This window comes from Arthrobacter horti (assembly GCF_030731045.1).
GTDB lineage: Bacteria > Actinomycetota > Actinomycetes > Actinomycetales > Micrococcaceae > Arthrobacter_E > Arthrobacter_E nanjingensis.
The window spans coordinates 56,000-109,043 of the sequence record NZ_JAVALS010000010.1; the positions used below are offsets into that span (position 1 = coordinate 56,000).

The window sequence follows — 53,044 nt, forward strand, 5'->3', positions numbered from 1 at the left end:
GACGAGGCGAAGATCACGGGGATCACACCGGCCATGTTGACCTTGATCGGGATGTACGTGGTGGTGCCGCCAACCGTGCGGCGTCCCACCATGCGCTTGGCGTACTGCACCGGGATGCGGCGCTGCGACTGCTCCACGAAGACCACCAGCGCCACGGTCACCAGACCGACGGCCAGCACGGCCAGGAAGGTGCCCCAGCCCTTGGCACCGATGATGCCGTTCATGGCCGGGACGAAGCCGGCGGCGATGGAGGTGAAGATCAGCAGCGACATGCCGTTGCCGATGCCCTTCTCCGTCACGAGCTCGCCCATCCACATGATCAGGCCGGTGCCCGCGGTGAGCGTGATGATCAGCAGAATGGTGGTCACGATGCCGGAATCCGGGATCAACGGCACGGTGCAGCCCTGCATCAGCTGACCGGAGCGGGCCAAAGAAACCAGCGTGGTCGCGTTCAGGAGGCCCAGGGCGATCGTGAGGTAACGCGTATACTGCGTCAGCTTGGTCTGACCGGACGCGCCCTCGTCATAGAGTTCCTGGAACCGGGGGATCACCACGCGCAGCAGCTGAACGATGATGCTGGCAGTGATGTAGGGCATGATGCCCAGCGCGAAGATGGAGACCTGCAGCAAGGCGCCGCCGGAGAACATGTTCACCATCTGCTGGAGGCTGGTGTTGTTCTTGGTCAGCTGCAGACACTGCTGCACGTTGTTGTAGCTCACACCCGGTGCAGGGATGAACGCGCCGAGGCGGAAGATCGTGACGATGCCAAGCGTGAACAGCAACTTGCGCCGCAAGTCAGGTGTCCGGAAGGCACGGCCGAATGCGCTGAGCAAGCGTCCTCCTGAAGGATGTGTGAGGTTGGGAGTGCGGTGGATTCCTGGTTGAACCCGACACCCGAGTCTAACCGTTGTCATGGCCGCGCCAGTAATCAGCGCGGGAAAGCACTGAACTCCCGGAATCCGGACCATGGTCCGGATTCCGGGAGTTCTCAGTGCGCGTTCAGCGGTTCCGGCTCTCAGAGAGCGGTGATGGAACCACCGGCGGCCTGGATCTTCTCAGCAGCGCTGGCGGAGAAGGCGTCCACGGTGACATCGACCTTGACGGTGATCTCGCCGGAGCCCAGCACCTTGACGGGCTGGTTCTTGCGAACCGCGCCCTTGGCGACCAGATCGGCCACCGTCACGGTGCCACCCTCCGGGAAGAGCTCGCCGAGGCGGTCAAGGTTGACCACCTGGAACTCGACACGGAACGGGTTCTTGAAGCCGCGAAGCTTCGGCAGACGCATGTGCAGCGGCAGCTGGCCACCGGCGAAGCCGGCCTTGACCTGGTAGCGCGCCTTGGTGCCCTTGGTGCCACGACCGGCGGTCTTACCCTTGGACGCCTCACCACGACCCACACGGGTCTTGGCGGTCTTGGCGCCAGCGGCAGGACGCAGGTGGTGAACCTTCAGAGCGTGCTGCTTCTCAGTAGCCTCAGCAGTGTTCTTCTCGGTCATTACTTCGCCTCCTTGACCTCTACGAGGTGCGGAACCGTGTTGAGCATGCCCACGGTCACGGCATCAGCGGAGCGGACCACGGTGTGGCCGATGCGCTTGAGGCCGAGGGAGCGAAGGGTGTCCCGCTGGTTCTGCTTGGCGCCGATGACGCCCTTGATCTGGGTGATCTCCAACTGAGCGTCGGAGGGGGTCAGGTTCTTTGCCATGGCTCAGGCACCTGCCTTCGGAGCGTTCAGTGCACGCACCAGAGCGGCCGGAGCGACCTCATCCAGCGGCAGGCCACGACGAGCGGCAACGGCTGCCGGCTCCTCGAGCTGACGCAGGGCCTCAACGGTCGCGTGAACGATGTTGATGGCGTTGGAGGAACCCAGCGACTTGGAGAGGACGTCGTGGATGCCGACGCACTCGAGCACGGCGCGGACCGGACCACCGGCGATAACACCGGTACCCGGGGAAGCCGGACGAAGCATGACGACACCAGCGGCGGCCTCGCCCTGGACGCGGTGCGGGATGGTGCTGCCGACGCGCGGGACGCGGAAGAAGGACTTCTTGGCCTCTTCCACACCCTTGGCGATGGCAGCGGGGACTTCGCGGGCCTTGCCGTAACCGACACCGACCATGCCGTTGCCGTCGCCGACCACCACGAGGGCGGTGAAGCTGAAGCGGCGGCCACCCTTGACCACCTTGGCAACACGGTTGATGGTTACAACACGCTCAACGAACTGGTTCTTCTCGGCCTCACGGGCGTCGCGGCCACCACGGCCACCACGCTCGCCGCGGCCACCACGCTCGCCGCGCTCGCCACGACGACCACCACGGCGGTCGTTGTTGCCGGCAGCCTCAGTGGTTTCAGTTGCAACAGCAGCTGCAGCTTCAGACACCTGGGTTTCCTTTTCGTTGTTCACTTCGGTCACAGTGCCAGGCCCCCTTCACGAGCGCCGTCGGCGACGGCGGCGATACGGCCGTGGTACTTGTTGCCACCGCGGTCGAAGACCACGGCCTCAACACCGGCTGCCTTGGCACGCTCGGCGACGAGCTCGCCGACGCGCTTGGCCTTGGCGGTCTTGTCGCCCTCGAAGGAGCGCAGCTCGGCTTCCATGGTGGAGGCAGAGGCCAGCGTCTTGGCGATGGTGTCGTCCACGACCTGCACGAACACGTGACGGGCGGAGCGGTTGACAATCAGACGCGGGCGGGCCGGGGTACCGGAGATCCGCTTGCGGATGCGCAGCTGACGACGAGCGCGGGAGGCGCTCTTGTTCTTGCTGTTGCGCTTCTTGTTGATGCTGATGGCCATGGTTACTTACCAGCCTTTCCGACCTTGCGGCGGATGACCTCGCCGGCGTAACGGATACCCTTGCCCTTGTAGGGGTCGGGCTTGCGCAGCTTGCGGATGTTGGCGGAAACCTCGCCCACCTGCTGCTTGTCGATGCCGGCAACAGAGAACTTGGTCGGGCCTTCCACCGCAAAGGTGATGCCGGCCGGAGCCACGATGTTGACCGGGTGGCTGTAGCCCAGAGCGAACTCCAGGTCAGAACCCTTGGCCTGCACACGGTAACCGGTGCCGACGATTTCCAGCTTCTTCTCGTAACCCTTGGTCACGCCTTCGATCATGTTGGCGAGCAGGGTACGGGTCAGGCCGTGCAGCGAACGAGCAACGCGCTCGTCGTTGGGACGGGTGACCGTCAGGGTGCTCTCCTCGAGAGCGACCTCGATGGGGCTGGCCACGGTGTGGCTCAGTTCGCCCTTGGCACCCTTGATGGTGACAACGGCGCCGTCGATGTTGACCTCAACGCCAGCCGGAACGGTGATGGGGAGACGTCCAATACGCGACATTCTTCTCTTCCTTTCCCGTTACCAGACGTAAGCGAGGACTTCGCCGCCCACGCCCTTCTTGCCGGCCTGCTTGTCAGTCAGGAGGCCGGAAGAGGTGGACAGGATAGCGATGCCCAGGCCACCCAGCACGTGCGGCAGGTTGGTGGACTTCGCGTAAACGCGGAGACCGGGCTTGGAGATACGGCGGACGCCAGCGATGGAACGCTCGCGGCTCGGACCGAACTTCAGGGTGATGGTCAGCGTCTTGCCAACGCGTGCTTCCTCTTCCTTCCACTCCGAGATGTAACCCTCGGACTTCAGGATGTCGGCGATGCGGGCCTTCAGCTTGGAGTACGGCATGGACACGGTGTCGTGGTGTGCCGAGTTTGCATTGCGCAGACGCGTGAGCATGTCTGCGACAGGATCAGTCATAGTCATGTGGGCTCTTGCCCTTCCTCGTACTGGTTTCCCCCGGCTGAGCCGGTGGACCTTCTACGTAGTGATTAGTCTTCGGTCTTGAACGGGAAGCCGAGGTGCTTGAGCAGCGCGCGGCCTTCCTCGTCGGTCTTCGCGGTGGTGACAACCGTGATGTCCATACCGCGGACGCGGTCGATGGCATCCTGATCGATCTCGTGGAACATGACCTGCTCCGTGAGGCCGAAGGTGTAGTTGCCGTTACCGTCGAACTGCTTGCCGTTCAGGCCGCGGAAGTCGCGGATACGGGGCAGTGCGAGGGTGACCAGACGGTCAAGGAATTCCCACATGCGGTCGCCACGGAGGGTGGCGTGAGCACCGATCGGCATGCCTTCGCGCAGCTTGAACTGAGCGATGGACTTACGGGCCTTGGTCACCTGCGGCTTCTGACCGGTGATCGCGGTCAGGTCGCGCACGGCGCCTTCGATGAGCTTGGAATCCTTGGCGGCGTCGCCGACACCCATGTTCACGACGACCTTCACGAGGCGCGGAACCTGGTTGACGTTCTCGTACTTGAACTCATCCTGCAGGGACTGCTTGATGTTCTCGGCGTACTTGGTCTTCAGACGCGGGACGATCTTCACCGGGGTCTCGAGAGTCTCAGTCATCAGATGTCCTTCCCAGAGGCCTTGGCCACGCGGACGCGAACTTCACGCTCGACGCCGTTGCGCTCGACCTTCTCGACACGGAAGCCGACGCGGGTGGGCTTCTTGGTGGACGGGTCAACGAGTGCCACGTTGGAGATGTGCAGCGGGGCCTCAACCTGCTCGATACCACCGGTGGTGGTGCCGCGCTGGGTCTGGCCGGCCTTCACGTGCTTGGTGACGCGGTTGATGCCCTCGACGAGCACACGGTTGGTCTCCGGGAACACACGCAGAACCTTGCCCTGCTTGCCACGGTCTCCGCCACGGGACTGGCGGGCACCGGTGATGACCTGGACGAGATCGCCCTTCTTGATCTTTGCACCCATAGTTACAGCACCTCCGGGGCCAGAGAAACGATCTTCATGAACTTCTTGTCGCGAAGCTCACGGCCGACCGGGCCGAAGATACGGGTGCCGCGGGGCTCCCCGTCCGTGTTCTTCAGGATGACGGCTGCGTTCTCATCGAACTTGATGTAGGAACCGTCCGGACGACGGCGCTCCTTACGGGTGCGAACGACGACGGCCTTGACGACGTCGCCCTTCTTGACGTTTCCGCCAGGGATCGCGTCCTTGACGGTGGCGACGATGACGTCGCCGATGCTTGCGTAGCGGCGGCCCGATCCACCGAGAACACGGATGGTGAGGATTTCCTTGGCACCCGTGTTGTCGGCGACCTTAAGCCGCGACTCCTGCTGAATCAATGTTTACTCCTTGCGTCGCGCTGGTTCCCACGCTGAAAAACTGCATACAGCGCGAGCCTTGCGGAACGGTTACTGGGGTGTCTCTGCCCTGCCTGGATTTTGCCAGAACAGGGTTGAACCTCCGTTCCAGGCGCATCTGGGCCCCCTTGGCCGGGGACCGGCCCTGAGGCAGTATGCGCTGGCACGAAAGTTTCACGAGGATTTGTCCGGGCGCATGACGCACCCATACAAGCTCAATATCCTATCACAGCTCGCAATAACCCAGGATCGGGCGGTCCGTCAAGGAACCCCGCCCGTGGGGCGGCTCAGGCGACGTACTCCTTCAAGTACCGGCCGGTGAGGCTGCCGGACGCCGCGAGCTGCTCCGGGGTGCCTTCGAAAACCACCATGCCGCCGTCGTGTCCCGCGCCCGGACCCATGTCGATGACCCAGTCCGCGTGCGCCACCACACCGAGGTGATGCTCGATCACCACCACCGTGTTGCCTTCGTCCACCAGCTGGTCCAGCAGCGCCAGCAGGTTCTCTACGTCGGCCAGGTGCAGGCCCGTGGTCGGTTCGTCCAGGATGAAGACGCCGGCGTCGCTGCCCATGTGAGTGGCCAGCTTGATGCGCTGGCGTTCGCCGCCGGAGAGGGTGGAGAGCGACTGGCCGAGCGTGATGTACCCGAGGCCCACCTGGGCGAGCCGCTGGAGGATGGGCTTCGCCTTCGGTACCGCGAGCTGCTCCAGCGCCTCCTCGACGCTCAGCCGCATGACCTCGTAGATGTTCAGGCCGTTCATCCGGTACTCCAAGACCTCGTCCGTGAAGCATTTGCCGCCACAGTCCTCGCAGACCGTGCCCACGGGCGCCATGCCGGGGATCTCCGTGAAGATCTCGCCGGCGCCCTTGCAGCTGGGGCACGCCCCTTCGGAGTTGGCGGAGAAGAGCGAGGGCTTGGTCCCGGTGGCCTTGGCGAAGGCCGCACGGATGTGGTCCAGAGCCCCCGTGTACGTGGCAGGGTTGGAGCGGCGGGACCCGCGGATCGCGGACTGATCCACCACATGCACGCCCTCCCGCTTGGCCAGGGACCCGTGGATGAGGGAGCTCTTGCCGGAACCCGCCACCCCGGTCACGGCGCAGAGGAGCCCCGTGGGAACGTCCACATCGACCTTGCGGAGATTGTGGGTGGAGGCGCCTCGGATCTCCAATGCCCCGGTGCCGGAGCGGAGCGTGCTCTTGAACGGCACCCTCGTTCCGACGTGCTGCCCGGTCAGTGTCTCCGCACCGGAGAGTTCCTGGAAGGTTCCCTGGAACACGATCTCACCGCCGTGGATGCCCGCCTTCGGCCCGATGTCGACGATGTGGTCCGCGATGGCCATGACCTCGGGCTTGTGCTCCACCACCAGGATGGTGTTGCCCTTGTCCCTCAGGCTCTTCAGGAGCTCGTTCATCCGGGCGATGTCATGCGGGTGCAGGCCCACGGTAGGTTCGTCGAAGACGTAGGTGACGTCGCTGAGCGGTGATCCCAGGTGACGTACCATCTTGACCCGCTGGGCCTCTCCTCCCGACAGCGTGGAGGAGGGCCGGTCCAGGCTCAGATAGCCCAGGCCGATGTCCACCAGGGCACGCAGGGACCCCAGCAGGTTGCCGATCACAGGAGCCACCGACGGCGCGTCCACGCCTTCGAGGAAGTCGATCAGATCGGAGACCTGCAGTTGGGCGCACTCGGCGATGTTCCTGCCCCCGATACGGCTGGCCAGGGCGTCCTGGTTCAGCCGGCCGCCCTGGCAGGATGGGCAGACCGCGAAAGTGGCGGCACGCTCCAGGAACGCCTTGACGTTGGCCTGTTTGGGTTCCTTGCCGGCGGCCAGGTAGTTCTGCCGAATGCGGGTCTCCAGGCCCACGTACGTCATGTTGACGTTGTCCATCTTGACCTTGACCGCCGGCGAATTCAGGAGAAAGTCCAGTGTTTCCGCGTCGAAGTCCCGGACCGGTTGGTCCGGGTCGAAACGTCCGGTGCCTAGCACGATCCTGACCAGCCAGCCGTCGGCATTGAACCCGGGCACCTGAATGGCGCCCTGCGCGATCGATTTGGAGCGGTCCAGGAGCACGTCCACGTCCAGGGCGGAGATCTCCCCCGCCCCTTCGCATTCGGGGCACATGCCCTCAGCCAGGTTGAAGGAATACCTCCCGGCGTGGCCGGCGCTCGGCACACCCACCCGGGAGAAGACGATCCTCAGCAGGGCATGGGTGTCCGTGACGGTCCCCAAGGTGGAGCGCGAGTTGCTCCCCATCCGCTCCTGGTTGACCACGATCGCCGCAGAGAGGTTCTCCAGTTCATCCACATCCGGGCGGGGCAGCGCCGGCATGAACGACTGGATGAAGCTGGTGTAGGTCTCGTTGATCAGGCGCTGCGACTCCGCTGCGATGGTGCCGAACACCAGCGAGCTCTTGCCCGAGCCGGACACTCCGGTGAAAACCGTGATCCGGCGCTTGGGCAGATCCACGGAGACGTCCCGCAGATTGTTCTCCCGGGCGCCGCGCACGCGGATCATGCCATGTGAATCGGCGGTATGACGGCCCTCGGTCACGGTCAGCTCCTGCTCCATGGGACACCTCTCGGATCTGGGATCATGGGCCTGCGCGGAGCGCTCCCCCGCACGGCTGATCACAGAATACCGGCGCCGTCCGACGTTAAGCGGAAGACCCCCGTTCCCTGGGCGGGAACGGGGGTCTTCACGGTGCTCCGTCAACACAGTGCTCTGTCAACACTGTGCTCTGCAGAGGCTGTGCTCCGTGGAGTCCTGAGGAAGGCTTACTTGGCCTTCTCGAGGATCTCCACCAGGCGCCAGCGCTTGGTGGCGGAGAGCGGGCGGGTCTCGGCGAGGAGAACCAGGTCGCCGATGCCGGCGGTGTTCTCTTCGTCGTGAGCCTTGATCTTGGACGTGCGGCGGATGACCTTGCCGTACAGAGCGTGCTTCACGCGGTCCTCGACCTCGACGACGATGGTCTTCTCCATCTTGTCGGAGACCACGTAACCGCGACGCGTCTTGCGGTAACCGCGCTGCTGCGCAGTGGCTTCCGTCACGTTCTGATCCTTTTCACTCACTTGGCGTCCTCCTCGGTCTCGGCAACCTCAGCCGCCTCAGCCTTCTTGGAAGCCTTCTTGGCCTTCTTCTCTTCCTTGGCCTCGACCACGGGAGCGGGCTCCGGGCGAATGCCCAGCTCGCGCTCACGCAGAACCGTGTAGATGCGAGCGATGTCGCGCTTCACGGACTTCAGACGACCATGGTTCTCCAGCTGACCAGTGGCGGACTGGAAACGCAGGTTGAACAGTTCCTCCTTGGCCTTGCGGAGCTCAGCAACGAGGCGCTCGCTGTCGAGCCCGTCCAGCTGTGCCGGGGCCAGATCCTTGGATCCAACTGCCATTCTCATTCACCACCTTCGCGACGCACGATGCGCGCCTTCAACGGGAGCTTGTGGATTGCCAGGCGCAGGGCCTCGCGTGCCACCTCTTCGTTCACACCGGAGAGTTCAAAGAGAACTCGTCCCGGCTTGACGTTGGCGACCCACCACTCGGGGGAACCCTTACCGGAACCCATGCGGGTTTCGGCGGGCTTCTTGGTCAGCGGGCGGTCCGGGTAGATGTTGATCCAGACCTTACCGCCACGCTTGATGTGACGGGTCATGGCGATACGTGCAGATTCAATCTGACGGTTCGTCACGTAGGCCGGGGTCAGCGCCTGGATACCGAACTCACCGAAGGTGACCGCGGTGCCACCGGTGGCAGCGCCGGAACGACCCGGGTGGTGCTGCTTACGGTGCTTGACTCGACGTGGGATCAGCATTTAAGCCTGTCCTCCTTCTGCGGCCTCGGCAGCCGGAGCAGCCGGAGCTGCGTCGGCGGCCGGGCGGTCGTTACGACGGCGACGCTCGCCACCGGGGCGACCGGCGCGGTCCCCACCACGGGGGCCACGGGACGGGGCTGCAGCCTGCTGGGCGGCAAGCTCCTTGGCGGTCACATCGCCCTTGTAGATCCAGACCTTCACGCCGATGCGGCCGAAGGTGGTCTTGGCCTCGTAGAAGCCGTAGTCGATGTTGGCGCGCAGGGTGTGCAGCGGCACGCGACCCTCACGGTAGAACTCCGAGCGGGACATTTCAGCGCCACCCAGACGACCGGAGCAAGCGACACGGATGCCCTTGGCGCCGGCGCGCTGCGCGGACTGCATGGCCTTCTTCATCGCACGGCGGAACGCCACGCGGGAAGAGAGCTGCTCGGCGATGCCCTGAGCGACAAGCTGAGCCTCGATCTCGGGGTTCTTGACCTCGAGGATGTTCAGCTGAACCTGCTTGCCCGTGAGCTTCTCCAGCTCGCCGCGGATGCGGTCGGCTTCAGCACCACGGCGGCCGATGACGATACCCGGGCGGGCGGTGTGGATGTCCACACGCACACGGTCACGGGTGCGCTCGATCTCGACCTTGGCGATGCCTGCGCGCTCCATGCCGGTGGTCATGAGCTCACGGATCTTGACGTCCTCACGAACGAAGTCCTTGTAGCGCTGACCGGGCTTGTTGCTGTCGGCGAACCAGTGCGAGATGTGGTTGGTGGTGATGCCGAGTCGGAACCCGTTCGGGTTTACTTTCTGTCCCACTTAGCGGGCCTCCTCGTTCTCCGGGGTAGCGACAACCACGGTGATGTGGCTGGTGCGCTTCTTGATCTGGAAGGCACGACCCTGAGCACGCGGCTGGAACCGCTTCATGGTCGGACCCTCATCAACAAACGCCTCGCTGATGAACAGATCGTTCTCGTCGAACGCCACACCGTCGCGGTCCGCGAGGACGCGGGCGTTGGCGATGGCGGACTGAACAACCTTGTAGACCGGCTCCGAAGCTGCCTGCTGGGCAAACTTCAGGATCGCCAGAGCCTCATTCGCCTGCTTGCCACGAACAAGGTTGACGACGCGCCGGGCCTTCATAGGCGTTACGCGGATGTGACGCGCAATAGCCTTGGCTTCCATTGCTTTCCTTCTCTCGTCTTAAGACCGAGGTCAGGCGCCTTAGCGGCGCTTGCCCTTGCGGTCGTCCTTCACGTGGCCGCGGAAAGTCCGCGTCGGGGCGAATTCGCCGAGCTTGTGCCCGACCATCGACTCCGTGATGAAAACCGGCACGTGCTTGCGTCCGTCGTGCACGGCGATCGTGTGACCCAGCATGTCCGGGATGATCATCGAGCGACGGGACCACGTCTTGATGACGTTCTTGGTGCCCTTTTCGTTCTCCTTGGCGACCTTCACGAAGAGGTGCTGGTCAACGAAAGGACCTTTCTTCAGGCTGCGTGGCATGTTTCCAGGCTCCTATCGCTTGTTCTTGCCGGTACGACGACGACGCACAATGAGCTTGTCGCTTTCCTTGTTGGGGCGGCGGGTGCGACCCTCAGGCTTGCCGTTCGGGTTGACCGGGTGACGGCCACCAGAAGTCTTGCCTTCACCACCACCATGCGGGTGGTCGACCGGGTTCATGGCCACACCACGCACGGTCGGGCGGACGCCCTTCCAGCGCATACGGCCGGCCTTGCCCCAGTTGATGTTCGACTGCTCGGCGTTGCCGACCTCGCCGACGGTGGCGCGGCAGCGCACGTCGACGTTGCGGACCTCACCGGAAGGCAGGCGCAGCTGAGCGAAGCGGCCTTCCTTGGCGACCAGCTGGATGGAGGCACCGGCGGAGCGGGCCATCTTGGCACCGCCACCCGGACGCAGCTCCACAGCGTGGATCACGGTACCGACGGGGATGTTGCGCAGCGGCAGGTTGTTGCCCGGCTTGATGTCAGCGTTCGGACCCGACTCAACGATGTCGCCCTGGGAGAGCTTGTTGGGGGCGATGATGTAACGCTTGGTGCCGTCCACGAAGTGGAGCAGGGCGATACGGGCGGTACGGTTCGGGTCGTACTCGATGTGAGCGACCTTGGCGTTCACGCCGTCCTTGTCGTGACGACGGAAGTCGATCACGCGGTACTGGCGCTTGTGCCCGCCACCCTTGTGACGGGTGGTGATGCGACCGGTGTTGTTGCGGCCACCGCTCTTGGTGAGCGGACGCAGCAGCGACTTTTCCGGAGTCGAGCGAGTTACTTCGCTGAAGTCGGCCACGCTCGAGCCACGACGGCCCGGGGTGGTCGGCTTGTAATTGCGGATTGCCATAATTTATTCCTCGTTAAAGTGGTCTCCGCTACGCGAGCGGACCGCCGAAGATGTCGATGGTGCCGTCCTTCAGGGTGACAATCGCACGCTTGGTGCTCTTGCGCTGACCCCATCCGAACTTGGTGCGCTTGCGCTTACCGGCACGGTTGATGGTGTTGATCGTGTCGACCTTGACGGAGAAGATCTTCTCCACGGCCAGCTTGATCTCGGTCTTGTTCGAGCGGGGGTCCACCAGGAAGGTGTACTGACCCTCGTCGATCAGGCCGTAGCTCTTTTCGGAGACCACGGGCGCCAGGATGACGTCACGCGGGTCCTTGTCGAAGACTGCGCTCACTTGGCTTCCTCCACGGTCTTGTTGTCCTTACCGGCAACGAAAGCGTCGAAAGCGGCCTTGGTGAAGATCACGTCGTCGGAGATCAGCACATCGTAGGTGTTGAGCTGATCGACGTAGAGCACGTGAACCTCGACGATGTTGCGCACGGACAGTGCGGCAAGATCGTTGGCGCGGTCGATCACCACGAGCAGGTTCTTACGGTCGGAGATCGCCTTCAGCGTGGCGATGGCTTCCTTGGTGGACGGCGTGGTGCCGGCGACCAGGGACTCCACCACGTGGATGCGACCGTTGCGAGCGCGGTCGGAGAGGGCACCACGGAGAGCGGCGGCCTTCATCTTCTTGGGGGTGCGCTGGCTGTAGTCACGCGGGGTCGGGCCGTGGACGATGCCACCACCGGTCATGTGAGGAGCACGGACGGAACCCTGACGAGCGCGGCCGGTGCCCTTCTGCTTGAACGGCTTGCGACCGGCACCGGCGACTTCACCGCGGGTCTTGGTCTTGTGAGTGCCCTGACGAGCAGCGGCGAGCTGCGCGACGACGACCTGGTGCAGCAGGGGCACGTTGGTCTGGACGTCGAAGATCTCGGCGGGCAGGTCAACCTTGATGGTGTTAGCCATGGAATTAGGCTCCCTTCACGGCGGTGCGTACGAGGACGACCGAGCCGCGGGCACCGGGAACGGCACCCTTGATCAGGAGCAGCGACTTCTCGGCGTCGACCGCGTGAACCGTGAGGTTCATCGTGGTGTGACGCGCGGCGCCCATGCGGCCGGCCATTTTCAGGCCCTTGAAGACGCGGCTCGGGGTGGAGGCGCCACCGATGGAACCGGGCTTGCGGTGGTTCTTGTGAGCACCGTGAGAGGCACCGACACCGTGGAAGCCGTGACGCTTCATGACACCGGCGAAGCCCTTACCCTTGGTGGTTCCGACGACGTCGATCTTCTGACCGGCCTCGAAGACCTCCACGGAGAGCTGCTGGCCGAGCTCGTAGCTCTCGGCGTCAGCGGTGCGCAGTTCGACGACGTGACGGCGCGGGGTGACACCGGCCTTCTCGAAGTGGCCGGCGAGCGGCTTGGTGACCTTGCGCGGGTCGATCTGGCCGAAGCCGATCTGAACCGCGGTGTAGCCGTCCTTCTCAGCGTTGCGCAGCTGGGTGACGACGTTGGAGTCAGCCTGGACGACAGTGACGGGGATGAGCTTGTTGTTCTCGTCCCAGACCTGGGTCATGCCGAGCTTCGTGCCCAGCAGGCCCTTAACATTGCGGGTTGCGGTCATAGTTTTCTCAGCACCTCCCTCAGAGCTTGATTTCGATGTTCACGTCAGCCGGCAGGTCGAGACGCATGAGCGAATCGACAGCCTTCGGCGTGGGGTCGATGATGTCGATCAGACGCTTGTGAGTACGCATTTCGAAGTGCTCACGGCTGTCCTTGTACTTGTGGGGAGAACGAATAACGCAGTACACGTTCTTCTCCGTGGGCAGCGGCACCGGGCCGACTACCGTTGCGCCTGCGCGCGTGACCGTCTCAACGATCTTCCGGGCCGAAACATCAATGACCTCGTGGTCATATGACTTCAGCCGGATGCGGATCTTCTGTCCCGCCATGTCGCCTGACTCTCTTTCAGTTAGGTGCGTTCCCGGAAAACCAGGACCGCTTTCGCATCTCTTTGCTGTTATGCGCGGCTGCCGAAGCATTTGAAGTCGTGACTACCGCTCTCCCATGAGCTGAATCCGGACCAGGCCCGGGTTCCTCAACCCACCAGAGCTCCGACCCACGCGGTCGGGCGTGTCGCGACCCGGAGAGCGCGGTTCACACCGTTCCTGTGTGGTTGGATTTTGCCGCCCGGCCTCCGACCTGGTCCCTGTCATCCGGCATTATCCGGACCGGGACACGAAGGAGCGCGTGAGCAACCCTTCAAGTATGCCGGATCCGGCCGGGAATTGCGAATCGAGACGGGGGTGGAGCCTCAGCCCCACCCCCGTCTCAGGCCTGACCGGCCGGCGGCTTCCGCCGGAGCAGGGTCACCAGCACTGCGGCGATGAGCGCGGCGGCCGTCAGGCCCAGCCCGAGATAGACGTAGGACCGGAACATGAAGAGGATCCCCGCCAGGACCCCGGCGCTCCCCCACCAGCTGAACAGCGGGCGCTGCTGCAGCAAGCCGGCCACGACGACGGCTGCGAAGGACACCAGGACCCAGAACTGCTGTGCGGCGTCGCCGTCCGTCAAGGCCAGGATCGCGGACAAGCTCGCTCCCCCGGCGAAGACGCAGCTGAACAGGAAGGCGTGGCCTGCCGATTTGCGGCCGAGGTGCCAGACCGCGAGGAACGCCGCATAGGCGAGATACCACTGCAGCAGCCAGAAGGTCTCCACCGTGATCCCGCCTCCCCAGTAGTAGGCGCGCTGCGCGGCGGAGAGGACCGGGAGCAGACCGATCTGGAGGGCCTGCGAACGATGCGCCGGAGCGAGCTGCCGCAGCAGGATCAGCAGCCCGAGCAGAAGGAACGCGGTCCCGCTCCAGACCACCGGCCTGCTGGCGAGAGCGTTGACGGTGCCCACGAACACCGCGAATGCGTTGGCAGAGAGCATCATGTTCCGTCTGAGAACGACCGCCCGCGGCACGCCGCCCCGCCATGTGGCGGCGGCGCCGGCGAGCGCCAGCAGTGCCGACGGCAGCAGCCACCCCAAATATGAGATGTCCGCCCGCAGGTCGACGCTGAGGCCCAGTCCGTAGACGGCGACGACGCCCGCGGCCACACCCGGCACGTACAGGACGGGGAGCCCCTCGCTGTGGGAGAGCACGAGCAGCAGCACCGCCACGGCGGCGAGGACGGCGAAGGCGGGCCACGTCCGCCCTGTTTCGGATGCGAACACCAGCGCTTCGACGAAGAAGGCCGCAGAGGACCCGAACCAGAGCGCACGGCCGGGGACGGCCGGAGAGCCGCCACGCGCCGTCGTTCTCCTGGATCGCAGGACGACCGGGGCCAGCCAGAGGAGAGCCAGTACGGAGGCGGAAACCGTCATGCCTGCCTCATCGAGCACGGGATCCTTCAGGAACGGCCCATCGCTGACATAGCCCGGACCGAGAACCGGGGCGAGGGCCAGCAGCCCGAGCACGGCCGGCACCATCAGCCACTGGTCCCGGGCGCGACGGCAGAGCACCCAGGAGGCACCGCACAGGCTCACGATTCCGATGACCGCGATCCACCGCTGCCATCCCCTGTACGTGGTGGCCAAGTACCCGACGACTGCGATCGCCTGCACGGAGAGCAGCGTCCACCTCAGAGCCCTTGCGTAGATCCGGCCCGAACCTTCGTCGAAGCGTTCCGGGATGAGCTGGTTCACCCAGCACAGTCCCAGGACCGCGAGGAGACTCTGTCCCGGATCCGCGTGCAGCAGGCGCAGCACGGCGAAGAGCAGGACCAAGGTGTCGAGCCGGGAGGCCAACAGGTAGAGGTGGCGGTTGGACGCAGCTCCGGACCGCAGCCCCGAGCTGAGCAGCAGAACCAGCACGGCGCCTGCCACGATGGCGAGCCCGTAGCCGGCAGGGCCGCGCCCGCCGGACAGCACGACGATGCCGTCCAGCGCTGCCGCACATCCCGCGAACAGGGCTCCTTCCTGGGCATCCGGCCTGAGGATCATTGCCGCACCGGCCATCGCGAGGCCGACCGCCGCCGCCAGGGTCCACTGCCAGCCCAGGGCACCGGTGCCGGAGTAATACAGGAAGAGACCGCAGAGGCCGGCCAGCACGCTCAGCGTCATCAACTCCGCCAGGGCGCCCACGGCCCGCGCAGGCAGGTCCGGACCCTTCACGGCGGCCAGCCGCATCACCGGGAACACGCTCTGCAAGGCCAGGAGGACCACCAGGACGGTCGGGCTCTCCAGGGTGGCGAGGAAGGTCCCCTGGGGTGCATGGGTCCGCAAGACGTCGAGTCCCTGGGCCGCCGCCACCATTCCCAGGAGACGCGTGCCATAGACGAACGGCAGCCGGCTCCCGGAACGGTGCAGGCCGGCAAGCAGCAGCTGCGCGGTCGCGCCCGCGGCGGCGAGAATCCAGGCGGAATCCCGGGCACCCGCGCCGGAAGCCACCCAGAGGAGGCTCGCGTCGGCGGACAGAACCACGGCACTCGTGTATCCGGCCTCCGCCCAGACGGCGCCGCCGGACCTCTCTCGTGCGGCTCGCCACAGGGCCGGTGCAAGAACCGCCGCCCCGAGGACCGCCGTAGCGGTCGCTGCCGCGATCCATCCGCCGGATCCGGGGAACTGCCGGTCCCCCACGGCCGTGGCGAGCGGCAGGAGCAGGACCGATGCGGTCGCAGACACCGCCCCGGCCAGGACCCCGGGCAAACCCCAGCGCCACGGGCTTCCGGACAGGAGGTGGCCGAGCGCGAGTGCCACGGAGGCCGCCAGCCCGCCGAGTACGACGTAGACCGGCCGGCCCGGGATATCGGAAGCGAACTCGTGGATCCCGAGTGGGAGTGCCAGACCCAGCAGCAGCTGCGCCCCGGCCAGGAACCACCGCGCCCGGGACTTGTCCTTTTCAGGACGGAGGAGCCAAAAAGCGCTCACTCCAACAAGGACCAGGGCGAGTCCTTTGAAGCCGATCGCCGGCAGAAGGCATCCCGCGGTCACCGGGAGAAGGACGAACCATTCGGCTCGCGGCCGCCAGAACCATGCAGCCCGCACGGCCGCTGCGAGCGACAGGCCGAGCACCAGCCAGGACCACAGCGTCTCGGCCTGGTAGGCACGGACAGGCCCGAAGCCGCCCTGTGAGTATGAGTAACGCAGCTGCCAGCCGGTCCCGGCATTCGCCAGCAGCAGGAGAGCGAGCCCAGCGGCGATGGCCCCGGCCTCGGCCAATGCCGGCCAGCCGAGAACGCGCTCGATCCGTCGCGAATCCCACGTGATCAGCAGGACGTGCAGCGCCAGGCAGCTCGCGACGACGTAGAGGGTCTGGTGGGACGGCAGCCCGAGCGTCAGAAGCAGGAAGGTCAGGAAGGCGGTGCCTGAGGCCCTGCCGAGGAGGTGGTAGACCCGGCGCCAGACGAGGGCTTCGTCGGCCGGCCGGAGCAGCGAGTAGCCCAGCAGCACAGCCATGACCAGGGCGTGCTCGCCGTTGCTGAAACCCAAGGCGAAGAACAGCTCCACCGCCATGATCACCGGGGCCAGCCAGGGATCGAGTGTGCGGAGCGGCTCAAGGAGCACCGGAGGACACCACCCGGGCGCACGCCGCTCGAACCAGGAGAGGAGCGCGCTGAACGCCAGCAGTGCGACGAACGTCCAGACGATACCGGTTCCCATCACGGCAAGGCCCGAGACGACGAGCGACAGCAGGAACGGGATGACCAGGTAGCCGAGAACCTTGCTCTTGAGACGCACAGTGGCATGGACGAAGGCTCCGAGCCCGGCCAGCGATGCCAGGAACCAGCTCAGCCGCGGCTGGTGGAGCAGCAGAAGGTCGAGGGCCACTCCGCAGAGCGGCACGGAAGCCAGGCCGATGCCGACGAAAGCGATGGCCGCCGGCTTCACCCGAGGCTGTCGTGCGAACAGGAGGTGACCTCCGACGAGGAACAGCACCGACAGCGCGAAAACCCCGGCGAACTTGGCCACAGGCGCGGCGTCACCGGCCAAGAAGGCGGCGCCCGCCGAGACCATCAGCAACGAGGCCACATACAGGGTCAGGTTGACGACGCGCTTCTCCCTGCGGGACCGGAGTTCAGAGGCCGATGGACGCTGAACGGCGGCCGCGGTGCCCTGCGGGACCCCGGCATTCTCCGCGACCGTATGGCTGGGTTCCGGCTCACGACGAGGCTGCACAGGCACTGGGTCGGCAGATGCCGGCATGGTGGGCGCCCCTGCCGGAACCGCCGGTTCAGCAGGCTTCATCGATCGCTGCTCCGCAACACTGGGTGCCACCGCCGGCGATTCGGCAGCGGCGAGCGTGGTGGGGGGCGTCGCAGTCGGCCGGGGAGCCGTCGGCCGTAAGGCGCTGAGCGGCTGCGCTGTGTCGTGCGGCTGCGCAGTGCTGACCGACTGCACAGTCCTGACCGGCTGCACAGTGCTGACCGGCTGCGAGGCGGACGCTCCGTCGCCGACCGCAACGCCCAGCTGCTCCATGCCCTTCAGCCAGCCGTCACGATGGCCCTTGAGATAAGCGTCCTGCTCCCGCACCCCAGCGGCGTGGGCCGCAGTCCGCTGTCTCACCAGGGCGTCATGCTCCCCGGCCAGCTTTCCCCGCCCGTAGGCCACCATTCCGGTGACCACCGCGGCCGCAAGGATCAGAAGAACTCCAAAGCCGTCCATGACCCACCCCCTTTAATCTATCGATTGGCTTTAACGATAGATCCGGGTTCTACCGGTACACAACGAGGCGGACGCCCATGTGGATAAGACAACGTCGTGCTCAGGCCGAGACATTCACGGCAACGAAAAGGGCCCCACCGCAAAAGCGATGGGGCCCTTCTCACCGGACTAGTCCGGAAGGATCACCAAGAGACTACTTGACGATCTTGGTCACACGACCCGAACCAACGGTGCGGCCACCCTCACGGATAGCGAAGCCGAGGCCCTCTTCCATGGCGATGGGCTGGATCAGCGCAACGCTCATCTCGGTGTTGTCGCCCGGCATGACCATCTCAGTGCCCTCGGGGAGGGTGATGACGCCGGTGACATCCGTGGTACGGAAGTAGAACTGCGGGCGGTAGTTCGAGTAGAACGGGTTGTGACGGCCGCCCTCGTCCTTGGACAGGATGTAGACGTTCGCCTCGAAGTCGGTGTGCGGGGTGATGGAACCCGGCTTGACGACAACCTGGCCACGCTCGACATCGTCGCGCTTCAGGCCACGGAGCAGCAGGCCACAGTTCTCGCCGGCCCAAGCCTCGTCGAGCTGCTTGTGGAACATCTCGATACCGGTCACCGTGGTCTTCTGGACCGGGCGGATGCCGACGATCTCAACCTCGGAGTTGATGGCGAGGGTGCCACGCTCGGCGCGGCCGGTCACCACGGTGCCACGACCGGTGATGGTGAAGACGTCCTCGATCGGCATCAGGAACGGCTTGTCACGGTCACGGACCGGGTCCGGGATGGACTCGTCGACGGCGGCCATGAGCTCCTTGACGGACTCAACCCACTTGGGGTCGCCTTCCAGAGCCTTCAGGCCGGAGACGCGGATGACGGGAGCGTTGTCGCCGTCGAACTCCTGGGAGGAGAGCAGCTCGCGAACTTCCATCTCGACGAGGTCGAGGAGTTCCTCGTCCTCGACCATGTCGGACTTGTTCAGGGCGACCAGCAGGTAGGGGACACCAACCTGGCGGGCCAGCAGAACGTGCTCACGGGTCTGAGCCATCGGGCCGTCGGTGGCGGCGACCACGAGGATGGCGCCGTCCATCTGAGCAGCACCGGTGATCATGTTCTTGATGTAGTCAGCGTGACCGGGGGCGTCAACGTGTGCGTAGTGACGCTTCTCGGTCTGGTACTCCACGTGGGAGATGTTGATGGTGATACCGCGCTGGCGCTCTTCCGGAGCGGAGTCGATGGAAGCGAAGTCACGCGCCTCGTTGAGATCCGGGTACTGGTCGTACAGCACCTTGGAAATGGCGGCCGTCAGCGTCGTCTTACCGTGGTCAACGTGACCGATGGTGCCGATGTTGACGTGCGGCTTAGTCCGCTCGAACTTTGCCTTTGCCACAGGTTCCTCCTAGAACATTTTTCAAGTGACGTGCTCCTTCGCCGCGGGTATCGCGGCAGAACTTAGACCAGTCTACTTGGGGGCAGGGGTTTTGATGAAATTGCGGTTCAAGGGCACTTCTGCCCCTGGCGCCGGGTTGTCGCGGTCCCTCGGCGAGCAGCCGAAAGTTTCGCGACGACGGCTGGGGATCTGCACGCAGACCCCCAGCCGAGGTGCGACAACTTACTCGCCGCGGCTCTTCTGAATGATCTCGTCGGCCACAGCCTTCGGGACCTCAGCGTAGCTGTCGAAGGTCATCGAGTACACCGCGCGGCCCTGGGTCTTGGAACGCAGGTCGCCGATGTAGCCGAACATCTCGGACAGCGGAACGTTGGCACGGATGACCTTCACACCCGCGGCATCCTCCATGGACTGGATCATGCCACGACGGGAGTTGAGGTCACCGATGACATCGCCCATGTACTCCTCGGGAGTACGGACCTCGACGGCCATGAGCGGCTCGAGGAGGACGGGGTTGGCACGGCGTGCGCCTTCCTTGAACACCTGGGAACCGGCGATCTTGAACGCCATTTCCGAGGAGTCGACGTCGTGGTAGGCGCCGTCGATCAGGATGGCCTTCACGCCCACCATCGGGTAACCGGCCAGGATACCGAACTGCATGGCGTCCTGGATACCGGCATCGATGGAGGGGATGTACTCGCGCGGAACGCGGCCACCGGTGACCTTGTTCTCGAACTCGTAGAAGGTGCCATCGGTGGTCTCGAGCGGCTCGAAGGAAACCTGCACCTTGGCGAACTGACCGGAACCACCGGTCTGCTTCTTGTGGGTGAAGTCGACCTTCTCGACAGCCTTCTTGATGGTCTCGCGGTACGCGACCTGCGGCTTGCCGACGTTGGCCTCGACCTTGAACTCGCGGCGCATGCGGTCCACCAGGATGTCCAGGTGGAGCTCGCCCATGCCGGCGATGACGGTCTGGCCGGTGTCCTCGTTGAGGGAGACCTGGAAGGTCGGGTCCTCAGCGGAGAGCTTCTGGATGGCGGTGGAGAGCTTCTCCTGGTCACCCTTGGAGTTCGGCTCGATGGCCACGGAGATCACGGGCTCAGGGAAGCTCATGGACTCCAGGACGATCTGGTTGGCCGGATCGCAGAGGGTGTCACCGGTGGTGGTGTCCTTCAGACCGATGGCGGCGTAGATGTGGCCGGCGGTGGCGCCCTCGACGGGCATCTCCTTGTTGGCGTGCATCTGGAAGAGCTTGCCGATGCGCTCCTTCTTACCCTTGGTGGAGTTGACCACCTGGGCGCCGGCCTCGACGTGACCGGAGTACACGCGGACGAAGGTCAGCTGACCGAAGAAGGGGTGAGCGGCGATCTTGAAGGCCAGAGCGGAGAACGGCTCGTCGGCGCTGGGCTTGCGGACCAGCTCCTCCTCCTCGTTGCGCGGGTTGTGGCCGATCATGTCCGGCACGTCCAGCGGGGACGGCAGGAAGTCGATCACGGCGTCCAGCATCGGCTGCACGCCACGGTTCTTGAAGGCGGAGCCACAGAAGACCGGGTAGACCTCGGAGTTGACCGTCATCTTGCGGATGCCGGCCTTGAGCTCGGCGAGGGTGATCTCCTCACCCTCGAGGTACTTCTCCATGAGCTCTTCGGAGGACTCGGCAACGGTCTCGACGAGCTGAGCACGGTATTCCTCGGCACGCTCCTGGAGATCGGCGGGGATCTCCTGGACCTCGTAGGAGGCACCCATGGTCACGTCACCCTTGGCGTCGCCCGGCCAGACCAGGGCGCGCATCTCGAGCAGGTCCACGACACCGACGAAGTCGTTCTCGGCACCGATCGGCAGCTGCATGACGAGCGGCTTGGCGCCCAGACGGCTGATGATGGTGTCCACCGTGAAGTAGAAGTCCGCACCGAGCTTGTCCATCTTGTTGACGAAGCAGATGCGCGGGACGTTGTACTTATCGGCCTGACGCCACACGGTCTCGGACTGCGGCTCAACGCCTTCCTTGCCGTCGAAGACGGCGACGGCGCCGTCGAGGACGCGCAGGGAGCGCTCAACCTCAACGGTGAAGTCCACGTGACCGGGGGTGTCGATGATGTTGATCTGGTTCTTGTTCCAGAAGCAGGTCACCGCGGCGGAGGTGATGGTGATGCCGCGTTCCTTTTCCTGTTCCATCCAGTCGGTGGTGGACGCACCGTCGTGCGTTTCACCGATCTTGTGGTTCACACCCGTGTAGAACAGGATGCGCTCCGTCGTAGTGGTCTTGCCGGCATCGATGTGGGCCATGATGCCGATGTTGCGGACCTTGTTAAGGTCGGTAAGCACGTCCTGTGCCACGGTGTCTCCCTTTGAGATGGACTACACGACGTCCGCCGCCGACCGTGTGGGCCGGCGGCGGGTCGTGAGGTTTTACCAGCGGTAGTGGGCGAAGGCCTTGTTGGACTCGGCCATCTTGTGGGTGTCTTCGCGACGCTTGACAGCGGCACCGAGACCGTTGGAGGCATCCAGGATCTCGTTGCGGAGACGCTCGGTCATGGTCTTCTCGCGGCGGGCCTTGGAGTAGCCGACGAGCCAGCGGAGGGCCAGCGCGGTGGCGCGGCCCGGCTTGACCTCAACCGGAACCTGGTAGGTGGCGCCACCGACGCGGCGGGACTTGACCTCAAGGCTCGGCTTGATGTTGTCCATGGCCTTCTTCAGGGTGGCCACGGGATCGTTGCCGCTCTTCTCACGAGCACCCTCGAGGGCGCCGTAGACGATGCGCTCAGCGGTGGACTTCTTGCCGTCCACGAGAACCTTGTTGATCAGCTGGGTGACCAGCGGGGAACCGTAGACCGGATCCGAAACGAGCGGCCGCTTGGGGGCCGGACCCTTGCGAGGCATATTACTTCTTCTCCATCTTTGCGCCGTAGCGGCTGCGAGCCTGCTTGCGGTTCTTCACACCCTGGGTGTCGAGGGCACCACGGACGATCTTGTAGCGAACGCCGGGGAGGTCCTTCACACGACCACCGCGCACCAGCACGATGGAGTGTTCCTGCAGGTTGTGGCCCACGCCCGGGATGTAAGCCGTGACCTCGACGCCGCCGTTGAGGCGGACACGGGCGACCTTACGCAGAGCCGAGTTCGGCTTCTTCGGGGTGGTGGTGTACACGCGGGTGCAGACGCCGCGGCGCATCGGGCTGCCCTTCAGGGCAGGAGCCTTGGTCTTGGAGACCTTCGGCGTGCGGCCCTTACGGACCAGCTGCTGAATAGTAGGCACTATTTCTCCATCGTCTGAAGTGGCCGTCTCCGGCCGCTCCTCATTTACTTGCCCCGGCCCAGGCCCACGGAAGCCGTGGGAACGCCGGGGCGAAGCACTTCAAAGAGATGCACGCCTGGTCCGATCCGAAGGAATCCCAAAAGGGCCAAGACATGCAAAAGCGTGGCATTCGTTGTGCAAGTTACCCACAACATGGACGGAGTCCGCTGCCACTAAATCAATCACGTTAACTGTAGCACGCACTGTTCCCTGCTCCCGCATCTCCAGCTTCCGCGGGCCTCTTGACCCTGCCCCGGCACGGGTCCACCATGCAAGCATGCGGTCCTTCCCGGACCGCCTCATTGAGGGAGGCACCCATGGCCGACGCCGATCTGGTACTCGAAGGAGGCGGGGTCAAGGGTTCGGCCCTGGTGGGCGCCCTGTCCGCTCTCGAAGCCGCCGCAGACCCCTACACCTTCCATCGCGTCGCCGGAACCTCGGCCGGCGCGATCGTGGCGTCCTTCCTCGCCTCGGGCATGAACGCCGGGCAGATCAAGAAGGTCATGGACGAGCTGGACTTCTCCCGCTTCGAGGACAAGGAGGGCATCCTGGCCCGGATCCCCGGCCTGGGCCCGGCGTTCGGGCTGCTGGTGCACGAAGGCCTCTTCGCCGGCGACTTCATGCATCAATGGCTGACGGAGACCCTGGCCGGCCAGGGTGTGAAGACCTGGGCCGATCTCCGCGAGGACGACCCGGGCTCTGCACTGCCGCCCTCGCAGCGGTACAAGCTGGTGGTGATCGTCTCCGACGTGTCCCGCGGCCTCATGCTGCGGCTGCCTTGGGACTACGAGACACTCCTGGGCGTGGACCCGGACACCGTGCCGGTGGCCGACGCCGTGCGGGCCTCGGCCTCCATCCCGTTCTTCTTCCGGCCCTGGAAGATGGCGATGAACGCCGCCGTCACCGGACACGATCACATCGTGTGCACCGATGGCGGCATGCTGTCCAACTTCCCCATCGACGTCTTCGACCGTCGCGACGACAAGCCGTCCCGCTGGCCCACCATGGGGGTCAAGCTCTCCGGTCAGCAGAGTCTGCGGACCGAGGACTGGAAACCGGACAACAACGGCTTCGAGCTGGCCAAGTCCCTGTTGAGCACCATGATCGGCGCCCACGACCGGGCGCACATCAACGACCCCCAGGCGTCCTCCCGGACCGTGTTCGTGGACACCTCCCGCTACCGTGCCACGGACTTCCATCTCAGCGCCGAGGACAAGACCACCCTCTACACCAGCGGCTTCAGCAGTGCCCAGCGCTTCCTGAACACCTGGGACTGGGAGCAGTGGAAGAAGGGCTATTACACCACCTGAGCATCGCCCGGGCGGTGTGCACGACGACGTCGGCCATCCACGACGTCGGCGACGGAAACGAGAACGGGCCCTCACCGCAGCTGCGGTGAGGGCCCGTCGTCGGCTCACACTGTCAGTGCCTCACGGCACCGGATGTGTCGGCGTCGACCGTGATCAGCGGAAATCGCTCCCGAGATCGTAGTCATCCAGCGGGATGGCGTGGAACTCGTTGCTTCCGTCGACACCCATCGGATCGTAGGAGAAGTCGCTGAACGAGGCCTGGGCGGAGAAGATGCTCGCCTTGGCTTCCTCAGTCGGCTCCACGTTCACCTCGGTGTAGCGCGGGAGACCCGTGCCGGCCGGGATGAGCTTACCGATGATGACGTTCTCCTTGAGGCCGAGCAGCGGGTCGCTCTTGCCCTCCATGGCCGCCTGGGTGAGCACGCGGGTGGTCTCCTGGAAGGAGGCCGCGGACAGCCAGGACTCGGTGGCCAGGGACGCCTTGGTGATACCCATGAGCTCGGGACGGCCGGAGGCCGGCTTCTTGCCCTCGGAGACCACACGGCGGTTCTCGGACTCGAAACGGCTCCGCTCGGCCAGCTCACCGGGCAGCAGCTCGGAGTCGCCGGACTCGATGACCGTGACGCGACGCAGCATCTGACGGACGATGACCTCCACGTGCTTGTCGTGGATGCCGATGCCCTGGCTGCGGTACACGCCCTGGACCTCGTCGACGAGGAACTTCTGAGCGGCACGCGGACCCATGATGCGCAGCACCTGCTTGGGGTCCACCGGACCCTGGACCAGCTTCTGGCCCACGGCGACGTGCTCGCCGTCGGCCACCAGCAGGCGGGAACGGCGCAGGATCGGGTACGCCAGCTCCTCCGTGCCGTCGTCCGGGGTCACCACGAGGCGGACGGAGTTCTCGCCCTCCTCCACGGTGACGCGGCCGGCGGTCTCGGAGATCGGGGCCACACCCTTCGGGGTACGGGCCTCGAAGAGCTCCTGGATACGGGGCAGACCCTGGGTGATGTCATCGCCACCGCCCGCGGACACGGCACCACCGGTGTGGAAGGTACGCATGGTCAGCTGGGTACCGGGCTCACCGATGGACTGTGCCGCGATGATGCCGACGGCCTCGCCGATGTCCACGGTCTTGCCGGTGGCCAGGGAGCGGCCGTAGCAGAGGGCACAGGTGCCCACGGTGGACTCACAGGTCAGCACGGAGCGGACCTTGATCTCGGTGATGCCGGCCGCGAACAGCTCGGCGATGACCACGTCACCGCAGTCGGTGCCGCCGGCGGCGAGGACATTGCCCTCGGCATCCACGACGTCGACGGCAAGGGTGCGCGCGTAGGCGCTGTTCTCGACGTTCTCGTCCAGACGCAGCTCGCCGTTCTCATCGACGATGGCGATCGGGGTGACCAGGCCGCGCTCGGTGCCGCAGTCCTCCTCGCGGACGATGACGTCCTGGGAGACGTCCACCAGACGACGGGTCAGGTAACCCGAGTTGGCGGTACGCAGAGCGGTGTCGGCCAGACCCTTACGGGCACCGTGCGTGGCGATGAAGTACTCGAGCACGGACAGGCCCTCACGGTAGGAGGACTTGATCGGGCGCGGGATGATCTCACCACGCGGGTTGGCCACGAGGCCACGGATACCCGCGATCTGACGGACCTGCATCCAGTTACCACGGGCACCGGAGGAGACCATGCGGTTGATGGTGTTCATCGGAGACAGGGACTTGCGCATGACGCTGGCGATCTCGTCGGTGGCCTTGCCCCAGAGCTCGATGAGCTCCTGACGGCGCTCCTCCTCGTCGATCAGACCCTTGTCGTACTGACCCTGGATCTTCGCGGCCTTCTCCTCGTAGCCTGCCAGGATGGCCGGCTTGGCGGAGGGGACCTCGATGTCGGAGACGGCAACGGTCACGCCGGAACGGGTGGCCCAGTAGAAACCGGCGTCCTTCAGGTTGTCCAGCGTGGCGGCCGTGATGACCTTGGGGTAGCGCTCAGCAAGGTCGTTGACGATGCGGGACAGCTCACCCTTGTCCGCGACGGCCTCCACCCACGGGTAATCCGCCGGCAGAGTGCCATTGAAGATGACCTGGCCGAGAGAGGTCTCCACGAGGACACGCTGACCCGGCTCGTAGCCCTCGGGGGCTTCCCAGCCCTCGTACGGCACGAAGTCGTCCAGGCGGATCTTCACCTTGGAGTTCAGGTGCAGTTCCCGGTTGTCGAAAGCCATGATGGCCTCGGACACGGAGGAGAAGATCCGGCCTTCACCTGCGGAACACACGCGCTTGGTGGTCAGGTGGTACAGGCCGATGATCATATCCTGCGAGGGCAGGGTCACCGGGCGGCCGTCGGACGGCTTCAGGATGTTGTTGGAGGACAGCATCAGGATGCGGGCCTCCGCCTGGGCCTCCGGGCTCAGCGGCAGGTGCACGGCCATCTGGTCGCCGTCGAAGTCGGCGTTGAAGGCGGCACACACGAGCGGGTGCAGCTGGATGGCCTTACCCTCCACGAGCTGCGGCTCGAACGCCTGGATGCCCAGACGGTGCAGGGTGGGCGCACGGTTCAGCAGCACCGGGTGCTCGGTGATGATGTCTTCGAGAACGTCCCACACCTGCGGACGGTACCGCTCCACCATGCGCTTGGCGCTCTTGATGTTCTGGGCGTGGTTGAGGTCCACCAGGCGCTTCATCACGAACGGCTTGAAGAGCTCCAGGGCCATCTGCTTGGGCAGACCACACTGGTGCAGCTTCAGCTGCGGGCCGACGACGATGACCGAACGGCCGGAGTAGTCGACGCGCTTGCCGAGGAGGTTCTGACGGAAACGGCCCTGCTTGCCCTTGAGCATCTCGCTCAGGGACTTCAGCGGACGGTTGCCCGGACCGGTGACGGGGCGGCCACGGCGGCCGTTGTCGAAGAGGTTGTCAACAGCTTCCTGCAGCATGCGCTTTTCGTTGTTGACGATGATCTCCGGAGCACCCAGCTCGAGCAGACGCTTGAGGCGGTTGTTGCGGTTGATCACGCGGCGGTACAGGTCGTTGAGGTCGGAGGTCGCGAAGCGGCCACCGTCCAGCTGCACCATGGGGCGGAGCTCCGGCGGGATCACCGGGACGGCGTCCAGGACCATGCCCAGCGGGCTGTTGTCCGTGGTGAGGAAGGCGTTGACCACCTTGAGGCGCTTGATCGCCCGGGTCTTCCGCTGGCCCTTGCCGTTCTGGATGATGTCCTTGAGCAGCTCGGACTCGGCCTCCAGGTCGAAGGTCTCGAGGCGCTTCTTGATGGCCTCGGCACCCATGGAGCCCTCGAAGTACATGCCGTAGCGGTCACGCAGTTCGCGGTACAGGCCCTCATCGCCCTCGAGGTCGGCGACCTTGAGGTTCTTGAAGCGGTCCCAGACCTGCTCCAGGCGCTCGATGTCGGCGTCCGCGCGCTTGCGGACGTTCGCCATCTGACGGTCCGCGGAGTCACGGGCCTTCTTCTTGTCGGCGGCCTTGGCGCCCTCGCCCTCGAGGCGGGCGAGCTCGTCCTCGAGGTCACGGGCGATCGCGGCGATGTCCGCGTCGCGGGTGTCCACGAGCTGCTTCTTCTCCACGTCGTGCTCGATCTGGAGGTTCGGCAGTTCCGCGTGACGGTTGTCCTCGTCCACGCTGGTGATCATGTAGGCGGCGAAGTAGATGACCTTCTCGAGGTCCTTCGGGGCCAGGTCGAGGAGGTAACCGAGGCGGGACGGCACACCCTTGAAGTACCAGATGTGGGTGACGGGAGCGGCGAGCTCGATGTGGCCCATGCGCTCACGGCGCACCTTGGCACGAGTGACCTCGACGCCACAGCGCTCACAGATGATGCCCTTGAAGCGCACACGCTTGTACTTGCCGCAGTAGCACTCCCAGTCACGGGACGGGCCGAAGATCTTCTCGCAGAAAAGACCGTCCTTCTCCGGCTTCAGAGTGCGGTAGTTGATGGTTTCCGGCTTCTTGACTTCGCCGTACGACCACTGGCGGATGTCATCCACCGTGGCGAGGCCGATCTGCATGAGGCCGAAGGAAGATTCGCTGGACATGGAATCCTGTTCTCTCTTGTCTGAAAAGTCTTGACTTCTTAGAAGGGGTGGGGTGCGGAGGCGGCGCTCAGGCGCCGCCTCCGCACGGCACTACACCTCTTCGACGGAGCTGGGCTCTGCGCGGGACAGATCGATGCCCAGTTCCTCAGCGGCCGTGAAGACCGCATCGTCAGAGTCACGCATCTCGATCGTGGTGCCGTCCGTGGAGAGGACCTCCACGTTCAGGCACAGCGACTGCATTTCCTTGATCAGAACCTTGAAGGACTCGGGGACACCCGGTTCCGGGATGTTCTCACCCTTGACGATGGCTTCGTAGACCTTCACGCGGCCATGGATGTCATCGGACTTGATGGTGAGGAGCTCCTGGAGCGTGTACGCCGCGCCATAGGCCTCCAGGGCCCACACTTCCATCTCACCGAAGCGCTGGCCGCCGAACTGGGCCTTACCGCCGAGCGGCTGCTGGGTGATCATGGAGTACGGACCGGTGGAGCGGGCGTGGATCTTGTCGTCCACCAGGTGGTGGAGCTTCAGGATGTACATGTAGCCCACGGAGATGGGGTCCGGGAACGGCTCGCCGGAGCGGCCGTCGAACAGACGGGTCTTGCCGGAGGCGTCGATCAGGCGATCGCCGTCGCGGGTCACGTTGGTGGAGTTCAGCAGGCCTGCGATCTCCTCCTCACGGGCACCGTCGAACACCGGGGTGGCCAGCGTCTGGTTCGGGGCGGTCTCACGCGGCAGCTTCGGAAGGTTCTTGACCCACTCCGGCTCGCCCTCGATCTTCCAGCCGGTCTTGGCGACCCAGCCGAGGTGCGTTTCCAGCACCTGGCCGACGTTCATACGACCGGGGACACCCAGCGGGTTGAGCACGACGTCGACGGGGGTGCCGTCGGCCAGGAACGGCATGTCCTCGATCGGCAGGATCTTGGAGATGACACCCTTGTTGCCGTGACGGCCGGCGAGCTTGTCGCCGTCCGTGATCTTGCGCTTGGCGGCCACGTACACGCGGACCAGCTGATTCACGCCCGGGGGCAGCTCGTCGTCGTTGTCGCGGTCGAAGACGCGCACGCCGATGACGGTGCCGGACTCGCCGTGCGGCACCTTCAGGGAGGTGTCACGCACTTCGCGGGACTTCTCGCCGAAGATGGCGCGGAGCAGGCGCTCCTCCGGGGTCAGCTCGGTCTCACCCTTCGGGGTGACCTTGCCGACCAGGATGTCGCCGGCCTCGACCTCGGCACCGATGTGGATGATGCCGCGCTCGTCCAGGCCCGCCAGGACCTCTTCGGAGACGTTCGGGATGTCACGGGTGATCTCCTCGGCACCGAGCTTGGTGTCGCGGGCGTCGATCTCGTGCTCCTCGATGTGGATGGAGGACAGGACGTCCTCCGCCACCAGGCGCTGAGACAGGATGATGGCGTCCTCGAAGTTGTGACCCTCCCAGGACATGAAGGCCACCAGCAGGTTGCGGCCGAGGGACAGCTCGCCACGGTCCGTGGACGGGCCGTCGGCGATGATGCCGCCGACCTCGAGGCGCTGGCCTTCGTCCACCAGGACACGGTGGTTGTAGCAGTTGCCCTGGTTGGAGCGGGAGAACTTGCCGATCCGGTAGCTGGTCTCGGTGCCATCGTCGTTGAGCATGATCACGAGGTCGGCGGAGACCTCGGAGACCACGCCGGCCTTCTTGGCCACGACGACGTCGCCGGCGTCAACGGCTGCGGCGCGCTCCATGCCGGTGCCCACGAAGGGGGCCTCGGCGCGGACCAGCGGCACGGCCTGGCGCTGCATGTTGGCACCCATGAGGGCTCGGTTGGCGTCATCGTGCTCGAGGAACGGGATCAGGGCGGTGGCCACGGACACCATCTGGCGCGGGGAGACGTCCATGTACTGCACGTCTTCGGCCGGGATGAGCACGGGCTCGCCTCCACCGCCACGCTCACGGACGAGGACGGTCTCCTCGGTGAAGCGGTTGTCGCCGTCCAGCGGCGCGTTGGCCTGGGCGATGACCACCTCGGCCTCGTCATCCGCGGTGAGGTACTCGACGTCGTCGCTGACGACGCCGTTGGCGACCTTGCGGTACGGGGTCTCGATGAAGCCGAACGGGTTGATGCGGCCGTACGAGGCCAGCGAGCCGATCAGACCGATGTTCGGGCCTTCAGGGGTCTCGATGGGGCACATGCGGCCGTAGTGGGACGGGTGGACGTCTCGCACTTCCATGCCTGCACGGTCACGGGACAGACCGCCCGGGCCCAGCGCGGAGAGACGGCGCTTGTGGGTCAGGCCGGAGAGCGGGTTGTTCTGGTCCATGAACTGGGACAGCTGGGAGGTTCCGAAGAACTCCTTGATCGCTGCCACCACGGGACGGATGTTGATCAGGGACTGCGGGGTGATGGCCTCGACGTCCTGCGTGGTCATGCGTTCGCGGACCACACGCTCCATACGGGACAGACCCGTGCGGACCTGGTTCTCGATCAGCTCGCCCACGGCGCGGATGCGGCGGTTGCCGAAGTGGTCGATGTCATCGACCTCGACGCGCAGATCCACTTCCTGACCGTCGCGGGCACCCTTGATGGTGCTCTCGCCGGCGTGCAGCGCCACGAGGAACTTGATCATGGCCACGATGTCCTCGACGTGGAGGATGGAGGCCTCGCGGTCGGACAGCGGGCGGTCGATGCCCAGCTTGCGGTTGATCTTGTACCGGCCGACCTTGGCGAGGTCGTAGCGCTTGGCGTTGAAGTAGAGGTTGTCCAGGAGGTTCTGGGCGGCCTCGACGGTGGGCGGCTCGCCCGGACGCAGCTTGCGGTAGATGTCCAGGAGGGCTTCCTCCTGGGTCTGCGTGGCATCCTTCTCCAGGGTGGCACGCATGGAGTCGTACTGGCCGAACTCCTCGAGGATCTGGCCCTCGGTCCAGCCGAGCGCCTTCAGCAGCACCGTGACGGACTGCTTGCGCTTGCGGTCCAGGCGGACGCCGACCTGATCGCGCTTGTCGATCTCGAGCTCGAACCAGGCACCGCGGGACGGGATGATGCGAGCGGTGTAGATGTCCTTGTCACTGGTCTTGTCCGGAGCCTTCTCGAAGTAGGCGCCCGGGGAACGGACCAGCTGGGAGACGACGACACGCTCGGTGCCGTTGACCACGAAGGTGCCCTTCTCCGTCATAAGGGGGAAGTCACCCATGAACACGGTCTGCTGCTTGATCTCGCCCGTGTTGTTGTTGATGAACTCGGCCTTGACGTACAGCGGGGCGGAGTAGGTCGCGTCGCGGTCCTTGCACTCTGCCATGGTGTACTTGGGCTCGTAGAACTCCGGGTCGGAGAAGCTCAGGGACATGGTGCCCTGGAAGTCCTCGATCGGGGAGATCTCTTCGAAGATGTCGGCGAGACCGGACGTGGTGGCCACGGAGTCATCACCGGCTTCAACGGCGGCGGCGACCTTGGCCTGCCAGCGCTCGTTGCCTACCAGCCAGTCAAAGCTGTCCGTCTGGAGAGCGAGCAGATTCGGGACGTCAAGCGGCTCGTGAATCTTCGCGAATGAGATGCGACGGGTCGCACCATCAGTGGTAGCGGTTTCATTGTTTGGGGTGCTCGAGGCGACCAAGAGGGTTCCTTCCACAGACCTTCGGGCTGATCAGCCCTCCCCCGATCGAGCGCCCACGCTGTACACGCTGGGCGCCACCTGTCCGGGACCGCTATATGACCCGGGACCGCATCCGTGGCGGCAGCCGATTCGCTGCTTAAACGCCACAGGCACGGCCAGCCCACCGCTATATGAAGGCCGAAGGTACAGAGGGAAGACGCAAAGACCTACATTACCGGAATCAAACGAATATGTCTACCCCAGTCAGTATGCCCGCGTCAAGCCGGTCGGCGGCCCGGCCAGGCTGCCGGGCCACCGTTCTACTCGGGAACGGTGATGTCCGCCACCGTGGCGCCATAGGCACTGATCAGCTCATCGGCGTCGACGAACAGGCTGTAACCGTGGGCCCCGGCGCCCATGGCTACGCGGTGCCCCACGATGGTCTCATCGGCGAAGACCGGCCAGTCCGTGGTGCTGCCGATCGGAGTGATGGTGCCCCGTTCATAGCCGGTGGCTTCCAAGGCCAGATCCGCCTCGGGGAGGCGCAGCTTGTTGACACCGACCACCGCCCGCAGCTTCGGCCAGGAGATCGCCCGTCCGCCGGGGACAAGCGCGAAAAGGAAGGTGCCGTCGGACCGCTTCACCACGAGCGTCTTGACGATGCCCGACGGCGGGATGCCGAGCAGCGTCGCCGCCTCGGCGAGCGAATTCGCCGCCGGCCGTTCGCGGATCTCGATCTCGAGGCCCCGGGCCGCGGCGGCCTCACGGACCCTGGAGTGTGCTTCCGGCATCCGGCTCCCCCTTCGGTGCATCCTGTCCCACCATCCTGGCAGACCCCGCTCTCAAGTCACAGCAAGCTCCGGGTCTGCTGTGACGTCCGGCACGTTCCGGGGCGATAGCCTGGTGTCACTAAGCACGATGGAAAGCGAAGGGCCATGTCCGAAAACAACAACGACGTTGTCATCCTCTCTGCGGCGCGCACGCCCCAGGGACGCCTGAACGGCCAGCTCGCGGCCAAGACCGCCGTGCAGCTGGGAAGCCACGCCATCAAGGCCGCCATCGAGCGCGCCGGGATCGGCCCCGAAGCCGTCCAGGCCGTCTTCATGGGCCAGGTGCTCCAGGCCGGTGCCGGGCAGAACCCCGCCCGGCAGAGCTCCATCGGGGCGGGAATCGGCTGGGACGTCCCCACCGTGACCCTGAACAAGGTCTGCCTCTCCGGGCTCACCGCCGTGATCGACGCCGCGCGCCTCATCCGCGCCGGCGAGGCCGACGTCGTCGTGGCCGGCGGCCAGGAGTCGATGACCCGCGCCCCGCACCTGCTTCCGGGCTCGCGACAGGGCTGGACCTACGGCACGGTGCAGATGCTGGACCACGCCGCGTACGACGGCCTGACGGACGCTTTTGACGGCCAGTCCATGGGCCTGTCCACGGAGAGCCTCAACCTCTCCCTGGGCATCGACCGCCGCTCCCAGGACGAGGTGGCCGTCGCGTCCCACCAGCGCGCGGCGAAGGCCATCGAGGACGGCGTCTTCGCCGACGAGATCGCCCCGCTGACGATCCCCCAGCGCAAGGGCGATGCCCTGGTGGTGGACACCGATGAAGGCGTCCGCGGCGGCACCACGCTGCTGACGCTGGCCCCGCTGAAGGCTGCGTTCGTCACGGACGGCACCATCACGGCCGGCAACTCCTCGCCGCTCTCCGACGGCGCCTCCGCCCTGGTGCTGGCCTCCCGCTCCTACGCCGAGGCGCATGGCCTGGACTACCTGGCCGCCGTCGGCAAGCCCGGTCAGGTGGCCGGCCCGGACAACTCCCTGCACTCCCAGCCGTCCCACGCGATCTCCTCCGCCCTCACGAAGGCCGGGTGGAGCGTGGAGGACCTGGACTTCATCGAGATCAATGAGGCCTTCGGCTCCGTGGCCGTCCAGTCCCTGAAAGACCTCGACTACCCGCTGGAGAAGTGCAATATCCACGGCGGGGCCATCGCGCTCGGCCACCCGATCGGCGCGTCCGGCGCGCGTCTGGCCCTGCACGCCGCGTTCGAGCTCAAGCGGCGCGGCACCGGCAAGGCCGCCGTGTCCCTCTGCGGCGGCGGTGGTCAGGGCGAGGCGCTGCTGCTCTACCGCGGCTAGTCAGAGGTCTTGGAGGCGGAGGACGTCCGTGATGCCGCGTGCCGTGAGGTGCGCGGCATCCGTGCTTTTCGAGGCGAGCACGACGGCGGGGCGGGCACCTGCCTTGGCCAGGCGCATCCACGCGTCGAAGAACCCTCCCCCGGGCGCGCAGCTGGGGCGTCCGGCTGCGGCGACGGCGGGGCCGGCGAGGGCGGGGACGTGCGGCACCGCGCCGTCGTCGGGCTCTTCGGCGCCGACGTCGAGCACCAGTGCCGTACGCCGCGGCTCCGGCGTCTCCCAGGAGCTCCCGGCGAGTTCCGCGAAGGCGCAGCCGAGGTCCTTGTGGGAGCGGTCGTTGCGGATCAGTCCCAGGCTGTATTCGAGCGCCGGGAAGCCGGCCAGGCTCCGCGACACGTCGTGGGAGCACCACCAGGTGACACCCCAGACGTCCCGGCTGTCCAGTGCATGTGCGACGGACTGCCGGGCGAACTCCGCGGCGTCCTCGGCCGGGATGTGAGGCGCCGGCGCCCCGATCTCCTGCAACCAGACGGAACGGGTGGGATCCACGGCCCAGGCCTGGCCCAGCTGGATGAGGTACTCGGCGAGACGCACGCTCTCCTGGCTCATGCCGCCGTAGCGCTGGGCGGTGCCGTTGAAGACCCAGGAATGGATGGTGGTCATGGCGCCCTGCCGCGCAGTGGCCGCGGGCGTGAACGGATGTTCGGCGCCGAAGAAGGCCGCGTCGTACTCGGAATGGCAGTGCGCCAGGCCCGGTGCGCCCTCCTCGCACGCCTCAAGCATCAGGCCCAGCCAGCGGTGGGCGGCCGTGGTGCCGAGCGGTTTGTAGCCCGGGTGTGCCACGTTGGCGAACTGGCTGAATTCGTTGCCCACGCTCATGCCCAGGACGTTGTCCCGGCCCGCCAGGGCCCGTGCCACGGTCCGGAGATAGTCCTGCTGCCCCTCGATCACGCGGGGATCGGTGAACAGGTCCGTGCCGTGCCAGCTCTGGGTCCAGGCCGGCAGGAAATCGAAGCTGGACAGGTGGCCCTGGAGAGCGTCGACGCTGCAGTCCATGCCCCGCTCCCCCGCAGCATCCACCATGGACAACAACTGTTCCACGGCGTGCCCCCTCACCAAGGACCGGTTCGGCTGGAAGTACGGCCAGATGGCGAAGAGCCGGACATGGTCCAGCCCCAGCTCCGCCAGGCCGTCGAAATCGCGGCGGACCGCATCGAGATCGAAGTCGAGCCAGTGGTGGAACCAGTTCTCGCTGGGGGTGTAGTTGACGCCGAAGCGGGGCGAGGCGGAGGTCATGGCTCCAGTCTTGTCCAGGCGGAGACGATGCGCATCCGGCGGGGCTCACATGAACCCCGCCGGACACGATCCGATCAGAAGGACATGGTCAGGGGGTGACGCTCAGCGGCACGCCATTGGCCACGAGCTTCCAGTCCTGGCGCGCGAACACGGCGGCGTCCAGGGTGCCGTGCTCCACGACGTAGTCGATCATCAGCTGCCGGATCTCCTGCTGGCTGTTGCTCAGCACGGGCGCCATGGTGACCCCGGGGAAGTTACCGCCGCCGCTCTGGCGGTAGTTGTTGATGGCAAGGGCGAACTCCTGGGCGTCGGGCACGGGAACGCCGCCGTACAGCAGGCCCTGGATCCTCTGCCCGGCCGGCTTGGCGACGTCGATGGAGTACTCCAGCGGCGCGTCCAGCCCGAAGACGATGTCGTAGTTGTAGTCCGGTGTGCCCGCGGGCGCCAGGGAGGTGGGGGCGTTGGTCAGATCCGCCGAGGCCACCGAGGTGGCGGTGACGGTCTTGTAGTAGGCCGCCGACCATTCCAGGTAGGCCTTCAGCTGGGCGCCGGTCAGCTTGATGCTCAGGAGCGTGTTGTCGAAGATGTAGAGCCCGGCGATGTCGCGGATGGTCAGCGGGCCCGCCTTCACATCCACTTCCCGGGAGAACGGGGCCGCGATGGACAGCACGGGCAAGGAGGCCGCGGCGCCGCCAGCCAGCTCCGCCTTGATCCGGCTCGCCTGCACGAAGTTGATGGCGTCCACGGCGGCCGAGTCCTCCCAGCACGCCGTCGCCGTGGAGAGCGGCTGAGTGGACGTCCCGATGACCTTGTTCACGTAGGTCACCGCGGCCTGGTGCGCCGCGCTCACGGCGGACACGATCTGCTGGTCCTCCGGCGCCGTGCGGGCGTCCAGCAGGTGCGAATGGGCGGAGGCCACCGTCCAGCCTCCGCGCTCCTTGACCAGGTCCAGATCGATCACGGAAACCCGCATCCCCCAGCGGAGCGGCTCGGTCAGGAGGACCTGCTTCCCGGTGGACTTGTTCACCACGAACCGTTCCGGGATCTCCTGGTGCGCATGGCCCACCAGGATCGCATCGATGCCGGGGACGTCCTCGGCGAGCTGGGATGAGGCGTTCTCCGGGAACGGCAGCGCGTCCCCGTAGGACGAGCCCGGGGTGGCCCCGGAGTGGCAGGAGACGATCACGACATCCGCACCGGCGGCCTTGACCTCGGGGATGACCACCTTGGCCTCCTCCACGATCCCGTTGAAATCGAGCTTGCCCTCCACATTGTGGCGGTCCCACAGGGCACAGCCCGGGGTCACGAAACCGACCAGGCCCACCGTGACCCAGCCGTTGCCCGTCTTCACACGCTTGAGGACGTACGGGGTGAAGGCGCGCGCGCCGCTGCCGGCGACGTGGACGTTCGCACCCAGCAGCGGGAACGTCAGCTGGGACTCCCACGTGCGGAGGAGGTCGACGCCGTAGTTGAACTCGTGGTTTCCCAGCGCCACGGCGTCGTACCCCACCGCGTTCATGGCCAGCGCCATCGGGTGCTTCACCGTGGCGGACGCGGGCGTGATCTTGGCGAAGTAGTACGCCAGCGGGGTGCCCTGAATGGTGTCCCCGGCGTCCAGGGTGAGGGTGGCTGCCGCACCCCGTTCTTCGCGGACCGCCTTGATGAGGGTGGAGGCCTGGGCGATGCCGATCCGGTTGCCCGCCTTGTCCGTGTACGGCGCGTTCTTGAAGTAGTCCCAGTTGAAGACGTTGTTGTGCAGATCGGTGGTGCCCAGGACGGTCAGCCGGAAGTTCTTCCGGTCCAGACCCGGTGCGGCCTCGGCCGGCGAGGCGGCCAGGAGGGCACTCGCGCTGGAACCGGCGACGACGGCGGCGGCCAGCATGGCGCGCCGGCTGATCCGGGACGCGGGGCTGAGGGAGGTGGATTCGCTCATGGGGAAACCTCGGGGTGAGTCGATGGGTGCGTGAGTGATGCGAAAGCCCGCCACCCTGTGGTGGGCGCGGCCCAGGAGGCCTGAAGCGCCAGTCTATGAGCACCGTCGCGCCGTGAGAAGGACTTCTGAAGCACTTCTTGCATTGTTCACCCGGGGTTCCCACGCCGGAGGGCGCAGTTAAAGCGGAAGACCCCGCCCACCGAAGTGGACGGGGCCTTCACAGCGATCAGCTTCCGTTCCGTGCGGAACGGGGAACCGGACCGAAACCGAATTACTTGACGGAAACGGTGGCGCCGGCAGCCTCGAGCTGCTCCTTGGCCTTCTCGGCGGTCTCCTTGTTGACGCCCTCGAGGACGGCCTTGGGAGCGCTGTCGACGAGGTCCTTGGCCTCCTTCAGGCCGAGGGAGGTCAGGGCGCGCACCTCCTTGATGACACCGATCTTCTTGTCGCCGGCGGCCTCGAGGACGACGTCGAACTCGGTCTTCTCCTCGGCCTCTTCAGCAGCGCCGCCACCGGCGGGGCCTGCAACGGCAACAGCTGCGGCGGTGACCTCGAAGGTCTCCTCGAACAGCTTGACGAACTCGGAGAGCTCGATGATGGTCAGTTCCTTGAAAGCTTCGATGAGCTCTTCGTTGCTGAGCTTCGCCATGATTGGCGTCCTTCCTGTTGTTGGTGCCTGCGCACCACAGTGTGTGGGTGGGGAGAAGAGGATCAGGCCTCTTCGGAAGCGGCCTCGGCCGGAGCCTCGGCAGGTGCTTCCTCAGCGGCGGGCGCCGGAGCGCCGTTCTCTTCTTCGAGCTTGATGCGCAGGGCATCAATGATGCGGGCAGCTGCGGCGGCCGGGGCCTTGAGGACACCGGCGACCTTGGCGAGCTGCAGCTCACGGGACTCGAGAGCGGCCAGAGCGGCAACTTCCGAAGCGTTCAGAGCCTTGCCCTCGAAGTAACCGGTCTTGATGACCAGCTGCTTGTTGGCCTTGGCAAAGTCCGTGAGGCTCTTGGCAGCAGCAACGGCGTCGCCCTTGATGAAGGCGATTGCGGTGGGGCCTGCGAGCTGGCCGTCGAACGCGTCGACACCGGCTTCCTTGGCAGCAATCGCGGTCAGGGAGTTCTTGACGACGGAGTACTTGGTCTCCGCGCCCAGAGAACGACGCAGCTCCTTGAGCTGTGCGACAGAGAGCCCGCGGTATTCGGTCAGGACAGCGGCGGTCGATTCCTGGAAATCGGTGGTGATCTCAGAAACTGCGGCCACCTTGTTCGGCGTTGTCATAACCCTCCTTCCGGGGAATCAGGCCGGTCAGGAAGGTCCTCGCTGCTCGCAGCGTGAGCCGCGCATCAGGTACTCAGGGGCACCAACAAAAAACGCCCCGCGCAGGCGCACGGGGCATGGAAGATCTCTCTTCAAAGCTCAGCTCACCTGCGCCGGCCGCCCTTATGCTGAAGGGTCCTTCGATGGAGATCCACACTCTTCAGCAATGCCGAAAAGCACAGGGATGTCCAACAACCGACGGTCTTTGGTGCTTCAAGCCTACGGGACACGGGAGGAACGAGGCAAATCGAGGCCGCCCTCCCCCATCGAACGGTCACTTGCTCGCAGTGTTTCCGCGTGACACTGCGATCAAATGACCGATCGCGGGGGCATCAGGTGAGGTTGGGCTGGCTAAGGTCCGGCAACTGCTTCTGCCACAGGCCCGTCACCCCGGCGGTGCGGAAGCCCAGTTGCTGATTCACGGTCAGGAGGTAGCGGTTCTCCAGGGCGTTCCAGGTGTAGATGACGCGCACATCCGGGAAGAGGTCCCGCAGCTGCTGCATATTGGAGATCTTCAGCAGCAGCCCCAGCTTGTTCCCACGGTGCGCCAGGCGGACGTGCGTCTCATCCTGGAACACCACGTCCTGGCGCTGCGGCAGGACACTGATGGTGGTCACACCCACCAGGGAACCGCTCTCCACGTGCTCGACGGCGGTGACCACCGCCCGCCGGCCCTGCGCCACGGCGATGTCCTCCGCACGCCGCAGCGCCTCGGCGTCGTAGTCCTCCCATTCCGCGGCGGGCACGCCCGACTGGGCGGCTTCGGCGAGCGTCAAGTCCTCCGCGGACGAGTCCAGGGCAGCCATGTCCGCGAGCCACTCGTCCGGGCAACGGTCCCGCCAGTGGTGTAGCCGGTAGCGGCCCGCGTTCGCGGCATCCGCCTCGGCCAGGAGGCTGCCCTCCAGCACGGAGTCCAGCGGCAGGGCGCAGGAGCTGAACTGCTCGATCCGCTCCAGCGTGTACCCGCCGCGCCGGGCGAAATCCACGGACCGGCTGGCCAGAGGGACGAAGCCCGGGCCGCTGTCCGGGAGCAGGCTCCCCTGGTCGTCGCCGAGGGTGGCTGCCGGATGGTCCGTGTCCACGAACAAGTGGCGCCGGCCCTCCGAACGGGCGAAGTGCTCGGCAGCCTGGACGAGCGCGCGGCCCACCCCGTGCCCCTGGGCCTCGGGAAGGATGTCCAGCGTGAACTCGGCGACGTCCACGTCGCCCATGAGGGGCAGCGAGACGTCCGCGACACCCACGATCCTGCCGTCCAGACGGGCCGCCAGCAGCACCTGCCGCTCATAGGGGTCCCTGAGCTCGAAGAGTTTCTCCACGGGGGTGTAGGCGAGATCGTCGGTGCCCCAGGTGGCGAGCCGGACGCGGCGGGCCACCTCGACAGCGGCCAGGAAGTCCGCCGCATCGTCCGATTCCAGTGTGTCCGGGATCCACAGCTGATCCACCTGGATGCTCATGACCCGCCCTCTCCTTCCGGGCTCCACGGCCCCTTCCGCTGCCACTGGCCGTCGTGGCCGGCCGGGACGAAGCCCATGGCCACGTTGATGTCCAGCATGTGCCGGTTCTCATCGGCGTTGTAGGTGTAGATGCGACGGACCGCGGGGAACGCCGACGTCAGCGCGAACAGATTGGCCGCCTTCATCCACTGGCCCAGCGCGTGGCCGCGGTGCCCGGGCAGCACGATGGTGTTGTCCTGATGGGCCACTTCCGGACGCTCCTCGCTGTGCTCCAGGATGCTGTAACCGGCCAGAGCACCGGTCTGGCGATGGCGTGCCGCCATGGTCACCGCCCGCACGCCTCCGTGCTCCCGGCGATCGTCGATCTCACGGACCCGGGCGGCGTCGAACAGTTCCTCGCCCAGCTCCAGGCCACCGAGCGGGATCTCCGTGGACATGCTCGTGTAGAGCGTGACCAGGTCCTCCAGGTACCGTTCCGGGGTCGCGTCCAGCCAGGACACCAGCTCATACGCATCGCCGGCGCGGGTCTGGGCCGCGGCCTGAAGTTCCGCCGCCGCACGAACGGTCCCCTCCGAGAGCGTCAGAAGGCTGGTCCGCTCGACCTGGACCAGTTCGTAGCCCCGCCGCAGGGCGAAGCGGACTGCGCGCGACGACGCCGGCACGCTCCCGCTGCCGGTGGGCGGCACCAGCCGCTCGCCGCCGTCGTCGGGGCCTCCGGCCGTGTGCTCGGTGCCGCTCTGCAGCACCGTCCGGCCGCGTGCGGCCGCACGCGCCTCCACGTGATCGGCCAAGGCCCGCCCCAGGCCCCGGCCCTCGAATTCACGCAGGACCCCCAGGCCGATCCAGGCGGTCTCCAGGTTCTCCCGCAGAGGGAACTGGATCCATGCACGGGCGGCCATCCGGCCCCCGGCACGGATGAAGTAGATCTCCAGGCTCTGGTAGTCCGAATCCCGCCAGTTCTGAAGACGGGCCGCGTCCGGAGTGCCCAGATCGGTGTTGCCGCGGACCTGTTCCAGCAGCGTGTCCGTGAGCGCACAGAGCTCCAGGAAGTCCCCTGCCTCCGGCGATTCCAAGGAGTCCGGCAGGGTGAGCCGTTCGATCAGGAAGGGCGTCTCCGTCATGCCTTCACCCTACCGCCGGGGCGGCCTGCCGGACCGGAGGATCCGGGTACGCCGAAGGCCGCCCAGCGTCGCTGGGCGGCCTTCAGGAAGTCAAATCCAAGCGATGCCTGGAACGGCGACTAGGCGCCGAGGATGACCTTGGTGACGTTCGGGTCCACGGAGATGCCCGGGCCGAAGGTGGTGGCCACGGTGGCCTTCTGGATGTAACGGCCCTTGGCGGCGGTCGGCTTCAGACGAAGCACCTCTTCCAGAGCAGCGGCGTAGTTCTCGGCGAGCTTCTCGACGTCGAAGCTGACCTTGCCGATGATGAAGTGGAGGTTGGAGTGCTTGTCGACGCGGAAGTCGATCTTGCCGCCCTTGATGTCGTTGACGGCCTTGGCCACATCCGGGGTGACGGTGCCGGTCTTGGGGTTCGGCATGAGGTTACGCGGACCCAGGACCTTACCGAGGCGACCCACCTTGCCCATGAGCTCGGGGGTGGCGACGGCGGCGTCGAAGTCGGTCCAGCCGCCGGCGATCTTCTCGATCAGGTCGTCGGAGCCGACGAAGTCGGCGCCGGCGGCGAGAGCGGCCTCAGCCTTGTCACCGGTGGCGAACACCAGGACGCGGGCGGTCTTGCCGGTGCCGTGCGGGAGGTTGACCGTGCCGCGGACCATCTGGTCGGCCTTACGGGGGTCAACACCCAGGCGGAAGGCGACCTCCACCGTGGCGTCGAACTTGGAGGGGTTCGTGTCCTTGGCCAGGGTCACTGCCTCGGCCGGGGTGTAGAACTTCTCCGCGTCGATCTTGGCGGCGGCTGCCTCATATGCTTTGCTGCGCTTTGCCATGCTGCGTATTTCTCCTTGTGCAGTTGTGGTCTGCGGACCGCGCTGGGCCCTGCCACGGTCCCGTCACAGGACGGGACTTGATGAATTTCTAAAGGTGCCGGTCACCCGGCGGGAGGCCAGAGGCCTGATTACTCGACGGTGATGCCCATGGAGCGGGCGGTGCCGGCGATGATCTTGGCGGCGGCCTGGACATCGTTGGCGTTCAGGTCGGGCAGCTTGGTGGTGGCGATCTCCTCGACCTGGGCCTGGGTCAGCTTGGCGACCTTGACCGTGTGCGGGGTGGCAGAGCCCTTGGCCACACCGGCGGCCTTCTTGATGAGCTCAGCAGCCGGCGGGGTCTTGGTGATGAAGGTGAACGAGCGGTCCTCGTACACGGTGATCTCGACCGGGATGACATTGCCGCGCTGGGATTCCGTGGCGGCGTTGTACGCCTTGCAGAACTCCATGATGTTGACACCGTGCTGGCCAAGCGCGGGACCGATCGGAGGAGCCGGGTTGGCGGCACCTGCCTGGATCTGCAGCTTGATGAGGCCGGTGACCTTCTTCTTGGGAGCCAATGTAGGGTCCTTCTCTCAATTGCTTACTGAGGAACAGGAGTGCGCCTCAGTTGGGTGGCCACCTTGGCGAGGTGACCGGACGTCCCCGGGCCGCTAAAGCAGCACGGCCCGGAAACGAAAACTCGGGTTGTCAGATCTTGGTGACCTGGTTGAACGCCAGCGTGACCGGGGTCTCGCGCTCGAAGATCGAGACCAGGACCACCAGGGTCTGGGACTCGATCTTGATCTCGGAGATCGTGGCCGGGAGGGTCTCGAACGGGCCCTCCTTGACGATCACGGACTCGCCGACCTCGAAGTCCACGTTGACCGGGGCGGCGGCGACGCGGGCCTGCTTGCCGCCCTGCTGCTCAGCCTGCTCCTGCTCGAAGACCGGAGCCAGCATGGAGACGACCTCATCCAGCTTCAGCGGGACCGGGTTGTGGGCGTTGCCCACGAAGCCGGTGACGCCCGGGGTGTGGCGGACGGCGCCCCAGGAGGCGTCCGTGAGCTCCATACGGACCAGGCAGTAGCCGGGAATGCGCACACGGGTGACGACCTTGCGCTGCGCGTTCTTGATCTCCACGACCTCTTCCATGGGGACCTGGATCTCGAAGATGTAGTCCTCCATGTCCAGGGTCTGGACGCGGGTCTCAAGGTTGGTCTTCACGCGGTTCTCGTAACCGGCGTAGGTGTGGACGACGAACCAGTCGCCCTCCTGGCGGCGCAGCTTGGCCTTGAAGGCCTCGAGGGGGTCCTCGGCGGGCTCGGACGGCACGACGGCGGCGGCCTCCTCAGCGGCGGCCTCGCCGTCGTTCTCCTCCTCGTCAGCCTCCACGGCCTCGGACTCGGCGTCCACGATTTCGGGCGCAGCAGTCTCCGCCACGACGGCGTCCTCAGACTCCGGGGCGTTGTCCTCGGTGAATTCGAGCTCCTGCTCAGACACGTGGTCTCCTGCTTCGTCGATGGTGCATTGCAAGCGTGGGAACGCTCGTGGTGGCTGAGCCATCCGCGGGCATCCCCACTTAAACGACTCAATTCCACAGCCTGCAACCTCAGCGCCCCCTCAGGGGTGCGGGCCGCATGCTGCGGAAGATCGGTCGGTCAGCTTTCCTTGGGGCCGGAACCGCCGAACACCCAGCCGACACCCACGCCGAAGAGGAGGTCCAGCAGGGTGACGATCAGCATCACGATGGCCACGAACACCAGGACGACAATCGTGTAGTTGATCAGTTCCGAACGGGTCGGAGTGACAACCTTCTTGAGCTCGCCGATCATCTGACGGAAGAACAGGGCGATCCTGGCGAAGAAGCCGGCCTTCTTGTTCTTCTTGCCGCTGCTCTTGGCAGGGCGGCCCTGAGCGTTGCTGGCGGCCGTTTCGGTCACTGTTACCTCGCTCTTCATTGCCGTACTCGTCTGATCGACCAACGCTCTGCGAAATCACGCGGCGCCGCCTATGACGAGCCTTTCGTGCTGGTGCTCTGGTCCTCTCGGCTGATGCCTGGAGCTAACCATGCGCAGGGCAGACAGGACTCGAACCTGCAACCTGCGGTTTTGGAGACCGCTGCGCTACCAATTGCGCCACTACCCTATGGAGATGGATGCCTTGCGGCGTTCCAACACCGAGGTACAACTATACGCAAGATGTGGGCAAACGTCTAAGCGAGGTTCATCAGCGCCCTCCGGCTGTGCCTTGATGACGGCCTCCGCCTAAACTGTGAAGTGCCGGATTGCCCCCGGATCACGCTGAAAATTCACGCGAAGGACACGCCCCATGCCCTCTTCACGCATCTCCCGACGCATCTCCTCCATCGCCGAGTCCGCCACCCTGGCGGTCGACGCCAAGGCCAAGGCCCTCAAGGCCGCGGGCCGTCCGGTGATCGGTTTCGGCGCGGGCGAGCCGGATTTCCCCACTCCGGGTTACATCGTGGAGGCCGCCATTGAGGCGGCGAAGAACCCCAAATACCACCGGTACTCCCCGGCCGGCGGTCTTCCCGAGCTCAAGCAGGCCATCGCGGAGAAGACATTCCGTGATTCCGGCTACCGGGTGGACGCCTCCCAGGTCCTGGTGACCAACGGCGGCAAGCAGGCCGTGTACAACACCTTCGCCACGCTGCTGGATCCGGGTGACGAGGTCATCATCCCCACCCCGTTCTGGACCACCTACCCCGAGTCCATCCGTCTGGCCGGCGGCGTGCCCGTGGAGGTATTCGCCGGGCCGGAACAGGGCTACCTGGTGACGGTGGAGCAGCTCGAGGCCGCCCTCACCGAGAACACCAAGATCCTCCTCTTCGTCTCCCCGTCCAACCCGACGGGCGCCGTCTACTCCCCCGAGCAGGTCAAGGAGATCGGCGACTGGGCCGCCTCCAAGGGCCTCTGGGTGGTCACCGATGAGATCTACGAGCACCTCACCTACGACGGCGTGCCGTTCACCTCCATCGCCGCCGCCTCCCCGGAGCTGGGCGACAAGGTGGTCATCCTCAACGGCGTGGCCAAGACCTACGCCATGACCGGCTGGCGCGTGGGATGGATGATCGGCCCGGCCGACGTCATCAAGGCCGCCACCAACCTGCAGTCGCACGCCACCAGCAACGTCTCCAACATCATGCAGATCGCCGCCCTGGCCGCCGTCTCCGGGCCGCTGACCGCGGTGGATGAGATGAAGGTGGCGTTCGACCGCCGCCGTCGGGCCATCACGGACGGCCTGAACGCGATCGCCGGCGTCGAGTGCCCGACGCCGAAGGGCGCCTTCTACGCCTACGCCGACGTGCGCGGGCTGCTGGGGAAGTCGTTCCCCACCGCTGACGGCGGCACGGCCACCCCGCAGACGAGCGCCGAGCTCGCCGCCCTGATCCTCGACGAGATCGAGGTGGCGATCGTCCCGGGCGAGGCCTTCGGCCCCTCCGGCTTCGTGCGCCTGTCCTACGCCCTGGGCGATGAAGACCTCGCGGAGGGCGTGCGCCGCCTCCAGGAGTTCCTGGGCAAGGCCGCCTGACAGCCTGCGCGATGACGGAAGGCGCCCTCCCGGTGGGAGGGCGCCTTCCGCGTGTCCCGGCTCGTTCAGGCCGGGCCCGTCAGGACCGTGTGCGCGCTTCCTCCTCCAGGCGGCCCTGCTGGAGCCGGAACCGGCGCTCCGTCATGCGGGCCAGGCCGCGGTCGTGGGTCACCACCAGCACCGTGGTGCCCTGCTCGCGGGCCAGCGAGCTGAGCAGCGCGATGATGTGCTCACCGGTCTGCTCGTCCAGGTTCCCGGTGGGTTCGTCGGCCAGGATGAGTTTCGGCTCATTGGCCAGGGCGCGGGCGATGGCGACGCGCTGCTGCTCGCCGCCGGAGAGCCGGTTGGCCTTGCGTCCGTGCTTCTCCGCATCCAGCTGGACGCGCTCCAGGAGGGCCTGCGCCCGAGCCTTCCGGGCGGCGCGGGACACCCCGGCGAACTCCATCGGCAGCATCACGTTCTCCAGGGCGCTGAGGTTGGGCACCAGGTTGAACTGCTGGAACACGAAGCCGATGTCCTTGCGCCGGTAGGCGGTGCGGCCGGCGTCGGACAGCGATGCGAGGCTCACACCGTCCACCAGCACATCGCCGCCGCTGGGCTTGTCCAGGGCGCCCAGCAGGGACAGCAGGGTGCTCTTGCCGCTGCCGCTCTTGCCCACGATGGACGCGAAGGAGCCGGCCTCCAGCGTGAAACTGACCCCGTTGACGGGCTTGATGGTCCGGTCTCCGGACGTGAACTGACGGACCAGGTCCTTGACCTCGATCATGGCTACTCTCCTCGGAGAACTTCGATGGGACGGATACGCGCGGTCAGCAGGGCCGGGACCAGGGAACCGAGGACCGCCACGGCGAAGACCGCCGCCAGGCCAAGGCCCAGAACGCCCGGCGAGACGCTCGCGTTGACGGAGGACAGGAGCGCTCCGGCGCCGCCGAGGAAGCCGCCCCCTCCGGGGCCTCCACCGGGGAATCCACCGCCCGGACCACCGGCGCGGCCGGTGCTTGCGGACGAGGTGTTGGAGCTGACCAATGCCGCCGCGATGCCGTTGCTGGCGAACGCCGCGATCATCGCGCCCACCACGCTGCCCATGACCACGAGCACCAGGGACTCCAGCACGAACTGCAGCCCGATGGTCCGGTTCGGTGCGCCGATGGCCTTCAGGACGCCGATCTCCCGGCGGCGTTCGCGCACCAGCAGGATCATGATGAAGAGGATCACCAGGCCGGCCGTGGCCAGGGAGGCGATGAACGCGATCAGGGAGATGTTCTGCACGCTCTTCAGGGAGCTCACGGCCGTCTCCAGACCGCGCGTCCCCTGGGTCACATCGGCCTTGCCGGAGCCGAGGGCCGTCTGCAGTGCGGTCCGCGTGGCGTCCACGTTCTCCATGCTGTTCACCGTGACCACCAGGCTGGACACCTCATCCGGGGTTCCCGCCACGGCCTGGGCCTGGGGCAGCGTCAGGTAGACGGCGTTGTTCCCGAACTCCGTGCCGGCGTCGAACAGGCCGGCCACCACGTAGGTGGTGCCGTCGATGGTGAAGGTGGAGCCGACCGTGAGGTTGTTCTTCTGGGCCAGCGTGGTGCCGAGGAGCGCCTTGGTGCTCTTGGCGGTGTAGTCGCCCAGTCCGGTGCCACTGGTGATGTTCAGGGCCTTGCCGCTGGAGTCGACCTCGGCGCCGGTCCCCGTGGCCGTGATGGGCAGCTGGAAGGTCCGGGTCTGGGCGGTCCCACCGTACTGGCTGGTCTGGCCGCCGGAGTTGTTGCGGTTGCCCAGCGTTCCTGCCGCCACGGCCGGCTGGAGGCTGGTGCTCACCGAGGTGCCCTGACCGCCGAATCCTCCCGGGCCGCCCGGAACCGCCGCCTGCCCGGTGGAAGACGACGACGCCGGGCTGAGGCGCAGCTGCTTGGTCGCCACCACAGAGGTCACTTCAGGGACGGCCGCCGCGGTCTTGGCCGTGGCGGACGTCAGTGGTTCGCCGCCGCCGTCGAACCCCTGGCCTCCCGCCGGATTGACCGTCAGCACGGTGCCCACCGAGGCGTTCAGCTCCCCGACCTTGGACTCCACCGCCTGGTTGGACACCAGCATGGCGAGCGCCAGCCCGATCGCGACGGCCAGGACGGCCACCACCGCCGTGGTTCTGATCCAATTGCGGAAGGCGTTGCCTATGCTCCGCGCCACTACATTCACGATTCTCCCCGGGGGCCGGATCCACCTGCTGCGGATCATTCGCCTTCAGCCTCCCGAGCGCTCCTGTGCCGCCGGACGGCCGGGGCTATGTGCGGGCTGTGACACGCTGTGAAGGTTTCAGAGCAGGCGGCGTTCGGCGGCCCAGCGGCTCAGTTCGTAGCGGTTGGAGAGCTGGAGCTTGCGCAGGACGGCGGAGACATGGGTCTCCACGGTCTTGATGGAGATGAAGAGCTCCTTCGCCACCTCCTTGTAGCTGTAGCCGCGGGCGATCAGGCGCATGACCTCCAGCTCCCGGCTGGAGAGCTTGTCCAGTTCATCGTCCGCGATGTCCTCCACGGCCGTGCCGAAGGCGTCCAGGACGAAGCCGGCCAGCCGCGGGGAGAACACCGCGTCACCTCCGGCCACCCGGTGCACGGCGGAGGAGATCTCCTCCCCCGAGATGCTCTTGGTGACGTAGCCTCGGGCGCCGGCCCGGATGACGGACACCACGTCCGACGCCGCGTCGGAGACGCTCAGGGCCAGGAACCTCACCTGACCCAGCAGCGCGGCACAGCGGTTGATGACCTCCCGGCCGCCGCCTCCCAGGCCGCCGGGCAGATGCACGTCCAGCAGCACGACGTCGGGCATCTCCCGCGTGACGACCTCCACCGCCTCATCCACGGTGCCGGCCTCCCCCACCACGTCGATGCCGTCCTGCAGATCGGTCTTCAGGCCGGAGCGGAAGATGGCGTGGTCATCCACGATCACCACCCGCACCGGGGCACTCATGTTCTCCGTCACCGTGTCTCCTCCTTGGATTCGTCCCCGTCTCCCGGCTCCGCGCTGTCCTCCGCCGGCAGTCGCAGCCGCACCTCGGTGCCACCCGGACCGGTCATGATGGCCGCGGTCCCGCCGTGGCGTTTCATCCGGCCGATGATGGACTCCTTCACTCCCAGGCGATCGTCCGGGACGGCGTCGAGGTCGAAACCCGGGCCGCGGTCCTTCACGAACACCTCCGCGGCTCCGCCGGAACACTCGAGGTACACGGACACCGGCCCACCTCCGTGCCGCGCCGCGTTGAGCATCGCCTCCCTGGCCGCCTGGACCAGGGCCTCATGCCGGCCCGTCATATCCGTGTCCCCCACACACACCACGTCCAGCGGTGTGCCGTGGTTGTCCTCCACTTCCGCGGCCACGGCCCTGATCCGGTCCGCCAGCCGCCCGGCGTCGCGGCTGTGATCCCCGAAGAGCCACGTCCGCAGCTCCCGCTCCTGCGAGCGCGCCAGCCGGATGACGTCCTGTTCGGCGGAGGCCCGGCGCTGGATGAGCGCCAGCGTCTGGAGCACCGAATCGTGCAGATGGGCAGCGATCTCGGCCCGCTCGGTCTCCCGGACACGAGCCGCACGCTCGGCCTCCAGGTCCTTCCAGAACTTCAGCCCCCACGGCAACAGGACCAGTGCCACGCCACCCAGGACCGCCACGGAAGCCAGGAGTGCCAGCCAGGTCTGCTGCCAGGAACCGGATCCGGACACCATCACCAGCACGCCCGCCATCACCAGGGCCAGGCCGGCCAGGAGGCGGCCCCAGCCGCCCGCCTGACGGACCCGGGCCCGGTCCACCAGGCTGTCGCGCCGGGACTCGTCCAATTGCATCCACGCGATCGCGGCGCCGCCCAGGATCGCAGCCACCGCGATCAGCGTCCCGAGCGGGACGTCGGCGCCCAGCTGACGGGCGATCAGCGTGGCCGCGAGCAGCAGCAGCCCGGCGCCGAGCAGGATCTCCTTGCCGAAGGGCGCGCGGAACGCCCGCACGGCGCCGGGGACGGCGGCACCCGGCCGGTCGGCGTCGTCCCCGTGGCCGTTCCCAGCCCCCGACGACGGGCCGCTCACTGCCGGTGCGATCACCGAGGCGGGGCGCGGGGCGCCTTTCGCCGTCTTCTCGTCGGCGGTGGGTACCAGGAGCCAGAGCCAGCCGTAGAACGCCACCCCCGCGCCGCCGGCGAAGGCGGCCAGGACCATCCCCGCGCGGATGTACCTGACCGGCCAGCCCAGGTGGGCGGCCAGGCCGCTGCACACGCCGGCGATCATGCGCTCGCCGCCACGGACCAGGGGCGGGCGCTGCACGGAGGAGTTCATATCGCTATCCAAACACGGAACGGCCGGGCCAGGGGGCGTCCCGGACCGTTCCCAGGGGTGACTCAGGGATCGTTCAGGGGATCCCCCAGTAGAAGGCGCGGCCCCGGAAACGGGAGGATCGAAACATGAACACGGACAGCACTCACCCAGACGACCCGGGAAGGCCCACTCCCTCCAACGGAGACACGGCCCCCGGAGGATACGGGCCCGGTCAGGGCTCCGGCACCCCGGGCGCCGGCCGTCCCGGACAGCGTGACTTCTTCGACTGGATCCGGGACCAGGGCGTCGCCCGCGGCCAGGACCGCTGGATCGGAGGTGTGTGCAGCGGTCTGGCGCACCGCTTCAGCGTGGACCCGCTGATCGTCCGCGGCATCTTCTTCGTCCTGGCGGTCTTCGCCGGGATCGGGGTGTTGCTCTACGGCATCGCCTGGGCGCTCCTGCCCGAGCCTGACGGGCGCATCCACGCCCAAGAGGCCGGTGCCGGCCGATGGAGCGCGGGCATGACGGGAGCCGTCATCACCACGGTCATCGGTCTGCCGGGACTGGGACGCGGCGTCTGGGGCTGGGGCTGGAACGGCTTCTCCGGCTTCCTCTGGGCTCTGTTCTGGGTGGCCGTGGTCGGCGTGATCATCTACGTGAGCGTCTACTACAGCCGCGGCGGGAACCACGGCGGCAAGCGCTGGCGCGACGGATGGCCCGGAGAGTCCGGAAGCCGGCACGGCACCGCGTACGCCGGCTACAGCGCCTCCACCACGGCCGGCAATGCACCCGTCACGGATCCTCCGACTGCTGATGCCTCCACCGTTCTCCCGGCAGATCCGGGGACGGCCGCCTGGACGGTCGCAGACCTTCCGCCGGTCCCGCCGTCGGCCCAGGCACCGCGTCCGCCCCGCCAGCCCCGTCCCCCGAGGCCTCCGCGCCCGCCCCGGCCCTACCGACGCGGCCCCGGCAGCGCCGCCGTCGCCATCACCGTCGGTGTGGCCCTCCTGGTGGGCGGCGCGCTCAAGGCTCTCCAGTCCAGCGGAGCCGTCCAGCTCGGGAACTCCGCCGACGCCGTGATCTGGGCCGTGGCCGCCGGAGTGCTCGGTCTGGGGATCGTGGTGTCCGGGCTGCGCGGACGGACCTCCGGGTTCCTCGGATTCCTGGCCCTCGTGACGCTGGTCATCGGCGGCATCTTCAGTGCCGTCCAGCCTGGCGATCAGGCGAACTTCCAGAACAAGGACTGGGCCCCCACCACCACGGCCGAGGCCCAGCAGGGGTTCGGCATGACGGCGGGCAAGGGACTCGTTGATCTGCGGGGCCTGAGCACCTCGGCGCCGTTGAGCTCCTCCGTGACCGTGCCCGTGAACGTCACGGCCAGTAATGTCACCCTGATCCTGCCGGACAACGTCCCCGTCCAGCTCACTTCGGATCTGACCCTGACCGGCTTCCATGAGAACGGCACGGACAGCGGCGCCCTCACCAGGTCAACCACGGAGAACATCAACTCCGGCAAGCCCGGGCAGCCCCTCATCATCCAGCTGCACGGAACGTTCAGCAACATCGTCATCCAGGAAGGAAGCCTCCGATGAGCACCCACGATCCGCGGCCGGAGGACGAGCAGGAGAACACGGCCGCCTACGAACTTCCACTGCAGCCGCCCACCCTCGCCCTGGGACCGCTGGAGCCGGAGCCGCGCCCCGGCGCCCAGCCCGGGCCCCAGCCCGCACCGCACCTGGAGCTCCCCACTCCGCCGCACGCGCCGTCGTCGTGGTCCTACACCCCGCCGCCCGAGCACCGCGGCCCCCGCGTGGGCACCGTGGTGTGGGGCCTGCTGCTCATGGCGCTGGCGACGCTCCTGGTGATCTCGCGGATGGGCCTGGTGGTCCTGGACGGCGGCGAGGTCCTGATCTGGCTCATGCTGGGCACGGGCGCCGCACTGCTCGTGGGCGGGCTGGTCTCCGCGGCCGGCCGGAAGAACCGCGACGGCCGCGACGGCGTGACAAAGCAGAACTGAGACGGGAGGCTAGAGGACATGGACAAGTTTTTCAGCGTGATCAGGAGCATCGGCGTCCGTCGAGGACCGGAGCGGTGGCTGGGAGGAGTCTGCGGAGGCCTCGCCGCGAAGTTCGGGGTGGATGTGGCGTGGGTGAGGCTCGGATACCTCCTCTTCTGCCTGCTGACCGGCCCGGCACTGGTGGTCTACGTGACCCTGTGGCTGCTGCTCCCGGACAGCAAGGACGACCGCATCATCCTTCAAGGATTCCTGCAGAACCGCGGCGCCAAGTAGGCGAAACCGCACCTCGGACACCCGGCTCATCCGGCCAACGGCCCCCGTCACAGTGACGGGGGCCGTTGTCATCCACGTCACATCGGATCGTAGAATCGTCCTGGGCTCAATGGGGCGCTCTTCCAAGAATCGAAACGGACGAAGGGCGAACGACCCATGAAGATCGGCATCCTGACCAGCGGCGGCGACTGCCCCGGCCTGAACGCGGTGATCCGCGGCGCGGTCCTGAAGGGCATCGCGATCCACGGCCACGAGTTCGTGGGCTTCCGTGACGGCTGGCGCGGCGTGGTGGAGGGCGACATCATCGACATCCCCCGCAGCCTGGTCCGCGGCATCGCCAAGCAGGGCGGCACCATCCTGGGCACCTCCCGGACCAACCCCTTCGAGAACGGCGGCGGGCCGGAGACCATCAAGGCCCACATGGACCGTCTCGGCATCGACGCGATGATCGCCATCGGCGGCGAGGGCACCCTTGCGGCCGCGCGCCGGCTCACCGATGCGGGGCTCAAGATCGTGGGCGTGCCCAAGACCGTGGACAACGATCTGGACGCCACGGACTACACCTTCGGCTTCGACACCGCCGTGCAGATCGCCACGGAGGCGATCGACCGCCTGCGGACCACGGGCGAATCCCATCACCGCTGCATGATCGCCGAGGTCATGGGACGGCACGTCGGCTGGATCGCCCTGCACGCCGGCATGGCCGCCGGGGCCCACGCCATCCTCATCCCGGAGCAGCGCATCAGCATCGAGCAGATCACCGAGTGGGTCACCGAGGCCCACGACCGCGGCCGCGCACCGCTCGTGGTGGTGGCGGAGGGCTTCGTCCCGGAACACCTCGAGGCGCCCCATTCCGAGCGCGGCCTGGACACCTTCGGCCGTCCCCGCCTGGGCGGCATCGCCGATCAGCTGGCCCCGGAGATCGAGGCCCGCACCGGCATCGAGACCCGGGCCACCATCCTGGGCCACATCCAGCGCGGCGGCGTCCCGAGCGCCTTCGACCGCGTGCTCGCCACCCGGCTGGGCATGGCGGCGATCGACTCCGTGGTGGACGGCCGCTGGGGCACCATGGTCTCCCTCAAGGGCACCGAGATCGAGCACGTGAGCTTCGAGAACGCCCTGGGCAAGCTCAAGATCGTCCCGCCGCACCGCTACGAGGAGGCCGCGGTCCTCTTCGGCTGAGCACCGTCCCTCGCGAGAGTGCAGCTGATGCCGCTAAAACCTGGGCGGTTTCAAGGGGTTAGCGCAACACTGTCGATCAGTTGGGTCAGTCTTTCACGTGGGGTGTCCCAGTGGAGGGTTTTGCGGGGCCGGATGTTCAACAGCCGTTCGGTCTCGGCGAGTTGT

Annotated in this window: 51 protein-coding genes and 1 tRNA gene (1 of these 52 only partly in view); 7 read left to right on the forward strand and 45 right to left on the reverse strand. The window is 66.5% G+C overall.

Annotation, left to right across the window (positions count from 1 at the left end):
* From secY to rpsL, 27 genes are all read right to left on the reverse strand, one after another.
* On the reverse strand, positions 1-833 hold the 5' portion of the coding sequence (gene secY / locus Q9R02_RS12945) for a preprotein translocase subunit SecY (protein ID WP_305997113.1). The gene continues 478 nt to the left of window position 1, outside the view; the window shows 833 of its 1,311 coding nt (coding positions 1-833); its start codon is at positions 831-833; its stop codon lies beyond the left edge, outside the window.
* Between the two features lie 182 nt (positions 834-1,015).
* Positions 1,016-1,495, reverse strand: coding sequence for a 50S ribosomal protein L15 (gene rplO / locus Q9R02_RS12950; protein WP_305997114.1), 480 nt, complete (start codon positions 1,493-1,495; stop codon positions 1,016-1,018).
* Entirely contained in the window at positions 1,495-1,701 is a 207-nt protein-coding gene (rpmD, locus tag Q9R02_RS12955; protein WP_305997115.1) for a 50S ribosomal protein L30, read from the reverse strand. Before rpmD ends, rplO begins: the two co-directional genes overlap by 1 nt.
* Before the next feature lie 3 nt (positions 1,702-1,704).
* Positions 1,705-2,376: a 30S ribosomal protein S5 gene (rpsE, locus tag Q9R02_RS12960; protein WP_305997116.1), complete on the reverse strand. Its 672-nt coding sequence runs from the start codon at positions 2,374-2,376 to the stop codon at positions 1,705-1,707.
* A 29-nt stretch (positions 2,377-2,405) separates the two neighbouring features.
* On the reverse strand, positions 2,406-2,789 hold the full coding sequence (gene rplR / locus Q9R02_RS12965) for a 50S ribosomal protein L18 (RefSeq protein WP_305997117.1): 384 nt from the start codon (positions 2,787-2,789) through the stop codon (positions 2,406-2,408).
* Positions 2,790-2,791: 2 nt separating this feature from the next.
* The gene (rplF, locus tag Q9R02_RS12970; protein ID WP_305997118.1) at positions 2,792-3,328 is read right to left on the reverse strand and encodes a 50S ribosomal protein L6; all 537 of its coding nucleotides are present in this window, start codon (positions 3,326-3,328) and stop codon (positions 2,792-2,794) included.
* Positions 3,329-3,346: 18 nt separating this feature from the next.
* Positions 3,347-3,745 carry a 30S ribosomal protein S8 gene (gene rpsH, locus Q9R02_RS12975; RefSeq protein WP_305997119.1) on the reverse strand — a complete coding sequence of 133 codons (399 nt, stop codon included), beginning with the start codon at positions 3,743-3,745 and terminating at the stop codon, positions 3,347-3,349.
* A 65-nt stretch (positions 3,746-3,810) separates the two neighbouring features.
* On the reverse strand, positions 3,811-4,389 hold the full coding sequence (gene rplE, locus Q9R02_RS12980; RefSeq protein WP_305997120.1) for a 50S ribosomal protein L5: 579 nt from the start codon (positions 4,387-4,389) through the stop codon (positions 3,811-3,813).
* Positions 4,389-4,751, reverse strand: coding sequence for a 50S ribosomal protein L24 (gene rplX / locus Q9R02_RS12985; RefSeq protein ID WP_305997121.1), 363 nt, complete (start codon positions 4,749-4,751; stop codon positions 4,389-4,391). The genes rplE and rplX overlap by 1 nt, the downstream gene beginning before the upstream one ends.
* 2 nt (positions 4,752-4,753) lie before the next feature.
* On the reverse strand, positions 4,754-5,125 hold the full coding sequence (gene rplN / locus Q9R02_RS12990; protein ID WP_305997122.1) for a 50S ribosomal protein L14: 372 nt from the start codon (positions 5,123-5,125) through the stop codon (positions 4,754-4,756).
* 305 nt (positions 5,126-5,430) lie between these two features.
* Positions 5,431-7,713: an ATP-binding cassette domain-containing protein gene (locus Q9R02_RS12995; RefSeq protein WP_305997123.1), complete on the reverse strand. Its 2,283-nt coding sequence runs from the start codon at positions 7,711-7,713 to the stop codon at positions 5,431-5,433.
* A gap of 206 nt (positions 7,714-7,919) precedes the next feature.
* A complete protein-coding gene (gene rpsQ, locus Q9R02_RS13000) occupies positions 7,920-8,213 on the reverse strand; it encodes a 30S ribosomal protein S17 (RefSeq protein WP_305997124.1) in 294 nt (97 codons plus the stop codon).
* A complete protein-coding gene (gene rpmC, locus Q9R02_RS13005; protein WP_305997125.1) occupies positions 8,210-8,533 on the reverse strand; it encodes a 50S ribosomal protein L29 in 324 nt (107 codons plus the stop codon). The genes rpsQ and rpmC overlap by 4 nt, the downstream gene beginning before the upstream one ends.
* Positions 8,534-8,535: 2 nt before the next feature.
* Entirely contained in the window at positions 8,536-8,952 is a 417-nt protein-coding gene (gene rplP / locus Q9R02_RS13010) for a 50S ribosomal protein L16 (protein WP_305997126.1), read from the reverse strand.
* On the reverse strand, positions 8,953-9,756 hold the full coding sequence (rpsC, locus tag Q9R02_RS13015) for a 30S ribosomal protein S3 (protein WP_305997127.1): 804 nt from the start codon (positions 9,754-9,756) through the stop codon (positions 8,953-8,955).
* Entirely contained in the window at positions 9,757-10,122 is a 366-nt protein-coding gene (gene rplV, locus Q9R02_RS13020; protein WP_305997128.1) for a 50S ribosomal protein L22, read from the reverse strand.
* 39 nt (positions 10,123-10,161) lie between these two features.
* Entirely contained in the window at positions 10,162-10,443 is a 282-nt protein-coding gene (gene rpsS / locus Q9R02_RS13025) for a 30S ribosomal protein S19 (RefSeq protein WP_066211549.1), read from the reverse strand.
* Between the two features lie 12 nt (positions 10,444-10,455).
* The gene (gene rplB / locus Q9R02_RS13030; protein WP_305997129.1) at positions 10,456-11,295 is read right to left on the reverse strand and encodes a 50S ribosomal protein L2; all 840 of its coding nucleotides are present in this window, start codon (positions 11,293-11,295) and stop codon (positions 10,456-10,458) included.
* Between the two features lie 28 nt (positions 11,296-11,323).
* The gene (gene rplW, locus Q9R02_RS13035; RefSeq protein WP_305997130.1) at positions 11,324-11,629 is read right to left on the reverse strand and encodes a 50S ribosomal protein L23; all 306 of its coding nucleotides are present in this window, start codon (positions 11,627-11,629) and stop codon (positions 11,324-11,326) included.
* Complete coding sequence (gene rplD / locus Q9R02_RS13040; protein ID WP_305997131.1) at positions 11,626-12,246, reverse strand: 50S ribosomal protein L4; 621 nt, start codon at positions 12,244-12,246, stop codon at positions 11,626-11,628. The genes rplW and rplD overlap by 4 nt, the downstream gene beginning before the upstream one ends.
* A gap of 4 nt (positions 12,247-12,250) precedes the next feature.
* Entirely contained in the window at positions 12,251-12,901 is a 651-nt protein-coding gene (gene rplC, locus Q9R02_RS13045) for a 50S ribosomal protein L3 (RefSeq protein ID WP_305997132.1), read from the reverse strand.
* 19 nt (positions 12,902-12,920) lie between these two features.
* A complete protein-coding gene (gene rpsJ, locus Q9R02_RS13050) occupies positions 12,921-13,229 on the reverse strand; it encodes a 30S ribosomal protein S10 (protein ID WP_003803825.1) in 309 nt (102 codons plus the stop codon).
* Positions 13,230-13,608: 379 nt separating this feature from the next.
* Positions 13,609-17,925 (reverse strand): hypothetical protein, encoded by a 4,317-nt coding sequence (locus Q9R02_RS13055; RefSeq protein WP_305997133.1) that lies wholly within the window; start codon positions 17,923-17,925, stop codon positions 13,609-13,611.
* Between the two features lie 193 nt (positions 17,926-18,118).
* On the reverse strand, positions 18,119-19,309 hold the full coding sequence (gene tuf, locus Q9R02_RS13060; protein WP_305997134.1) for an elongation factor Tu: 1,191 nt from the start codon (positions 19,307-19,309) through the stop codon (positions 18,119-18,121).
* A gap of 222 nt (positions 19,310-19,531) precedes the next feature.
* Positions 19,532-21,646: an elongation factor G gene (gene fusA / locus Q9R02_RS13065; protein WP_305997135.1), complete on the reverse strand. Its 2,115-nt coding sequence runs from the start codon at positions 21,644-21,646 to the stop codon at positions 19,532-19,534.
* Between the two features lie 72 nt (positions 21,647-21,718).
* Entirely contained in the window at positions 21,719-22,189 is a 471-nt protein-coding gene (rpsG, locus tag Q9R02_RS13070) for a 30S ribosomal protein S7 (protein WP_305997136.1), read from the reverse strand.
* 1 nt (position 22,190) lies between these two features.
* Complete coding sequence (gene rpsL / locus Q9R02_RS13075; protein ID WP_066211570.1) at positions 22,191-22,565, reverse strand: 30S ribosomal protein S12; 375 nt, start codon at positions 22,563-22,565, stop codon at positions 22,191-22,193.
* Positions 22,566-22,921: 356 nt separating this feature from the next.
* On the opposite strand from rpsL, the gene Q9R02_RS13080 reads away from it, so the two are divergent.
* A complete protein-coding gene (locus tag Q9R02_RS13080; RefSeq protein WP_305997137.1) occupies positions 22,922-23,914 on the forward strand; it encodes a patatin-like phospholipase family protein in 993 nt (330 codons plus the stop codon).
* A 153-nt stretch (positions 23,915-24,067) separates the two neighbouring features.
* Here the strand turns inward: Q9R02_RS13080 and Q9R02_RS13085 are convergent, their stop codons facing one another.
* The 3 genes from Q9R02_RS13085 to Q9R02_RS13095 form a co-directional block, all read right to left on the reverse strand.
* Positions 24,068-27,967, reverse strand: a complete 3,900-nt coding sequence (locus tag Q9R02_RS13085) for a DNA-directed RNA polymerase subunit beta' (protein ID WP_305997138.1) — start codon at positions 27,965-27,967, stop codon at positions 24,068-24,070.
* Positions 27,968-28,057: 90 nt separating this feature from the next.
* Positions 28,058-31,558 (reverse strand): DNA-directed RNA polymerase subunit beta, encoded by a 3,501-nt coding sequence (rpoB, locus tag Q9R02_RS13090; RefSeq protein ID WP_305997139.1) that lies wholly within the window; start codon positions 31,556-31,558, stop codon positions 28,058-28,060.
* A gap of 299 nt (positions 31,559-31,857) precedes the next feature.
* Positions 31,858-32,328: an aminoacyl-tRNA deacylase gene (locus Q9R02_RS13095; protein WP_305997140.1), complete on the reverse strand. Its 471-nt coding sequence runs from the start codon at positions 32,326-32,328 to the stop codon at positions 31,858-31,860.
* Between the two features lie 144 nt (positions 32,329-32,472).
* Here Q9R02_RS13095 and Q9R02_RS13100 point away from each other — a divergent pair, with 144 nt between their 5' ends.
* Entirely contained in the window at positions 32,473-33,666 is a 1,194-nt protein-coding gene (locus Q9R02_RS13100) for an acetyl-CoA C-acetyltransferase (RefSeq protein ID WP_305997141.1), read from the forward strand.
* Here Q9R02_RS13100 and Q9R02_RS13105 read toward each other — a convergent pair whose 3' ends face one another.
* The 11 genes from Q9R02_RS13105 to Q9R02_RS13155 all read right to left on the reverse strand — a co-directional run bounded on the left by Q9R02_RS13105 (position 33,667) and on the right by Q9R02_RS13155 (position 43,726).
* Positions 33,667-34,959 (reverse strand): glycoside hydrolase 5 family protein, encoded by a 1,293-nt coding sequence (locus Q9R02_RS13105; protein ID WP_305997142.1) that lies wholly within the window; start codon positions 34,957-34,959, stop codon positions 33,667-33,669.
* An 88-nt stretch (positions 34,960-35,047) separates the two neighbouring features.
* Positions 35,048-36,892: a bifunctional metallophosphatase/5'-nucleotidase gene (locus Q9R02_RS13110; protein ID WP_305997143.1), complete on the reverse strand. Its 1,845-nt coding sequence runs from the start codon at positions 36,890-36,892 to the stop codon at positions 35,048-35,050.
* Positions 36,893-37,163: 271 nt separating this feature from the next.
* Entirely contained in the window at positions 37,164-37,541 is a 378-nt protein-coding gene (gene rplL, locus Q9R02_RS13115; RefSeq protein ID WP_305997144.1) for a 50S ribosomal protein L7/L12, read from the reverse strand.
* A 62-nt stretch (positions 37,542-37,603) separates the two neighbouring features.
* Positions 37,604-38,161 (reverse strand): 50S ribosomal protein L10, encoded by a 558-nt coding sequence (gene rplJ / locus Q9R02_RS13120; RefSeq protein WP_305997145.1) that lies wholly within the window; start codon positions 38,159-38,161, stop codon positions 37,604-37,606.
* Positions 38,162-38,532: 371 nt separating this feature from the next.
* Positions 38,533-39,654: a GNAT family N-acetyltransferase gene (locus Q9R02_RS13125; RefSeq protein ID WP_305997146.1), complete on the reverse strand. Its 1,122-nt coding sequence runs from the start codon at positions 39,652-39,654 to the stop codon at positions 38,533-38,535.
* On the reverse strand, positions 39,651-40,775 hold the full coding sequence (locus tag Q9R02_RS13130; protein ID WP_305997147.1) for a GNAT family N-acetyltransferase: 1,125 nt from the start codon (positions 40,773-40,775) through the stop codon (positions 39,651-39,653). The genes Q9R02_RS13125 and Q9R02_RS13130 overlap by 4 nt, the downstream gene beginning before the upstream one ends.
* Before the next feature lie 119 nt (positions 40,776-40,894).
* On the reverse strand, positions 40,895-41,602 hold the full coding sequence (gene rplA, locus Q9R02_RS13135) for a 50S ribosomal protein L1 (protein ID WP_305997148.1): 708 nt from the start codon (positions 41,600-41,602) through the stop codon (positions 40,895-40,897).
* A 128-nt stretch (positions 41,603-41,730) separates the two neighbouring features.
* Positions 41,731-42,159 carry a 50S ribosomal protein L11 gene (rplK, locus tag Q9R02_RS13140; RefSeq protein WP_305997149.1) on the reverse strand — a complete coding sequence of 143 codons (429 nt, stop codon included), beginning with the start codon at positions 42,157-42,159 and terminating at the stop codon, positions 41,731-41,733.
* A gap of 130 nt (positions 42,160-42,289) precedes the next feature.
* Entirely contained in the window at positions 42,290-43,081 is a 792-nt protein-coding gene (gene nusG, locus Q9R02_RS13145) for a transcription termination/antitermination protein NusG (RefSeq protein WP_305997150.1), read from the reverse strand.
* 158 nt (positions 43,082-43,239) lie between these two features.
* Positions 43,240-43,539 (reverse strand): preprotein translocase subunit SecE, encoded by a 300-nt coding sequence (gene secE, locus Q9R02_RS13150; protein WP_305997151.1) that lies wholly within the window; start codon positions 43,537-43,539, stop codon positions 43,240-43,242.
* A 114-nt stretch (positions 43,540-43,653) separates the two neighbouring features.
* Positions 43,654-43,726 (reverse strand) — tRNA-Trp (locus tag Q9R02_RS13155).
* A gap of 183 nt (positions 43,727-43,909) precedes the next feature.
* On the opposite strand from Q9R02_RS13155, the gene Q9R02_RS13160 reads away from it, so the two are divergent.
* Entirely contained in the window at positions 43,910-45,130 is a 1,221-nt protein-coding gene (locus tag Q9R02_RS13160; protein WP_305997152.1) for a pyridoxal phosphate-dependent aminotransferase, read from the forward strand.
* A gap of 79 nt (positions 45,131-45,209) precedes the next feature.
* Here Q9R02_RS13160 and Q9R02_RS13165 read toward each other — a convergent pair whose 3' ends face one another.
* The 4 genes from Q9R02_RS13165 to Q9R02_RS13180 form a co-directional block, all read right to left on the reverse strand.
* On the reverse strand, positions 45,210-45,896 hold the full coding sequence (locus tag Q9R02_RS13165; RefSeq protein ID WP_305997153.1) for an ABC transporter ATP-binding protein: 687 nt from the start codon (positions 45,894-45,896) through the stop codon (positions 45,210-45,212).
* 2 nt (positions 45,897-45,898) lie between these two features.
* The gene (locus Q9R02_RS13170) at positions 45,899-47,314 is read right to left on the reverse strand and encodes an ABC transporter permease (protein WP_305997154.1); all 1,416 of its coding nucleotides are present in this window, start codon (positions 47,312-47,314) and stop codon (positions 45,899-45,901) included.
* Between the two features lie 117 nt (positions 47,315-47,431).
* Positions 47,432-48,082, reverse strand: coding sequence for a LuxR C-terminal-related transcriptional regulator (locus Q9R02_RS13175; RefSeq protein ID WP_305997165.1), 651 nt, complete (start codon positions 48,080-48,082; stop codon positions 47,432-47,434).
* 8 nt (positions 48,083-48,090) lie between these two features.
* A complete protein-coding gene (locus Q9R02_RS13180) occupies positions 48,091-49,428 on the reverse strand; it encodes an ATP-binding protein (RefSeq protein WP_305997155.1) in 1,338 nt (445 codons plus the stop codon).
* A gap of 125 nt (positions 49,429-49,553) precedes the next feature.
* Here Q9R02_RS13180 and Q9R02_RS13185 point away from each other — a divergent pair, with 125 nt between their 5' ends.
* From Q9R02_RS13185 to Q9R02_RS13200, 4 genes are all read left to right on the forward strand, one after another.
* Positions 49,554-50,999, forward strand: coding sequence for a PspC domain-containing protein (locus Q9R02_RS13185; protein ID WP_305997156.1), 1,446 nt, complete (start codon positions 49,554-49,556; stop codon positions 50,997-50,999).
* Positions 50,996-51,424 carry a hypothetical protein gene (locus tag Q9R02_RS13190; protein ID WP_305997157.1) on the forward strand — a complete coding sequence of 143 codons (429 nt, stop codon included), beginning with the start codon at positions 50,996-50,998 and terminating at the stop codon, positions 51,422-51,424. The genes Q9R02_RS13185 and Q9R02_RS13190 overlap by 4 nt, the downstream gene beginning before the upstream one ends.
* Before the next feature lie 18 nt (positions 51,425-51,442).
* Positions 51,443-51,697, forward strand: a complete 255-nt coding sequence (locus Q9R02_RS13195; protein ID WP_305997158.1) for a PspC domain-containing protein — start codon at positions 51,443-51,445, stop codon at positions 51,695-51,697.
* Positions 51,698-51,853: 156 nt separating this feature from the next.
* Positions 51,854-52,879: an ATP-dependent 6-phosphofructokinase gene (locus tag Q9R02_RS13200; RefSeq protein ID WP_305997159.1), complete on the forward strand. Its 1,026-nt coding sequence runs from the start codon at positions 51,854-51,856 to the stop codon at positions 52,877-52,879.
* Positions 52,880-53,044: the final 165 nt, after the last annotated feature.

Bases quoted from the DNA above. Each gene is read 5' to 3' on its own strand.
- Q9R02_RS13100 (WP_305997141.1), top strand. From the start codon at position 32,473: ATGTCCGAAAACAACAACGACGTTGTCATCCTCTCTGCGGCGCGCACG.
- Q9R02_RS13095 (WP_305997140.1), bottom strand. From the start codon at position 32,328: ATGCCGGAAGCACACTCCAGGGTCCGTGAGGCCGCCGCGGCCCGGGGC.
- Q9R02_RS13160 (WP_305997152.1), top strand. From the start codon at position 43,910: ATGCCCTCTTCACGCATCTCCCGACGCATCTCCTCCATCGCCGAGTCC.
- rplV (WP_305997128.1), bottom strand. From the start codon at position 10,122: ATGGAAGCCAAGGCTATTGCGCGTCACATCCGCGTAACGCCTATGAAG.
- rplR (WP_305997117.1), bottom strand. From the start codon at position 2,789: ATGGCCATCAGCATCAACAAGAAGCGCAACAGCAAGAACAAGAGCGCC.
- rpmD (WP_305997115.1), bottom strand. From the start codon at position 1,701: ATGGCAAAGAACCTGACCCCCTCCGACGCTCAGTTGGAGATCACCCAG.
- rplP (WP_305997126.1), bottom strand. From the start codon at position 8,952: ATGCTGATCCCACGTCGAGTCAAGCACCGTAAGCAGCACCACCCGGGT.
- rpmC (WP_305997125.1), bottom strand. From the start codon at position 8,533: ATGGCAGTTGGATCCAAGGATCTGGCCCCGGCACAGCTGGACGGGCTC.
- rplB (WP_305997129.1), bottom strand. From the start codon at position 11,295: ATGGCAATCCGCAATTACAAGCCGACCACCCCGGGCCGTCGTGGCTCG.
- rpsH (WP_305997119.1), bottom strand. From the start codon at position 3,745: ATGACTATGACTGATCCTGTCGCAGACATGCTCACGCGTCTGCGCAAT.
- Q9R02_RS13110 (WP_305997143.1), bottom strand. From the start codon at position 36,892: ATGAGCGAATCCACCTCCCTCAGCCCCGCGTCCCGGATCAGCCGGCGC.
- Q9R02_RS12995 (WP_305997123.1), bottom strand. From the start codon at position 7,713: ATGGAGCAGGAGCTGACCGTGACCGAGGGCCGTCATACCGCCGATTCA.
- rplA (WP_305997148.1), bottom strand. From the start codon at position 41,602: ATGGCAAAGCGCAGCAAAGCATATGAGGCAGCCGCCGCCAAGATCGAC.
- Q9R02_RS13055 (WP_305997133.1), bottom strand. From the start codon at position 17,925: ATGGACGGCTTTGGAGTTCTTCTGATCCTTGCGGCCGCGGTGGTCACC.
- rplL (WP_305997144.1), bottom strand. From the start codon at position 37,541: ATGGCGAAGCTCAGCAACGAAGAGCTCATCGAAGCTTTCAAGGAACTG.
- rpsS (WP_066211549.1), bottom strand. From the start codon at position 10,443: ATGCCACGCAGCCTGAAGAAAGGTCCTTTCGTTGACCAGCACCTCTTC.
- rplE (WP_305997120.1), bottom strand. From the start codon at position 4,389: ATGACTGAGACTCTCGAGACCCCGGTGAAGATCGTCCCGCGTCTGAAG.
- Q9R02_RS13175 (WP_305997165.1), bottom strand. From the start codon at position 48,082: ATGAGTGCCCCGGTGCGGGTGGTGATCGTGGATGACCACGCCATCTTC.
- Q9R02_RS13195 (WP_305997158.1), top strand. From the start codon at position 51,443: ATGGACAAGTTTTTCAGCGTGATCAGGAGCATCGGCGTCCGTCGAGGA.
- Q9R02_RS13200 (WP_305997159.1), top strand. From the start codon at position 51,854: ATGAAGATCGGCATCCTGACCAGCGGCGGCGACTGCCCCGGCCTGAAC.
- Q9R02_RS13085 (WP_305997138.1), bottom strand. From the start codon at position 27,967: ATGTCCAGCGAATCTTCCTTCGGCCTCATGCAGATCGGCCTCGCCACG.
- rplO (WP_305997114.1), bottom strand. From the start codon at position 1,495: ATGACCGAGAAGAACACTGCTGAGGCTACTGAGAAGCAGCACGCTCTG.
- Q9R02_RS13125 (WP_305997146.1), bottom strand. From the start codon at position 39,654: ATGAGCATCCAGGTGGATCAGCTGTGGATCCCGGACACACTGGAATCG.
- Q9R02_RS13080 (WP_305997137.1), top strand. From the start codon at position 22,922: ATGGCCGACGCCGATCTGGTACTCGAAGGAGGCGGGGTCAAGGGTTCG.
- rplF (WP_305997118.1), bottom strand. From the start codon at position 3,328: ATGTCGCGTATTGGACGTCTCCCCATCACCGTTCCGGCTGGCGTTGAG.
- rplD (WP_305997131.1), bottom strand. From the start codon at position 12,246: ATGGCTAACACCATCAAGGTTGACCTGCCCGCCGAGATCTTCGACGTC.
- Q9R02_RS13105 (WP_305997142.1), bottom strand. From the start codon at position 34,959: ATGACCTCCGCCTCGCCCCGCTTCGGCGTCAACTACACCCCCAGCGAG.
- Q9R02_RS13165 (WP_305997153.1), bottom strand. From the start codon at position 45,896: ATGATCGAGGTCAAGGACCTGGTCCGTCAGTTCACGTCCGGAGACCGG.
- Q9R02_RS13190 (WP_305997157.1), top strand. From the start codon at position 50,996: ATGAGCACCCACGATCCGCGGCCGGAGGACGAGCAGGAGAACACGGCC.
- secE (WP_305997151.1), bottom strand. From the start codon at position 43,539: ATGAAGAGCGAGGTAACAGTGACCGAAACGGCCGCCAGCAACGCTCAG.
- Q9R02_RS13180 (WP_305997155.1), bottom strand. From the start codon at position 49,428: ATGAACTCCTCCGTGCAGCGCCCGCCCCTGGTCCGTGGCGGCGAGCGC.
- rpsG (WP_305997136.1), bottom strand. From the start codon at position 22,189: ATGCCTCGCAAGGGTCCGGCCCCCAAGCGGCCGCTCGTTTCGGATCCG.
- rpsJ (WP_003803825.1), bottom strand. From the start codon at position 13,229: ATGGCGGGACAGAAGATCCGCATCCGGCTGAAGTCATATGACCACGAG.
- rplC (WP_305997132.1), bottom strand. From the start codon at position 12,901: ATGACCGCAACCCGCAATGTTAAGGGCCTGCTGGGCACGAAGCTCGGC.
- Q9R02_RS13185 (WP_305997156.1), top strand. From the start codon at position 49,554: ATGAACACGGACAGCACTCACCCAGACGACCCGGGAAGGCCCACTCCC.
- Q9R02_RS13130 (WP_305997147.1), bottom strand. From the start codon at position 40,775: ATGACGGAGACGCCCTTCCTGATCGAACGGCTCACCCTGCCGGACTCC.
- rplJ (WP_305997145.1), bottom strand. From the start codon at position 38,161: ATGACAACGCCGAACAAGGTGGCCGCAGTTTCTGAGATCACCACCGAT.
- rplX (WP_305997121.1), bottom strand. From the start codon at position 4,751: ATGGGTGCAAAGATCAAGAAGGGCGATCTCGTCCAGGTCATCACCGGT.